At 40.6% G+C, this 57671-nt stretch carries 51 protein-coding genes and 1 pseudogene; 39 read left to right on the top strand and 13 right to left on the bottom strand.

Going from position 1 to position 57671, the window contains the following annotated elements; all coding sequences use genetic code 11:
* Nucleotides 1-49 precede the first annotated feature (49 nt).
* The 7 genes from OQX61_RS19430 (at nt 50) to OQX61_RS19400 (ending at nt 10134) form a co-directional block, all read left to right on the top strand.
* Nucleotides 50-2224: an ATP-binding protein gene (locus tag OQX61_RS19430; RefSeq protein WP_265843469.1), complete on the top strand. Its 2175-nt coding sequence runs from the start codon at nt 50-52 to the stop codon at nt 2222-2224.
* Nucleotides 2225-2371: 147 nt separating this feature from the next.
* The gene (locus OQX61_RS19425) at nt 2372-3031 is read left to right on the top strand and encodes a response regulator transcription factor (protein WP_265843468.1); all 660 of its coding nucleotides are present in this window, start codon (nt 2372-2374) and stop codon (nt 3029-3031) included.
* A 124-nt stretch (nt 3032-3155) separates the two neighbouring features.
* Nucleotides 3156-6116 (top strand): CheR family methyltransferase, encoded by a 2961-nt coding sequence (locus OQX61_RS19420; protein WP_265843467.1) that lies wholly within the window; start codon nt 3156-3158, stop codon nt 6114-6116.
* Entirely contained in the window at nt 6109-7734 is a 1626-nt protein-coding gene (locus tag OQX61_RS19415; protein WP_265843466.1) for a PAS domain S-box protein, read from the top strand. The genes OQX61_RS19420 and OQX61_RS19415 overlap by 8 nt, the downstream gene beginning before the upstream one ends.
* A 9-nt stretch (nt 7735-7743) precedes the next feature.
* Nucleotides 7744-8733 carry a chemotaxis protein CheB gene (locus tag OQX61_RS19410; RefSeq protein ID WP_265843465.1) on the top strand — a complete coding sequence of 330 codons (990 nt, stop codon included), beginning with the start codon at nt 7744-7746 and terminating at the stop codon, nt 8731-8733.
* Between the two features lie 33 nt (nt 8734-8766).
* Nucleotides 8767-9417 carry a response regulator transcription factor gene (locus OQX61_RS19405; protein WP_265843464.1) on the top strand — a complete coding sequence of 217 codons (651 nt, stop codon included), beginning with the start codon at nt 8767-8769 and terminating at the stop codon, nt 9415-9417.
* Nucleotides 9418-9594: 177 nt separating this feature from the next.
* Nucleotides 9595-10134 carry an RNA polymerase sigma factor gene (locus OQX61_RS19400; RefSeq protein WP_265843463.1) on the top strand — a complete coding sequence of 180 codons (540 nt, stop codon included), beginning with the start codon at nt 9595-9597 and terminating at the stop codon, nt 10132-10134.
* Between the two features lie 71 nt (nt 10135-10205).
* Here the strand turns inward: OQX61_RS19400 and OQX61_RS19395 are convergent, their stop codons facing one another.
* From OQX61_RS19395 to OQX61_RS19385, 3 genes are read right to left on the bottom strand one after another with little or no spacing between them, the layout of a single operon-like run.
* Nucleotides 10206-10511, bottom strand: coding sequence for a hypothetical protein (locus OQX61_RS19395; RefSeq protein ID WP_265843462.1), 306 nt, complete (start codon nt 10509-10511; stop codon nt 10206-10208).
* Nucleotides 10512-10532: 21 nt separating this feature from the next.
* A complete protein-coding gene (locus OQX61_RS19390) occupies nt 10533-11309 on the bottom strand; it encodes a DUF1080 domain-containing protein (protein ID WP_265843461.1) in 777 nt (258 codons plus the stop codon).
* 53 nt (nt 11310-11362) lie between these two features.
* On the bottom strand, nt 11363-12109 hold the full coding sequence (locus tag OQX61_RS19385) for a hypothetical protein (RefSeq protein WP_265843460.1): 747 nt from the start codon (nt 12107-12109) through the stop codon (nt 11363-11365).
* Between the two features lie 317 nt (nt 12110-12426).
* Here OQX61_RS19385 and OQX61_RS19380 point away from each other — a divergent pair, with 317 nt between their 5' ends.
* Nucleotides 12427-12726: a metalloregulator ArsR/SmtB family transcription factor gene (locus OQX61_RS19380; RefSeq protein ID WP_265843458.1), complete on the top strand. Its 300-nt coding sequence runs from the start codon at nt 12427-12429 to the stop codon at nt 12724-12726.
* Between the two features lie 11 nt (nt 12727-12737).
* Nucleotides 12738-13844, top strand: a complete 1107-nt coding sequence (locus OQX61_RS19375) for an NADH:flavin oxidoreductase (RefSeq protein WP_265843457.1) — start codon at nt 12738-12740, stop codon at nt 13842-13844.
* A 99-nt stretch (nt 13845-13943) separates the two neighbouring features.
* On the opposite strand, the gene OQX61_RS19370 is transcribed toward OQX61_RS19375, so the two are convergent.
* Nucleotides 13944-14207, bottom strand: a complete 264-nt coding sequence (locus OQX61_RS19370) for a hypothetical protein (protein ID WP_265843456.1) — start codon at nt 14205-14207, stop codon at nt 13944-13946.
* Between the two features lie 93 nt (nt 14208-14300).
* On the bottom strand, nt 14301-15575 hold the full coding sequence (locus tag OQX61_RS19365) for an aminotransferase class I/II-fold pyridoxal phosphate-dependent enzyme (protein WP_265843455.1): 1275 nt from the start codon (nt 15573-15575) through the stop codon (nt 14301-14303).
* Nucleotides 15576-15629: 54 nt separating this feature from the next.
* Between OQX61_RS19365 and OQX61_RS19360 the strand changes: the two genes are divergently transcribed.
* The 4 genes from OQX61_RS19360 to OQX61_RS19345 all read left to right on the top strand — a co-directional run bounded on the left by OQX61_RS19360 (nt 15630) and on the right by OQX61_RS19345 (nt 18476).
* The gene (locus OQX61_RS19360; protein ID WP_265843454.1) at nt 15630-16247 is read left to right on the top strand and encodes a phosphatase PAP2 family protein; all 618 of its coding nucleotides are present in this window, start codon (nt 15630-15632) and stop codon (nt 16245-16247) included.
* Nucleotides 16248-16361: 114 nt separating this feature from the next.
* The gene (locus OQX61_RS19355) at nt 16362-16673 is read left to right on the top strand and encodes a hypothetical protein (RefSeq protein WP_265843453.1); all 312 of its coding nucleotides are present in this window, start codon (nt 16362-16364) and stop codon (nt 16671-16673) included.
* 124 nt (nt 16674-16797) lie between these two features.
* Nucleotides 16798-17691, top strand: a complete 894-nt coding sequence (locus OQX61_RS19350) for a hypothetical protein (protein ID WP_265843452.1) — start codon at nt 16798-16800, stop codon at nt 17689-17691.
* 257 nt (nt 17692-17948) lie between these two features.
* Nucleotides 17949-18476: an OmpA family protein gene (locus OQX61_RS19345; protein WP_265843451.1), complete on the top strand. Its 528-nt coding sequence runs from the start codon at nt 17949-17951 to the stop codon at nt 18474-18476.
* 23 nt (nt 18477-18499) lie between these two features.
* Here OQX61_RS19345 and OQX61_RS19340 read toward each other — a convergent pair whose 3' ends face one another.
* Nucleotides 18500-20479, bottom strand: a complete 1980-nt coding sequence (locus OQX61_RS19340; RefSeq protein ID WP_265843450.1) for an ATP-binding protein — start codon at nt 20477-20479, stop codon at nt 18500-18502.
* 217 nt (nt 20480-20696) lie between these two features.
* Nucleotides 20697-21146, bottom strand: a complete 450-nt coding sequence (locus OQX61_RS19335; RefSeq protein WP_265843449.1) for a DUF1842 domain-containing protein — start codon at nt 21144-21146, stop codon at nt 20697-20699.
* Between the two features lie 178 nt (nt 21147-21324).
* Between OQX61_RS19335 and OQX61_RS19330 the strand changes: the two genes are divergently transcribed.
* From OQX61_RS19330 to OQX61_RS19290, 9 genes are all read left to right on the top strand, one after another.
* Nucleotides 21325-22407, top strand: a complete 1083-nt coding sequence (locus OQX61_RS19330; RefSeq protein WP_265843448.1) for an ionic transporter y4hA — start codon at nt 21325-21327, stop codon at nt 22405-22407.
* Between the two features lie 305 nt (nt 22408-22712).
* Nucleotides 22713-22988, top strand: a complete 276-nt coding sequence (locus tag OQX61_RS19325; protein WP_265843447.1) for a hypothetical protein — start codon at nt 22713-22715, stop codon at nt 22986-22988.
* 328 nt (nt 22989-23316) lie between these two features.
* A complete protein-coding gene (locus tag OQX61_RS19320; protein ID WP_265843446.1) occupies nt 23317-23559 on the top strand; it encodes a thioredoxin family protein in 243 nt (80 codons plus the stop codon).
* 13 nt (nt 23560-23572) lie between these two features.
* Nucleotides 23573-23935 carry a class Ib ribonucleoside-diphosphate reductase assembly flavoprotein NrdI gene (gene nrdI, locus OQX61_RS19315; protein ID WP_265843445.1) on the top strand — a complete coding sequence of 121 codons (363 nt, stop codon included), beginning with the start codon at nt 23573-23575 and terminating at the stop codon, nt 23933-23935.
* A 4-nt stretch (nt 23936-23939) separates the two neighbouring features.
* Nucleotides 23940-26030, top strand: coding sequence for a class 1b ribonucleoside-diphosphate reductase subunit alpha (gene nrdE, locus OQX61_RS19310; RefSeq protein WP_265843444.1), 2091 nt, complete (start codon nt 23940-23942; stop codon nt 26028-26030).
* A 38-nt stretch (nt 26031-26068) separates the two neighbouring features.
* Nucleotides 26069-27052 carry a class 1b ribonucleoside-diphosphate reductase subunit beta gene (nrdF, locus tag OQX61_RS19305; RefSeq protein ID WP_265843443.1) on the top strand — a complete coding sequence of 328 codons (984 nt, stop codon included), beginning with the start codon at nt 26069-26071 and terminating at the stop codon, nt 27050-27052.
* A 219-nt stretch (nt 27053-27271) separates the two neighbouring features.
* The gene (locus OQX61_RS19300) at nt 27272-28150 is read left to right on the top strand and encodes a universal stress protein (protein WP_265843442.1); all 879 of its coding nucleotides are present in this window, start codon (nt 27272-27274) and stop codon (nt 28148-28150) included.
* An 80-nt stretch (nt 28151-28230) separates the two neighbouring features.
* Nucleotides 28231-28905 carry a PAS domain-containing hybrid sensor histidine kinase/response regulator gene (locus tag OQX61_RS19295; RefSeq protein ID WP_265843441.1) on the top strand — a complete coding sequence of 225 codons (675 nt, stop codon included), beginning with the start codon at nt 28231-28233 and terminating at the stop codon, nt 28903-28905.
* Nucleotides 28906-29101: 196 nt separating this feature from the next.
* On the top strand, nt 29102-29908 hold the full coding sequence (locus OQX61_RS19290) for a metallophosphoesterase family protein (RefSeq protein WP_265843440.1): 807 nt from the start codon (nt 29102-29104) through the stop codon (nt 29906-29908).
* Between the two features lie 236 nt (nt 29909-30144).
* On the opposite strand, the gene OQX61_RS19285 is transcribed toward OQX61_RS19290, so the two are convergent.
* From OQX61_RS19285 to metN, 4 genes are all read right to left on the bottom strand, one after another.
* Complete coding sequence (locus OQX61_RS19285; protein WP_265843439.1) at nt 30145-31032, bottom strand: alkaline phosphatase; 888 nt, start codon at nt 31030-31032, stop codon at nt 30145-30147.
* Between the two features lie 242 nt (nt 31033-31274).
* Nucleotides 31275-32096 carry a methionine ABC transporter substrate-binding lipoprotein MetQ gene (metQ, locus tag OQX61_RS19280; RefSeq protein ID WP_265843438.1) on the bottom strand — a complete coding sequence of 274 codons (822 nt, stop codon included), beginning with the start codon at nt 32094-32096 and terminating at the stop codon, nt 31275-31277.
* 52 nt (nt 32097-32148) lie between these two features.
* Complete coding sequence (gene metI, locus OQX61_RS19275) at nt 32149-32802, bottom strand: methionine ABC transporter permease MetI (protein WP_265843437.1); 654 nt, start codon at nt 32800-32802, stop codon at nt 32149-32151.
* Nucleotides 32795-33826 (bottom strand): methionine ABC transporter ATP-binding protein MetN, encoded by a 1032-nt coding sequence (gene metN / locus OQX61_RS19270; RefSeq protein ID WP_265843436.1) that lies wholly within the window; start codon nt 33824-33826, stop codon nt 32795-32797. Before metN ends, metI begins: the two co-directional genes overlap by 8 nt.
* A 142-nt stretch (nt 33827-33968) precedes the next feature.
* On the opposite strand from metN, the gene OQX61_RS19265 reads away from it, so the two are divergent.
* From OQX61_RS19265 to OQX61_RS19230, 8 genes are all read left to right on the top strand, one after another.
* Nucleotides 33969-34535, top strand: a complete 567-nt coding sequence (locus tag OQX61_RS19265; protein WP_265843435.1) for a GNAT family N-acetyltransferase — start codon at nt 33969-33971, stop codon at nt 34533-34535.
* Between the two features lie 19 nt (nt 34536-34554).
* Entirely contained in the window at nt 34555-34953 is a 399-nt protein-coding gene (locus tag OQX61_RS19260; protein WP_265843434.1) for a hypothetical protein, read from the top strand.
* 155 nt (nt 34954-35108) lie between these two features.
* Nucleotides 35109-36362 carry a peptidoglycan DD-metalloendopeptidase family protein gene (locus OQX61_RS19255; protein WP_265843433.1) on the top strand — a complete coding sequence of 418 codons (1254 nt, stop codon included), beginning with the start codon at nt 35109-35111 and terminating at the stop codon, nt 36360-36362.
* A 252-nt stretch (nt 36363-36614) separates the two neighbouring features.
* The gene (locus OQX61_RS19250) at nt 36615-39167 is read left to right on the top strand and encodes a DUF5686 and carboxypeptidase-like regulatory domain-containing protein (RefSeq protein WP_265843432.1); all 2553 of its coding nucleotides are present in this window, start codon (nt 36615-36617) and stop codon (nt 39165-39167) included.
* 150 nt (nt 39168-39317) lie between these two features.
* Nucleotides 39318-39944 carry a TetR family transcriptional regulator gene (locus tag OQX61_RS19245; protein ID WP_265843431.1) on the top strand — a complete coding sequence of 209 codons (627 nt, stop codon included), beginning with the start codon at nt 39318-39320 and terminating at the stop codon, nt 39942-39944.
* 302 nt (nt 39945-40246) lie between these two features.
* Nucleotides 40247-40828, top strand: a complete 582-nt coding sequence (locus OQX61_RS19240; RefSeq protein WP_265843430.1) for a DUF4833 domain-containing protein — start codon at nt 40247-40249, stop codon at nt 40826-40828.
* Nucleotides 40829-40942: 114 nt separating this feature from the next.
* A complete protein-coding gene (locus tag OQX61_RS19235) occupies nt 40943-41314 on the top strand; it encodes a hypothetical protein (protein WP_265843429.1) in 372 nt (123 codons plus the stop codon).
* 266 nt (nt 41315-41580) lie between these two features.
* Entirely contained in the window at nt 41581-42042 is a 462-nt protein-coding gene (locus OQX61_RS19230; protein ID WP_265843428.1) for a response regulator, read from the top strand.
* Between the two features lie 10 nt (nt 42043-42052).
* Here the strand turns inward: OQX61_RS19230 and OQX61_RS19225 are convergent, their stop codons facing one another.
* On the bottom strand, nt 42053-42811 hold the full coding sequence (locus OQX61_RS19225; RefSeq protein ID WP_265843427.1) for a GntR family transcriptional regulator: 759 nt from the start codon (nt 42809-42811) through the stop codon (nt 42053-42055).
* Nucleotides 42812-43117: 306 nt separating this feature from the next.
* On the opposite strand from OQX61_RS19225, the gene OQX61_RS19220 reads away from it, so the two are divergent.
* The 3 genes from OQX61_RS19220 (at nt 43118) to fabF (ending at nt 45399) form a co-directional block, all read left to right on the top strand.
* Nucleotides 43118-43492, top strand: coding sequence for a hypothetical protein (locus OQX61_RS19220; protein ID WP_265843426.1), 375 nt, complete (start codon nt 43118-43120; stop codon nt 43490-43492).
* A 136-nt stretch (nt 43493-43628) separates the two neighbouring features.
* On the top strand, nt 43629-44093 hold the full coding sequence (locus tag OQX61_RS19215) for a PaaI family thioesterase (protein ID WP_265843424.1): 465 nt from the start codon (nt 43629-43631) through the stop codon (nt 44091-44093).
* Between the two features lie 52 nt (nt 44094-44145).
* Nucleotides 44146-45399 (top strand): beta-ketoacyl-ACP synthase II, encoded by a 1254-nt coding sequence (gene fabF / locus OQX61_RS19210; RefSeq protein WP_265843423.1) that lies wholly within the window; start codon nt 44146-44148, stop codon nt 45397-45399.
* Nucleotides 45400-45499: 100 nt separating this feature from the next.
* Here fabF and OQX61_RS19205 read toward each other — a convergent pair whose 3' ends face one another.
* A complete protein-coding gene (locus OQX61_RS19205; RefSeq protein WP_265843422.1) occupies nt 45500-46333 on the bottom strand; it encodes a mechanosensitive ion channel domain-containing protein in 834 nt (277 codons plus the stop codon).
* A gap of 185 nt (nt 46334-46518) precedes the next feature.
* Here OQX61_RS19205 and OQX61_RS19200 point away from each other — a divergent pair, with 185 nt between their 5' ends.
* The 6 genes and pseudogenes from OQX61_RS19200 to OQX61_RS19175 form a co-directional block, all read left to right on the top strand.
* Nucleotides 46519-47229: a phosphatase PAP2 family protein gene (locus tag OQX61_RS19200; protein ID WP_265843421.1), complete on the top strand. Its 711-nt coding sequence runs from the start codon at nt 46519-46521 to the stop codon at nt 47227-47229.
* A 63-nt stretch (nt 47230-47292) separates the two neighbouring features.
* Complete coding sequence (locus OQX61_RS19195; RefSeq protein ID WP_265843420.1) at nt 47293-48042, top strand: phosphatase PAP2 family protein; 750 nt, start codon at nt 47293-47295, stop codon at nt 48040-48042.
* A complete protein-coding gene (locus tag OQX61_RS19190) occupies nt 48029-49279 on the top strand; it encodes a TolC family protein (RefSeq protein WP_265843418.1) in 1251 nt (416 codons plus the stop codon). Before OQX61_RS19195 ends, OQX61_RS19190 begins: the two co-directional genes overlap by 14 nt.
* A 13-nt stretch (nt 49280-49292) precedes the next feature.
* Complete coding sequence (locus tag OQX61_RS19185; protein WP_265843417.1) at nt 49293-50195, top strand: HlyD family efflux transporter periplasmic adaptor subunit; 903 nt, start codon at nt 49293-49295, stop codon at nt 50193-50195.
* A 2-nt stretch (nt 50196-50197) separates the two neighbouring features.
* Complete coding sequence (locus OQX61_RS19180; RefSeq protein ID WP_265843416.1) at nt 50198-53254, top strand: efflux RND transporter permease subunit; 3057 nt, start codon at nt 50198-50200, stop codon at nt 53252-53254.
* Between the two features lie 809 nt (nt 53255-54063).
* Nucleotides 54064-57671: pseudogene (locus OQX61_RS19175) on the top strand (hypothetical protein); the annotation flags it as partial.

The following is a 57671-nucleotide window of genomic DNA, read 5'->3' as shown; positions in this document are numbered from 1 at the left end:
GTATTGACTTGTTATTTAAGAAATTGATAATTCAGTTTCCCCCTTATTTATGATCAGTATTTCCCAGGAAAACTGCGTGGATTTACCTAAAAATTCCAGCGCAGAATATATTTTGAATTTAATCGATGTAGCTTGTTTACAGCTGGATGTTGACCATGTGATTTTATATGGAAATAGAAAGGCCGGTTTACTTTTTCAACTGGAAATTGAGGAAACTATAGGAATAAATGCCTGGGAGTTTTTTGATAAAAACACTTGTTGTGAAGCTTTTAATGCCATTCAAAAAGCTATTCTTGAGAAAAAAGCAAGTATTACCGAATATTTTTGTGGCCTTACTCAAATCTGGGTTTCTCTCCATGCTATTCCTTCTGAAAACGGGGTGGTGTTAATGTTTACAGATGTCACTGAAGTTACCATTGCTAAGTTTCAGTTATTAGAAGAACAACATCGTTTAAAGTTGTCTCAGGAATTGGGCAGTATCGGCTATTTTGAAGGGTTAACGGGGACCGATTCCCTTTATTTAAGCGACGAACTGTATCGTATATACGGTCTTTTACCACAAGAGAAATCTTTTAGTCTTGAACAGTTGTTCTCTTATTTCTATCTGGAAGACCGGCTTTTAGCGCTTCATACTTTTCAAAATCAATTGCTGAAAAAAGATTCTTTTGAACAGGATTACCGCATTATTACCGCTCAGCTGGACACGAGGGTGATCAATATGCGGATGGAGTTTTCATTCGACAAAAGTATTGGCGGGACCCGTTTTTATGGGGTAATTCAGGACCTGACGGCACAGCACCATACAAAGACGGAATTGAAAGAAAGTAAAGATTTGATTGAGTCCGTTTTTGATGCAAGTTTGCTGGGGGTATCCTTATTAAGGCCGGTAAGAAATTATTCAGGGGAGATCATAGATTTCCGGATTGAAATGATTAGCCGGGAATTAGAAAGAGAAGCAAAACGGGATGATCTGACTGGTAAGCTTTGTCTGGCTGAATATCCGGGGGTAAAGTCCTCCGGTTTATTTGATGTAATGCTTCAGGTCATGGATACATCAATAGTGCAACAAACAGAATATCATTATCATTATGATGGTTTTAATGAATGGTTTTCCAGTATGTTTGCGAAAATCGGAGATGCTTTGCTCGCGACAACAGTGAATATCAGCAGTCGTAAGTTTGCAGAGCAGGAGCAGTTGAAAAACCTGATGATCTTACAACAATCTGAAGAGCTGGCAAAAGCCGGGAGTTGGGAATATGACCTGACCACGGAAGCCTTTAGCTGGTCGGAAGGCATGTACCGCCTTTTTAATCTTCAGAAAGAAGTATTGCCCGTACCGGAAATTTATCTTCAATATGTTACTGCAAACTATATAGCTGTAGCGGAAAAAATTACTCAGCTTCTGAAAACCGGAGCGATCGGATTTGAAGAAACCATTGAAATTTTAGTGGATGAGGTACCCAGGGTTTTGAAAGTTAAGGCTTCGATACATCGCGATAAAAATGGAAAACCATTAAAGGTATTAGGTGTAGATATAGATATGACGGTGCAGGTAGAGCTCTTTAAAAAGAATGAATTGCTACAGAAGGAGGTTTTTATGGCTATTCTGGAAACCCAACAGGCGGAACGTAAACGGATCGCTGAAAACCTGCATAATGGACTGGGGCAACTGCTTTATGGCGTTAAGCTTAGTTTATCTCAAAATATGATCAGTCATGGTAATTTACTTTCAGTAGCGCACTTAAAAGGACTAAAACACACAGATAGGCTATTGGCAGATGCAATCAGAGAAAGCCGGAGGCTCTCCCACGAGCTGATGCCCGCGATATTGGAAGACTTTGGATTAAAAGCTGCATTGGATGATATTTGCAATCAATTTCAACTTGCAATTCTTATACATACCGTATATACGGGGTTAGAAAATAAACGGGATAAGTTTGTAGAAATTTCTATTTACAGAGTGGTTCAGGAACTGATCATGAATGTTGTTAAACATGCGGCAGCTACAAAGATTAACCTGACTATTAATGCCAATGAGGACGTAATTCATGTTCAGGTTCATGACAATGGAAAAGGATTTGATCCGGAGCTGGTTGGAGATCATGGAATCGGCCTGAAAGCAATCCGAAATAAAGCAAAGCTCTTAAATGGCTGCCTGGCTGTTAATTCTGTTATAGGGAAAGGAACGGTAATTTCAGTACTCATTCCCAACGTTCCTTCTTAATCAATGCGATTAATTTAGTCGTAATTATTTTTATTTATGAATTAATACGTGTTAGGTTTACGTATTTCTACGGTATTTTACTGGATCAAGATGAAATATTTCTTCTTTTAGAGCTGACTGTTGTGATTTTTCGCGAAATTCATGGCTATGGAAGGTTTAAGAGTTGTATTAGCTGAAGATCATCATATTGTACGGGATGGAATTCGGTTGTTGTTAGGACAAGAGAAAAGTATTAAGGTTGTCGGTGAAGCGACAAATGGTACTCAGGTTATAGAATTGTTAGATGAGGGGCTTGAAGTAGATGTGATTCTGGCGGATCTGAATATGCCTGAAATGGACGGGATGACGCTGATTAAAACCCTGAAGATTCGTTACCCAAAGGTGAACATCGTTATACTTTCTATGCTGGATCAGCAGAAATATGTATTCGAAGCGTTTTCTGAAGGGGTAATGGGTTATTTATTGAAGAGTGTAGGACTGGAGGAGCTTTTATTCGCATTACGGCAGGCAAAAAACGGGCAGAAGTACTTGTGTGCTGAATTGGGGCTTCAATATTTAGAAGAGATCTTTCACCGCCCCGGTCGTTTTTCTGAATACTTAGATCAAACTCCCCTTGAACTTTCTCCAAGAGAGGTTGAAGTTCTTCATTTTATTGGGGAGGGATTAACAAATAATGAAATTGCAGACCAATTATTTATTAGTAAACGAACGGTGGAGGGACATCGGCAAACGCTTATTGAAAAAACAAGGGTACGGAATACCGCCTCTTTAATCCGTTATGCTGTAGTCAATGGATACCTAAAATAAGACTTGTTTTTGAATACCAATATGTTCCTTTACAGTAAATTGTGGATTATAGGGGTAATTTGAGCTATTTTCGTAGTGGAATAATTTTTTATCACTCTATATTAATCTTACATTAGCTATTAATATGGATATAGACAAAAATAGTTCCGGTCAGCAGACAGAGGAAGCTGATTTTTCTGAGCTTACTGAGGAGTTGACGGAGAAGAGTAAGCAAAAGAAGTTTTTTCCAATTATTGCTATGGGAGGATCCGCAGGATCTTTTCATGCATTTGAAGCTTTTTTTAGGCATACACCTAAGGATACCGGCTTTGCTTTTGTAATTATTATGCACCTGGATCCTGAACAAAATATCGGACTTTCTGAACTGATTCAAAAATCAGCTTCTATCCCTGTGGTTGAAGCAGAAGATGGATTAAAATTAATACCTGATCACATCTATGTAATTCCCCCTGCCCGTGATATGGGTATTCATAATGGTCATTTGCTGCTGTTTAATGAGTCCAGGTCAAAAGGAGCGCATATGTGTATTGATTATTTTCTTCAAAGTCTGGCGGAAGATCAATGGAATTATGCGGTGGGGATAGTTTTTTCCGGAATGGGCGCTGATGGAGAAACAGGATTGAGGATGATTAAAGAAAAACTGGGAATGGCCATGGTCCAGCTTCCGGAAACAGCCGAGTATAGCAGCATGCCTGAAGCCGCAATAAAGACAGGGATGATTGATTATATTCTGCCACCGGAAGAGATGCCCGGCAAATTAATTCAATACCTAAACCATCCTGCACTAAAAACAGTTGGTACTGATGAATTGTTAAAAGAAAGAAATAATCATACACATCTTAATAAAATTCTGATGATGTTACGCTCGCATACCGGGCATGATTTTACATTATATAAGAAAAACACCATTACCAGGCGTGTAGAAAGAAGAATTGCCTTTCATCAGCTACCGGACTATATTAATTATGTAAATTTCCTCAGGGAAAACCCACAGGAGATTGAGATCCTTTTTAAGGAATTGTTGATTGGGGTGACTAAGTTTTTTAGGGATACTCCTGCATTTGAGCAATTGAAAGAGTATTTGTATGCCAGGTTAATCAAGAAAAGTCCGGACGAGTCAATCCGCATCTGGATTGCAGGATGTTCTACAGGGGAGGAGGCTTATTCTGTCGCCATTTTTGTGATGGAGTTTTTAAGTGCGATGAAGTCCAGACCTCAGCCTAAAGTACAGATATTTGCTACTGACTTAGATCCGAATGCTATTGATCACGCACGTGCGGGCTTTTACTTTTCTAATATTAGCTCTGAAATCTCCGCAGAACACCTCGATAAGTACTTTATAAAGAAAAACAATGGATATGTAGTGAAAAAGGAAGTTCGGGAATTGATTGTCTTTGCACAACACAATCTCATTAAGGATGCCCCTTTTACCAGGCTGGATTTGCTATGTTGTCGTAATGTGATGATTTACCTGACAGCTGATTTGCAAAAGAAACTCATGCCTATATTTCATTATTCCCTGAATATCGGAGGAATTCTATTTTTAGGACCCGCAGAGTCTGTTGGGATTTTTAACGATGCATTTAATGTGCTTGATTCTAAATGGAGACTTTATGAACGTAAGGACGGGGTTTCAGTAGCAGGGAAAATGATTGATTTTCCTTTTAATATTACCAATCAATCGGATAAAAATATGAAAGGACTACAGGAAAAACCGGTGGCCAAAAGTTTATTGGCAGAACGATTTCATAAAGTACTCTTAGAGGCTTATACACCGTCTTCACTGCTGGTGGATGATAAAGGCGAGATTTTATACATCAATGGAAAGGTAGACAAATACCTTAAATTCCCTTCCGGAGAGGCCTCCATGAACATCCATAAAGTTGTGGTGGAAGAGTTGAGGTATGCCTTGGGGAATGCGATCCATCAATCGGTGTTAGAAAAGGCTAAAGTAGAATATACCGGGTTGAAAATAAACTTTAATGGGATTTCCCAATTAGTAGATTTTAGCGTTGACCGCCTTGATGATACTCAGCTGCAAAATCTTTTTGTAGTGGTTTTTATAGACAGGGGACCGGTAAAAAAGAAACCCGGGGCAATTGGAAAGCGGAATACAATTCAAGGTGCCGCAGTAGAAGGGCTGGAAAAAGAACTGACTTATACCAAACAGCAGTTACACACCACCATTGAACAAATGGAGACTTCTTTAGAAGAATTGAAATCAACAAATGAAGAGCTCCAAAGTACAAATGAAGAATTACAGAGTACCAATGAAGAGGCACTGACTACCAAGGAAGAGATGCAATCTCTAAATGAGGAGCTCATGACCATTAATCTTCAATATCAGAATAAAGCGGAAGAGTTGACCCGTATGAATAATGATATGAAAAATCTACTGGACAATACCGATATTGGAACAATCTTTCTGGACAACAACCTCAATATACTGCGATTTACACCACAGGTAAATAAACTATTCAATGTGATCAATTCTGATGTAGGTCGGTCAATCACACATATCGCTTCTAATTTTGATTACCCTTCAATTGAAACGGCCATTTTGGAAGTCATTGAAAAACTCAATGGTAAAGAACTGGAAGTGAAAACAAAAACCAATGACTGGTATAATCTGAGGATAATGCCTTACCGCACAATGGATAATTTCATTAGTGGTGCAGTCCTTACTTTCACGAAAATCACTCCGGTTAAGGCTTTGGAAAGGAAGTTTTCCAGTCTGCTTTCTTACATTCAGGCAACTGTAGACCATTTGCACCACGCCGCAATTATCCTGGATAAGGATGGGAAAGTCATGGTCGTAAACAGTTTTTTTCTACAGATGTTCCAAATGAGAGAATCAGAAATAAAAGAACAATTTTTTATGGAGATTGTTCATAATAGATGGAATACAGATAAATTGGATGCCTTATTCTTAACTGAAGAGAAACATCCTAAGTTATACCTTCAGCATGATTTTCCTGGTCTGGGTATGAAGAAGTTAATGATACATGTAGAATATGTTCCTGAAGCAAAACAGGAAGAGTACACGGTTAGTATTGTAAATTTCATAGAAAAAGAAAGTGAGTAAAAGAAGCGAGAGAGAAAAAGTTATTTCCTTGTTACGTGCAAGAATTGGAAGATCCAATGATCCTTCATTGTCTTTGGATAAACAGATTTCGGATCATGAACTGGAAGTCTTGCTGGAAGAATTGCAGATTTTTCAATTGGAATTGGAAATGCAGAATGATGAACTTTCTAATTCCTATCAAATGTTGGAACTGGAACGTACTAAATTTGTAGACTTCTTTAATCTTGCGCCCGTGGGCTATTTTATCGTTGATCATATTGGTTTGGTAGAAGAGGCTAATCAGACAGGTGCTGATATGCTGGACATGCAAAAATCTAAGATTATCGGTAAGAAATTCCAAAGTTTTTTTGCGCCTCAGGAACTGGAAGTTTTTTATGGCTTTGTGCACCAGATGAACTCCGGAAATAGTAAGAAAAGTTGCGAAATTAAGATCCGCATGTTCAATGATCATGAATATGACGCCCGAATGGAGGGAATAGCCATTCTTGACGCCGCTACAAACAAGAATAAATATTATGTAACTGTAATCGATATCTCTGAAAGTAAGCGCGCTCAACGGGAACTGATGAAAACTACCCAAAGGTTAGAAATGACCTTGAATGCTTCCGGAGCAGGGACATGGACGATGGAGGTTGGCAATAATAAATTATTTCTTGATGAATACAGTTACTCAGTCCTTGGGCTGATGAAGTGGGAATTCGACGGTACAATTAAAAGCCTGATCTCATTAATACATCCTGAAGATCAAGAAGCGGTAAGGAAGATGTTATTTGATACGCTTCATACTTTTGATGACCTGGATCTGGAATTTCGAATCACCACCAAGTACGGAGAAGTAAAGACTATTCTGGCAAAAGGACATGAAGTCGTAAATGATTTTACGCCCAGCTATTTTGTTGGAATTCTGATGAATATTACATCACAAAAAAGACTGGCTAAAGAAGCTGATGACTTGCAGGAACTGCAACAGAAACTGATATTATCCACTACTTTTAATGCTCAGGAGAAAGAGCGTTATAAGATTAGCAGCGCATTGCATGACAGCGTTTGTCAGATTTTATATGGTATCCGGTTAAATCTTTTGAACATACAGCTCAGTAAAAACCTAAAAGGTGAGTTTGTGAATGTCAATAAACTACTTGATCAGGCAATTCGGGAAACCAGAGAGCTTTCCTATGAGTTGACTCCTTCAGTGCTAAGGGATTTTGGTTTTGTTTCCGGTGTTAAGGAGATGGCCCAAAGGTTAAGTACGCCGGGATTCCAAATCAAAACAACTATAAAGGATGACATTTTTCCTATTAATGAAGAGGTACAATTGTATTTGTTCAGGATGATTCAGGAATTGATTAATAATTGTATCAAACATGCTCAGGCCTCAGAAGCAAAGATCACCATTTCATCAATAGATGAAAATATAAATATAGTCATTAGCGATAACGGTCGTGGATTTCAAAAAGGAGTAAATGAATCCCTCGCTTTAGGTTCTGGAATTCGTGGAATCAAGAGTCGTATTTTTCTTTTAAATGGAAAAATCAATGTAAGTACGGGGAAGGATGGGACTACAGTTAGCATTCAGATCAATCAGGCTCCGGAGTTGGTAGAAAATCGGGGGATTTAATCCTATTTTATGTCTAAAAATGAGGTGAAAAACATTATTGTTATCGGAACTTCCGCAGGAGGGATCAATGCCGTATCAAAATTAGTTGCAGGATTTGATAAGGATTTTGATGCCGCAGTGTTTGTGGTGATTCATATTTCCAGAAATTCTTTGACGGAAGTAATTCTGAGCCAGATTCAGAAACATACGATTTTAAAATGTGTTACCCCAAAAGATGGAGAAAAAATCATGAATAAGGTGATCTATCTGGCACCGGCAGACCACCATATGATGATTGAAAAGAAGAAAATTCTGATCAGAAAAGGGGCATATGATAACCACTGGAGGCCTTCTATAGATGTGTTATTTCGTTCCGCTGCTGCGGCTTACGATTCCTGTGTTACCGGAATTATTTTAACCGGTTTACTGGATGATGGTACCTCTGGTATGTCAGCTATTAAAAGAAGTGGCGGCCGGTGTATGGTACAGGATCCTGAGGAAGCAGATTTCCCGGATATGCCAAATAGTGTCTTGAAAAGTATGGAGGTCGATTACAAAGTTTCCATTAATGAAATGGGGTATATTTTGTCTGATCTGTTTTCGAGAAAACAATGTGAAGTTGGAAAAGTTCCTGCCGATGTGAAGCTGGAAGCTCAAATAACAATGAGAATGAGTAGCAGTGTGAAGGATCTGGAGAAATTAGGGCCTTTTACGCCTTTCACTTGTCCGGATTGCGGTGGTGTATTGGTGAAAGTGAAAAATGACCAGATTGCCAGATATCGTTGTTATACAGGACATACTTATACAGAAAAAGCACTGGAATCTGAAAAGATAAAAAGAATAGAAGAATCTTTGTGGGTAGCCATAAGGATGATGGAAGAAAGAAAAAATCTACTGGAAGCCATGGAATCCGATAATAGTAACAGCAGAATTGAGCGTGCCGGGCAAATGAAAGTCCATATTGAGCGCTTGAAAAGTATGTTGTTGGATTTGAATGAAAACCTGTATAAGAAGGATTAGAATGACTCACAGTAAAATATAAAATTTAGCAGCATGTTACAGGTATTATTAGCAGAGGATCATAATATTGTTCGGAATGGCATTAAGATGTTATTAGAAACGGATGAAGATATAAATGTAGTTGCGGAGGCAGTAAATGGCGTAGAAGCGCTGGCCTATCTCGCTACCGGAAAAAAAGTAGACATTGTGCTTGCTGATATCAACATGCCGGAAGTAGATGGTATGATGTTATTGAAGGCGATGAAAGAGATGAATTCTTCAACGCTAATCGTGATGTTATCTATGCATGACAATGAAAAGTATGTAACACAGGCTTTTTCGGCTGGTGCTGTTGGTTATTTGCTGAAGAGTGTAGGTGCAGAGGAACTTATTTTTGCTTTAAAACATGTCAATGCAGGAGGGAAGTACTTGTGTTCTGAACTATCCATGAGATTGTTGGAAAAATGTAGTCAAAATGGAACACGTCATGTAGTCTATCCTGAATTAGTTCATGACTTTTCTGACCGGGAGATTGAAATCCTGGCCTTAATTGCAGAAGGCCTGACCAACATTGAGATATCTGAGCGTATATTCATTAGCAAAAGGACCGTGGAAGGCCATCGGCAGGCTTTGATAGATAAAACAGGCTCCAGGAATACAGCGGCCCTGATTCATTACGCGATGCTAAATGGGCTCATACAATAGAAAAAACGACTTTTGTGTATATGGTTTTGTTTCAGTAGGTTATAGGTATTTTTAGGATAAAATACGTGAGATTGATGGTCACTACTCGTTTTGCTTCTGATAAATACGTATTAGTGAATTTTACTTGTTGGAGGGCATAGCATTTGATATTTTCATGGTGTATTAACCATTAATCCTATGAACACGACCACAATCGATTTTAACTTTCAATTATGGAGCTATAAGGACAACTTGAGATCTTTTGCTCTGGCATTTACACAGAACGATGATGATGCTGATGACCTGGTTCAGGACACCATGCTAAAGGCAATTCGTTATGAAAAGAATTTTAAACAGGGCACCAATCTCAAAGGATGGTTATACATGATCCTGCGGAATACCTTTATCAATAGCTACAGGCGCAGAAATCTGGCAAAAACATTTATGAATTATGGTGTAGACATCACCACTACCGGAGCATCTTTAGGTGCATCCCATAATGCAGGGATGGGAAAGTGTATTATGAACGACATTCATTGTGCACTAAAAAAACTGCAGCCACAATATTACACGCCTTTCGTAAAGTATTTTGAGGGGTATAAATATCACGAAATTGCGAAGGAATTAAATATCCCGATAGGGACCGTGAAAACAAGAATTCATGTAGCGAGAGCGCTTTTGAAAGATGACCTGAAATCTTATCAGGATCAGTTTTTTAACAACGGGAATCCAGTTTAATTCTCTGAAACTTCCAAAAAAAAGGTCTGCTGTTAGTGTTAACAGCAGACCTTTTTTAGTTTAAGCAGTGTTTATTTAATCTTTACTGAACTGACTTCAATAAGTATAGGGCCATTTTCTACAGGATAACCCGGAACTTTTGTTCCGGTAAGCTGAACCTCTTTCTGATCAAAAGTATTAAGATCTACCGTACTGCTCCTCAAAGCGTAGGTTTTGTGATCAGATTCAATGGTATGCGTCCCATATTGGTACGTTGTCATTCCCATTTTTTCAATTTTACCGGTTAAGCTAACTGCATTCGCATCTTTTGATGATTTCATGCTGCTACACCCTGCAAAACCGAAGCCCAGGGCTAAAAGAAGGATTAACTTTTTCATAGATTCTATTTTAGATGTTGTTTATAGTTCTCTAATCCAGATGTTACGGAAACTAAGTGGTTCACTTTTATCTCCGTGCGACTGCAGTTTTATAGGTGATGGGCCATGTGGTTTATTGTAAGAAGGCAATCCTACGTATTGTGAAGGGCCTTTCAACTCAAAATTGTTCTGAACCACTACTCCATTAAAAAGAACAGTTACTTTTGCCGGACTTTTTAAGGTACCATCTGTTTCAAATACCGGTGCGGTCCAAAGTACATCATAGGTTTGCCATTCTCCTGGTTTTTTAGAAGGATTGACCATTGGCGTAGTTTGTTTGTAAACACTTCCTGCCATTCCATTCGTATAAGTAGGATTGTTATAAGCGTCCAGGATCTGTAATTCGTAACCCAGGTCACCTTTTCCTATAGAAGCCAGGAAAAGTCCGCTATTGCCACGTGCCTGTCCTTCACCAGTGATATTTGCAGGGACTTTCCATTCCAAATGCAACTGATAGTTGTTAAAATACTGTTTAGTTTCAATGTTTCCGGTTTGTTTATCTACCGAAAACGCCCCTTTACTTACTTTCCATTTTGCAGGTTGAGTCCTGTCGTTGGTCATCACCCATTGATCCAGATTCTTGCCATCAAATAGGATAATGGCATCAGATGGTGCATTGCCTGATGTTTTTGCAGGGGTAACTACAGGTGGAACAGGGGTATAAAATTCGGTGTCCTCATGTTTGGCTTCCTGTGCATTCGTGAAACCGATAGTCCCAAGGATTAAAGTAGAGGTTAGGATGGCTTTATTCAAGTTCATAGCTAATGATTAACGTGATAATTTTTTCTAATATACTATTATTGAAGAGAGTTTTAATTGAAAAATTCTTCCATTAGGTTTTGTCGCTCATTTGTTGCAAGATTGATGAGCTCAAAGCGTTTAGCAGAAGTAAAAGAGCCCATATCAGTGTCGCTGTTAATGTGGATGGTGCCCAGTAAAATCACATATTTACAGGTGTATTTTGTCTGGCTTACCAATTCATTGATGCGCTCATCTATGGCCTCATAAATGACCTCTGTAGTCTCTTTTAATGGATGTATTGCCGATAGAATTCTTTCCTTTTCTTTCAGGATAATTTGCTCAATGGTATTCATTTGATAGTCCATATCCTCCAGGTGGCCCAAAACAATCGCATTGGCATGTAGCTTTTTTAAGGCGCCCTTTGCGGCACCACAACAATCCGTGCTGTTTTGCTGTCCGTGACGGTGAATCTCACCAAGTATACCTTCTTTTGAAATGCCAATATGTGGGCCATAATACACTAAAACAGCACCATCGTCAGGCACATGACTGGCAAAGGCACCCATTCCACTCAATCCGGCGAAAGGAAATCCATCTAAGCCACCCAATTTAAAAGGGCCCAGAAATTCATTGGACCTGACCGGAAACTGAATGCTGTTTACATCATCACTACAAATACTGTCGGCCATCATGATCTGAGCAGGTTCCAGATCTAGTTTCTCTTCAACAAAATCAATTAACCTGTTGATACTGTCGATAGTAGAGATTGCATTTGGATAATGTTGACGTATGACCGCCAGTTTTTCTCTTTTTTTCATAAAGCTTTTAAAGCGTCATCATTTTAGAATTGATCTGTCTGTGTTTTGGGAGGATAAATTTTAAATAGGACACCTTGCCCGGTTCAAACAGGAGATTATTTGATCGATACGATTCAAATATCCGATTTTCCTGTAGAATATAAGATTTTAATTTATTCAGCTATTTGATTGCGGGGCTTAGCGGAATGATCGTCAGGAGGAGAGCAGTCAGGCGCATAAATCAACTGTAGATATCGGGAAAAACCGATATGATCAGGCTAATGTCATCTCTTTCAGTTTAATAGGGATATCGGAAAAAGTCGATATATATTTGTAGCATGAAACAGTTAGAAATATTTAAAGCCCTTTCCAACAAAACCAGACTGGAAATTCTCCTATGGTTAAAGGATCCTGCGACAAGTTTTCCTGAACAGGTACATGCAGGGTTTGAAGTAGGGGTATGTGTTGGCGAAATTCAAAAAAAGGCAGGGTTAACACAATCTACCGTTTCTGAATATTTGTCCATTCTTCAACGTGCTGGCCTGGTTTCTTCAACAAGAGTGGGGCAGTGGACGTATTACAAAAGAAATGAAGAAACATTTATTGAATTGAGTAAAATCATTGAATCCGATATATAAATAATATAATTATGAATACAGATAGTTTGTTCAGACCTTTTAGTCTGAAATCTTTAAATATAAAAAACAGAATAGTGATGGCACCAATGACGAGATCTTTCTCGCCAAATGGAATTCCGGGAGCAGATGTAGCCGCTTATTACAGTAAAAGAGCAGCTGGAGATGTTGGCCTGATCCTTTCTGAGGGAACAGTGATTGATCGTCCGGCTTCCTCTAATGATGCAAATGTGCCTTATTTTCATGGAACTGAGGCATTGGCCGGCTGGCAAAATGTAATCAATGAGGTGCATACACAAGGCGGTGCAATGGGGCCTCAAATCTGGCATATGGGAATTATGGACAATCACCATTCTGGTTGGCTGCCCGCTACACCATTTGAAGGTCCATCAGGTTTAAACAGACCTGGTTTTATTAACGGAAATACCATGACTGAAGCCGATATTGAAGCAGCAATTCTTGCTTATGGTGCAGCAGCGGCCGAGGCAAAAAGAGCGGGATTTGATACTGTAGAGATACATGGTGCACATGGTTACCTGATTGACCAGTTTTTCTGGGAAGGCACAAATTTACGCACAGACATTTATGGTGGCAAAACATTGCCGGAACGTAGTCGTTTTGCAATAGAAGTCATTAAAGAAGTACGCAGACAAGTAGGAGAAGACTTCGCTGTTATTCTTCGCTTATCACAATGGAAGCCTGCTGATTATACGTATCAGATGGCGAAAACACCTCAGGAACTGGAAGATTGGTTAAATCCGATGGCCGATGCAGGAGTAGATATTTTCCATTGTTCACAACGTCGTTTCTGGGAACCTGAATTTGAAGGTTCTGATTTAAACTTCGCTGGTTGGGCTAAAAAAATAACAGGAAAAGCAACAATTACCGTTGGGTCTGTAGGTTTAAACGGAGAATTTTTGAAAGCTTTTGCCGGAGAGGGTGCTGAGCCAAGTTCTTTAGATGAATTGATCCGCCGTATGGATAGGGGAGATTTTGATTTAGTGGCAGTGGGGAGACCTTTATTAGCTGATCCGAACTGGGTAAAGAAAATTAAGGAAAATCGTGTCGACGAATTGAAAGGCTTCACAAAAGAAGCATTAGGACAGTTGATTATGGACTAATTAATAAAAAACAAAAATGGCCGCATCAATTTTTTTGATGCGGCCATTTTTTTATAAGAAACATTTACATAACCTCTGCTATATAAATGTTTTAGCTGCTTAATTAAGAATTGGATTTTCTTTTAGATAAGTATCGATCTGCTGACCAATCTGATCTACTATTTCTTGTGGTTGTCCGGCCTCATTTCCACCGGATTCATACCAGCCATTGTCATCCCTGATCAGATAAAGATAAAAATCTGAGCCTCCCGAATGGCTTTTGAAATAATAGGTTTTATCATCTGAGGTCGTTACCGGCCCCTTAACCACTTTACCTCCTGATAATTTCACTTCCGCGTCTAATAAATGCTTCTTTACACCCATGTTTTTTTACGAACATAGGCAATATAACTTGCATCCGGGCTTTTATCCTGATACATCTCCAGGGATATCAGGAATAGCCGTCCATCCTGTCATTTAACGCGCTTTATCCCCCCGGCTTAAGGAAATTTTAACGCTGGCCTCTGCCTGGTTGTGATCATTTGATACGGCTATATTCTTCAGAAGTACTGAATTAAGTGCTGCACGTTTTAAACTTTTCATTTGAGTATCCATAGGGAGATAAATGATTTGCTCCAAACACAGGGCTAAGGGGATTTCAGCTATCGGCTTCAGCGGATCAAGTTTGATCAGACTGGATGCTTTTGCAGTCGCATCAAAACCATGCCTGCGAAGTAACTGAATCATTCTATTTGGATCAGCACATTGGATTGGTAACACCCAATAAGTATGGTTTTTATTCAAACGACCAATCTTTACCGAATCAGGAAGTCCTGTTAACACATCATCTGCCAGCATTTTTCTTTCTTTAATCGTGTCTGGCGAGAAATTATTCCATTTTCTTTCCAGTAGGCGATGGTTTGGAAGGCAGGGCCTGAATCTGATTTTCTTTAGTGGATCATTGCCCGGGAATCCACGGGTAAAACCGCTGAGAACCTCATCAAAATCTTTTCCGGAACTACGTATCAAATGATAAAAAAGCGTGTAAAAGCTGTTGATCGTCAACACCTTCATCAATAAAACTTTGAAGACCTTTTTCAAGTATATGCTTGTTTTTTGTCTCGTTAAGCCATCGTTTAGCTGCCTGACTTTTAAACAAAGCTCCGGATCTTTTATTTTAATAAGGGCACCACTGATTGCGGTATTCGTTTTTATCAGTCCAAAGCTATACAGCAGTACGTCTGTTTCCGGATGCCCGGGACAGCAATCATGCTCCGCTGTAGAATGCTGAGCAGCATCCCCCATAAAAGCCTGAGCTGCATCTTCAATGACGATCAATTGATGCTTTTTCGCAACTGCGATGATACCTTCCATCTCCATAACACCACCAAAAAGCGGACTCAACAGCAAGGCTTTACTGGCAGGGCTGATGGCCGCTGTAAGCTGTGCAAGATCAATTGATAGGGTGTCTTTGTCTACAGACAGCGGAATAGGAATCAATTGATGAGCCCGGATGATGTTAAACATGTCCGGAATATTAATATTGCTAACCAGAATTTCTGTACCTGGAGGGTAGTTTAAAGCCGTCAGGAGGAGATCCAGACCGGTACGTACAGAAAGTGTAACCATCCTGTCGCGTTCTTTTGGAAACACAGGCTGATTATTTCTATGGCGAAACAGCTCGGCTATGCAATAGCCAATGCCCGCAAAAGTATCTGAAAAAGTAAGGTCTGGTTTGCCTCTTGGGATCATTTGCTTAATTTCTTCCGAAGATAAGTTTAAAAAAATAAAATGTAGATTTACGCCATGATCAGCAGGAAAAGCACCTTTCTAAAATATATTATCCTATTTCAGTTGACTATAGGTATGGCTATCCCAATGCAAGTACTTGGTCAGCATCGGTTACAGCAGCTGGATGACCGGATTCTAATCGGTCTTTCTGAACGAAGAACCCCGGAAAAAACAAGTTTTTTTATGTTCCTGTCAAAGTATAATGATGTGGTTAACGTTGGCGTTCCGGTAGGACTGATGGCAGCGGGGGTATTGTCAGATGATAAACAGATGCGCCAGAATGCGGCTTATGTGGCCAGCAGCGCTGCAGTAAATGTGGTAGCGACCCTGCTCATCAAAAAACTGGTGAAACGGCCAAGGCCTTTTAATGGATTGGTGAAAATTAATGCCGTTTATCAACCTGCTCATTATTCTTTCCCCTCAGGGCATACCTCTACAGCGTTCACTACAGCAACTGCTTTATCCAATAGTTACCGGAAATGGTATGTCATTGCACCAGCCTTCCTTTGGGCAGGATCTGTCAGTTTTTCCCGTTTATATCTTGGCGTCCATTATCCTACAGATGTGGCTGCGGGAGCAGTTTTAGGAACAGGATCGGCATTATCAATGGGCTTTCTGCGTGGAGATAAGTAAAGCACTTCTTTTAATGCATAATAATATTTATATTTGCTAATATTTGTAGTATTCCTATGGCTTGCATCAATATGATAGGCAGGCTGTGGAGAGGATCCTAGATTGAACAAGCGTATGACCATAACCGTACTTCCAATTATAGAACCGGATATTAAACCGGCAGAGCCCTTAGTAAAAGTGATGAATGAGCAGCTGGTGCTAATGGCCAGAGAACTCCAGGATTTACACCTTAAAGAACTGGAATTAATGGAGCCTTTATTTGATGATATCGTAATTTACATCAGCTATAACAGTAAACAAGGTATACGCTGGAAAATTGTAAATGATGTACCTGAAGCAGCCATTACCGAAGTAGCAACCCAATGTGATAAATTAGGATATGTGCGCTGGAAAACAGCGACTCTTAATGCTTTCAACAGGGATTAATCCGGATTTTTAGCCGGGTTCTACAGCATCATTTATACAGATGACTTTTCTTGCTGTCGCTTTATTTTTTGCGGAGCATGAAACTTTTTTGCCCCTCGATGCGTATCTATGCTAAAGGCTTCCAATGAAAACCTCAGGCTTAATGATGCTTGTCTATGCCTTAAGTGCGGTATCGGTTAAAGCTCAAAATCAACAAGAGATAAACAATGATTTTATTCAGCTATATAAAGAAAATACGGAGCTTTCTTTTATCGCCCCAAGAGGAGAAATAGGAGCACCGGGCAAATATGTGATCAATGGCAGACTCACCACGAGCTACTTTCTCCTCGCTACGGAAAAACTGCCCGTCGCTTTTGCAGTAGTGCCGGATTTTACGGTTAGAGTAAGAGAAGAGAAATCTGCAGGAGTACGGACACCAAGTTTTAAAATGGGTGGCGCTCTGTTTGTCAGGTTGGACAGGTCTGTCCCGGATTATAAATATGCCACCTTAAAATTTACGCACCATTCTAATGGTCAGGATGGCGAAGCTATAAATCCTGACGGCAGCATCAATACCATGACCGGTAATTTTGCGACTAACTATTTAACCCTGTCTTACCATTTCGGAACGGATCTCCACAAGCAAAGAAAGAATGGTTATTATTCCTTAAATCATGAAGCCGGGTTTGAATGGCATAAATGGTTTCGCTATGAAAAGGCATTGAAAGATAATTATGGCTTTAGTAGATTCCTTTACAATTTTTCATTACGGAATTACCAACCTGCAAAAGAGCAGTGGAGGTTAAATACAGAAATCAGTTACGCCGTTAACCGAATGACGGAATACACGCTCAGCTCCATCAAAAAAAGACTGAACGCAGAGCTTTCTTTTCATTTTAGTTTCCCATTTATGAGCAATGCCTACCTGATGGCTGCTGCCGGGTATTACGGCGAAGATCCTTATAATATATATTATAGGGATAAGTACAGCTACCTTCGTTTTGGTATTTCCAGTGGGATTTTGAGGGGTAAAAAGTAATTTTAAAAAAATATTGGTCTGAATTCGACTGGCAAGGACTAATAATTTGTCCGGGTTTTGGAGTTTTTGAAGCTTTTGATTTCGCTGTAGCGAGTTGATTTTCAGATGATAGTCCTGTAAAAACAGCCTGATTCAGGAGCTAAATACGCCTGCCTGACATTTCCTTTTGTTGCGGCTAACACTATAATCATAACTAATTCGTTTTATTCCTTAATCATTGGATAATAATTTTTATTTTTAACAAACACAAAACATAAATGAAAATTCTAAGAACACGTACACTAATCGTTGCGATTGGGTTGTTGACCCTTTCGATGCAAGCCTGTAAGACTAAAAAATTAGTCGCAAAACCTGTTACTCCACCTGTGGAAACCAAAGCACCTGTTGTGGAAGAAAAACCAGCTCCTGCGCCGGTAGAAGAGAAAGAAGCACCTGCACCTGAAGAAAAAGCAAACTTTAATTTCAGTAATGTTCAATTCGAGTTCAATTCGGACGTCTTGAAAACTTCATCTTTCGCAACCCTGGATCAGGTAGTTAGTCAAATGAAAAAATCACCGGATTCGGAATTGACGATTCATGGTAACTCCTCTACAGAAGGATCTGCTGCACACAACATGTCTTTATCGGTAGATCGTGCAAATGCTGTAAAATCTTACCTGGTAAATGCAGGTTTGAATGGCAGTAAGCTGAAAATTGAAGGCCATGGCGCAACAAATCCAGTAGCTGAAAATACTACTGAAGCTGGAAAAGCTTTAAACCGCCGCGTAGAATTTAAAGTAAAATAAAAACATAAGGGTTGGAGCGTGAGTTAATTAATAATAGGTAGGCTGAAATGAAAAGTTGAGCCAATACCTATCTCACTCTCCACCCATATTTTACCGCCATGATGTTCCAGTATCTCTGAGCAGAGGTACAATCCGATACCAAATCCAGAGATATTTTCTGTGTGTTTGGTTTCTACCCGAAAGAAACGTTCAAATAATTTCCCCAGCGATTGTGGCTTAATCCCCATTCCCTCATCTTTAATGCTGATATGCGCGGCTAATTCGGTAATCCTGCAACTCACTTCTATTTTTTTGCCTTTCGGCGAATATTTCACGGCATTACTCAATAAATTAGAAACCACAGAACCGATTTTATCGCGATCGGCATTAATGGTAACCGCTTCGCAGGAATGTAAGGAAATGGTATGTTGCTGAAGGGTAGGGTTGGTCTCTTCAATCATTTCCCTGATCAATTGATCAAGATCAAAATTCTCCATATTCAGGTGGATCTTTCCGGATTCTAACCTGGAAAGGTTGAGAAAACCATTGATCATGTTACTCATTTTTTTGACCTGTACATTCGCTTTTTTCAAACAGGAAGCAATAAAGAGATCGTCTGGTTCTTTTAATTTGAGCATCATCAATTGAAGATATCCATTTAAAGAAGTCAGCGGAGTTTTTAGCTCATGACTCACCATACCTATGAAATCATTTTTGCGGATTTCATCTTGTTTTTGTTCGGTGATGTCGAGTATCATCCCTGAGAAATGAGCCGGGTGCCCAATTTCCATGGGATAAAGACGTCCTAATGCCCTTACCCAATGGGTATCCTGATGGTCACGGCACATAATTGGATGCTCTACACTAAAGTCTTTTCCGGTTTTAATTGATTTCATTACGGCATCAGCAACCTGCTGACGGTAATCCTCATGAACCTGATCCAGCGTGTTAGCGAGGGAAATCTCTTCTTCCGGACCATAGCCAAACAGTTCTTTCATCCTTGGAGAAGCAAAGAACATATTCGTTTCAATATCCAGTCTCCAGGTACCAACATTTGCAGATTCAATAGATAACCGGAGCATTTCTTCCGCCTGTTCCACCTTTTTTCTGGCAAGTACCTGCTCTGTGATGATGTTGGCCACCATCAAAACGCTTTTCGTTTTCCCATGGCTATCTTTCATAGGCTGGTAAACAAAATTGGCATAGAATTCTTCCAGTTTATCGTGTTGCTTCAGTAACCCCCTCACTTCATTCCCGTAGTAGGGTTCGCCTGTGGCGAGTACCGTATCTAATAATTCAAAAAATGGCTGACCATTCAGTTCGGGGAAAGCAAGTGCCAGTGGCATGCCTATTACCTCTTCTCCTTTATTCCATTCCAGCATAACCTGTTTATTGGCAGACTCAATAATGAATTCCGGTCCGGTAAACAAGGCTATTGAAACCGGAGCGTCGTCCAGCATGTATCTGATTTTAGACTCGCTGTCGGCCAGCTCCGCTAATGTTTTTTCTATCTTTCGATTGGCCTGTACTTTTTCTGTAGTTTCAGAACAGATCACCAATACACCACCAATTTGTCCCGGCACATCTTTTACCTCGCTAAAACTAAAAGTCCAGTAAACATCCTCCAGCTGGTTATTCCTGAAAATTGGAAGTAATTCATCCTCGCACCAGGTCGCGTCGCCACCAGTCAGGGCCTGGTTAATCATCGGTTGAACGGTATCCCAGATTTCCGGCCAGCAATCTTCACCGCGTTGACCGAGGGCGGCAGGGTGCTTCCCTTCATCGCCCAGACTTTTACGGTAAGCATCATTGTAAAACTGTATCAATTCAGGTCCCCACCATAAAAACATAGGAAAACGTGAGGAAATGATAATGGAAATTGTAGTCAGTAAGCTTTGCGACCACTGTTCCGGCGATCCTATCACTGTTTTTGACCAGTCATACGCACGAATCAGCCCTCCCATTTCTCCTCCTCCTTCTAAATAGTGATGATAGTTTGGTTTTTTTGCCTGATCTGGAAGCATAGAAAAAATGTTAATAGGTCTGAGAAAACTTAAGTTTATACAATCGAAGTCTTCTTTTGTTATGAAATTATATAAATAAAATCAGCTATTAAAACTTTTGGACTTATTATTTCATATTTTGATATTGCTGTCCTGTAAAACTTTCAGGCGTAAAAAAACTGGCAGGTGGGGGTCTGCCAGTTAACAAAAATCAAATAATAGTTTAAGATATACTTGATTACAATAGAGCGTATTGATTATTTTGAGGTATATCAGCTATACTAAATAGTTTTTTTGATGGTGTAGTTGCAAACAGGATACTGGATACGGTTGCATTTCTGATATATTTATTGACTTCGCTGTGGTAATGGTAATTACAAATTCCGGTAGTATAGGCTGTATTCATCTCTAAATTCAAAAATAAACAAGGGTTTTGTTCGCTATCCATCAATTTATGACCTTTAAGTTGCAGGGATACACTTGCATGCCGGGCATGATTTTGGTAACTTCCGAGCACTTTAAAGCTTAAATTAAGCGGACCAGTTAGTTCTTTTAGCGTGATGATTGCTGTTCCGGAAATAAGACCTGAACAATGTTGCTGCAAATTTAAATGAAGCACAGGTTGAAATAACCCATCACTAAGGATGCGTAGATTTATTGGTTCGGTTTGTAGGTGTTCAGTTATCATTGGAGGTTGATATTTCTATTCCTCTAAATTAGGGCTAGTTTCTAATGACAGTAAGCGTGAAAATACCCTATTAAAAAAACAGGTAAAAATACCCCCTTAGCAGTCCGGCAATGAGGGTTAAATCCAGCTTTTTTAAACAATTAATGATTTTTTTGGTTTTAAATAAATATCTTCTACTATGAAAAAAACACTACCTCTTCCATTATGGACCATTGCCATTCCTATTTTAGCCTGGGTTGCTTATTTCGGGATGTCATTAGACCTGGGAAATATGTATTCCTTTGTACTTGCCGCAGTATTAATCGGTAGCGTACTGGCTGCTGTACACCATGCTGAAGTGGTTGCTCACCGTGTGGGTGAACCTTACGGTACCTTACTGCTGGCACTGGCCATAACCGTGATCGAAGTTGCGTTAATTGTGTCACTGATGCTGACAGGCGGACCGGAAACCACCGCTTTGGCGCGTGATACGGTACTGGCTGCTGTGATGATTATTTTAACCGGAATGATTGGTACCTGTTTATTAGTGGGCGGTGCCAGGTTTAAAGAGCAAGTGTTTAGTCTGCAGGGGGTAAGCGCGGCATTAGTAACGCTTTCCGCCATTCTTGTACTTACCTTAATCCTTCCTAATTATACGACGAGTAAGGCGGGGCCAGTGTACACGAGTGCCCAACTGGCTTTTGTAGCCGTAGTTTCTCTGGTCTTGTATGGTACTTTTGTACTGGTTCAGACCGTTAGACACCGCGATTTCTTCCTTCCTCCGGAAGCTGATGGTAATGAAGATGTGCATGCAGATCCACCTGCTAAAAATGTAGCCCTCTGGAGTGCATTGTTATTGTTGGTCTGTTTAGGAGTAGTAGTTTTGCTTGCCAAGGCACTTGCGCCTGATATTGAGCTGGCTGTCTTAAAAGCGGGTGCCCCTAAATCGTTAGTAGGGGTGATCATTGCTGCGGTTGTACTCCTGCCGGAAGGCCTGGCTGCTTATCGTGCTGCAAAAAAGAACAGGCTACAGACCAGTCTTAATCTGGCGATGGGCTCTGCACTGGCCAGTATTGGGCTGACCATTCCCGCAGTGGCGATTGTATCTATGGTGACCGGAATGACCATTACTTTAGGTATTGACATGAAATCTACGGTGCTGTTATTGTTGTCTCTGTTTACGATTATGCTATCCTTAGCCACCGGTAGAACTAATATTTTACAGGGAATCGTCTTACTGGTCATTTTTGCAGTCTACTTATTCACAATTATTGCACCTTAATTAAAGCACTTAATTGGGATTAAATCAAAGAATTCAGGGATTCCAATCTCTTATAACAGCAAATTCGATAATATTTGTAAAGCTGACCTTTATCCAGGGGTCAGTTTTTTGCTTTTGAGCATTGGATAAATTTTACGCTGTTGTCTGACATTCAGGTATCGGGAGCCTTGCCCCTCCATTGAGCAGGGGTTGGCGGGGCCTTGCAGGGCCATAATCCCTGTCAGATCAGGAGAGATCCCCCGCAAAATAAGGCCAGGGCTACTGCCAAATAAGGATTGATCCCGAATTATCCTTAGATTTACCCTATGAAAAAGGTAAACATTGAAGGGTATGTGGAGTTCGATGCCAATATTCTGAAAGATTGGATCGATAACGGAGTTAATTATGTGAAAATAGTTAACCTTAATTTAAGAGGCAGTATCGAAGCCTTTGAATTAATCCCCAACTCTGAGATTCCGGAAACAGGCGACCTGATCCATCATATTCTTTCTGAGGATATAGAAGACCTGTTAGAAACCATGGAAAAAGTGAAATTCTTAGTCCATGAAATCTATTTAGAAGAAGACGAAGAAACCGAATAGTTTCCAAACAGAATTTTGTCATTTATAGATTAGCTATACAAGGGAGCACATGGTCCGGAGTATAGCTTTTTTTGATTTCAACTGACCGGAATTCTTTCCATCATGAAGTTATTTTTCTCAATAATCTTTATAAGAACACTTTACAGAATAATCCCTATTAAGTGTAATCATTTCGCACCATTTTTCCAGCATTTCATTTGTCATAAATTGAATTGTTTTTCCACCGAATGTGGATAACCGTTTAGAGTCTTTCCAGATAATATTCGCCAATTTTGAAATCCATCAACAGCCCTGCATGAGGGCCGATTTATTAAAAAAATCCTACGAAATGAGTACTAAAAGAATCATCAAATTCGAAAAAGAAGATTGTAGCCCATGTAATATGGTCTCTGAATATCTGGATAGAAAAGGAATGGTATACGAAACCATCAATCCTTTTAATGAACCTGAACTGGCCATGCAATTCAGAGTACGTTCGGTACCTACGGTGATTCTTATGGAAGCAGAACAGGAACTGGCAAGAGTAATCGGTTATAAACCGGAAGAACTGGCAGCATTAGCCGTAGGATAACCTTGTTTTTCTGATGACCTGCATTTATTATGACAGTAAGACTGGTAACGTAGAACGGTTTGTAAACCGCTTAAAGTTACAGCGCGACTGGAATATTCAAAAGATTGATCAAGTGTCCGGACCCTTAAAGGAAGGACACCTGATCACTTATACCACAGGTTTTGGCGAAGTACCGGTGTCCACTTTGCGTTTCCTCGAAGAAAATAGCAGCGCGATTATATCTGTTACTTCCAGTGGAAATAAAAACTGGGGTCCTAATTATGGACTTGCTGCGAAAAAAATATCTGCCCTGTTTCAGCTCCCGGTATTGATGCAGTTTGAGCTCTCAGGAACCGCAGATGATATTCAAAAATTTATAGACAATATAGAAGGCTAAAGATATGGTAACTAAAAAATGGATCTTGTTGAACAACGAGATCATGGTTAAAAAAGACGACGAATTCAGCCTTAGCAAAGACAAGGAAGCAGTTCGTTCTTATTTTTTAGACTATGTAAATAAAAATACGGTTTTCTTTTATACGCTGAAAGAGAAAATCGATTACCTGATTGAACAGGAGTATTACATTGATTTCTATCAATGGTATACATTTGAACAAATGGAAGAAGTTTACGACCTGGTTTATGCAAAGAAATTCAGGTTCCAATCCTTCATGAGTGCTTTCAAATTTTTTCAAAGTTATGCCCTCAGGGATGATAGCGGAGAGAAATTTCTGGAACGTTATGAAGATCGCGTAGTTGCAGTTTCTTTATTCCTGGCCAGAGGCGATGTTCCTCAAGCCAAACAATATGCTGAACTGCTGATCAATCAGGAATATCAACCGGCAACACCAACTTTCTTAAACTCAGGAAAAAAACGCTCTGGTGAATTGGTTTCCTGCTTTTTGGACGAAATCGGTGATAACCTGAATGGAATTGGATACGCAATCGATTCTGCAATGAAACTTTCATCTATCGGTGGTGGTGTTTCTTTTAACATTTCTAAAGTACGTGCAAGAGGAGAGTCCATCAAAGATGTTGAAGGACGTGCAGGTGGAGTATTGCCGATTATGAAGATTCTGGAAGACACTTTCTCCTACGCCAATCAACTCGGTCAACGCCCTGGTGCAGGAGCGGTATACCTGAATATTTTCCACACCGATATTGAAGAGTTTTTAGACTGTAAAAAGATCAATGTGGATGAGAAAGTCCGCATAAAATCCCTTTCAATTGGTGTCATTGTACCTGATAAGTTCATGGAACTTGCAGAAAATGATGAAGCTTGCTACCTGTTCTATCCACATACCGTATATAAACAATATGGTAAATATCTGGATGAATTGGATATGAATGAGATGTATGAGGAATTGGTGACCAATCCTTTAGTGAAAAAGAAAAAGATCAATGCCCGTCATTTGATGGTGAAAATCGCTCAGACACAAAAAGAGAGTGGTTATCCGTATTTGTTTTTCAAAGGAAACGCCAATAAAGCACATGCTTTAAAGGAACTTGGAAATGTGAAATTCTCTAACCTTTGTACAGAAATCATGCAGATTTCAGAGGTCTCAGATATCGAAATCTATGGTAAAGAAGATACTATCCGTTACGGGATTTCCTGTAACCTGGGCTCTTTGAACATTGCTACGGTAATGGAAAATAAAAGGATTAAAGAGGCTGTTGCTACCGCTATGCGCTCTTTAACCGTGGTTTCCGACCTTACCGATATCGCCATGGTGCCTTCTGTACAGAAAGCAAATAAAGAATTGCATAGTGTGGGTCTTGGCGCCATGAACTTACATGGTTTCCTGACTAAAAACTTTATCATGTATGAAAGTGCAGCTGCACTTGATTTCTGTAATGTTTTCTTTATGATGGTCAATTTCTATTCTATTCAAAGTTCAATGGAAATCGCAAGAGAGAAAAAAGAAACTTTTGTAGGCTTTGAGCAATCAGAATATGCAAACGGTAATTATTTCCAACCTTACCTGATTAAGGATATTGCACCGGTGAGTGATAAAATTGCTGGTTTATTCGAAGGAATGGCCATTCCTACCGTTGCTGATTGGACTACCTTGATGAATGAGGTGAAAACTCATGGTCTTTATCATGCTTACCGTCTGGCAATAGCGCCAAATCAATCGACTTCTTATATCATGAATGCAACAGCTTCCGTGATGCCGGTAGTGGATGTGATTGAGGTTAGGGAATATGGCGATAGTACCACTTATTACCCAATGCCTTACCTGGATAATGACAATTATTTCTTCTATAAGTCGGCTTATGATATGGACCAGAAGAACGTACTACGTCTGATTTCAGTAATTCAAAAGCATGTGGATCAGGGGATTTCAACGATTTTACATACCAATACGAAAGACAGCACACGTGATATCGCCAAATACTATATCTATGCGCATAAAATGGGCCTGAAATCGCTGTATTATACCCGGACGCGTAAAGCTACTATTGATGAATGTGTATCCTGCTCGGTTTAATTCCAGGCAGTAATTAATTACCTTATTAAATTATATAAATGAGTTCATATAAAGCAGTAAACTGGAATACACCTGAAAATGATTACGCAGGAATGTTCTGGGAGCAAAATCTTCGTCAGTTTTGGGTGGATACTGAATATATTCCTTCAAAAGATATTGACAGCTGGAAGTCTTTGAGTCCCGAAATTCAGGAAGCTTATAAAAAAGCATTGGGTGGCCTTACTTTATTGGATACCCTGCAAAGTCATACCGGAATGCCTAAACTGTTAGACCATATCGATGGCCTGCAAAATAAAGCGGTATTGTCGTTTATGTGTATGATGGAAGCGATTCATGCCAAATCTTATTCTACCATTTTTACCACGGTAAATAGCACTGCGGAGATCAATGAGCTATTTGAATGGGTAGAAAATAATAAGCTGTTGCAACATAAAGCAGCTACAATTGACAAGTATTATAGAAATCTGGATGCACAGAAAGTGAGTGACGAGACCTTGTTTATGGGCCTTGCAGCTTCTGTATTGCTGGAATCTTTCTTATTCTATAGCGGTTTCTTTATGCCGTTATGGTTGGCTGGACAAGGGCAAATGGTAGCCAGTGCAGACATTATCAAAAAGATTGTAGCTGATGAGTCTATTCATGGTGTGTTTGTAGGTTTACTGGCCCAGGATCTTTACAAAAAACTGCCTGATCCGGAAAAAAGCAAACAAGAGCTGATCAATCTTTTGATGGAACTTTATGAAAATGAGTTGAAGTATACGGATGAATTGTATACGGAAGTTGGTCTTACTGCCGATGTAAAAGAGTATGTAAGGTACAATGCCAATAAAGCAATGATGAACCTTGGTTTTGAAGAGCTATTTGAAGTGAAATCGGTTAATTCTATTGTATTAAATGGCTTAAACGGAGAAACAACACAACATGATTTCTTCTCTAAGAAGTCCACAAACTATGAGAAAAGTATGGAAGTGGTACACCTGAGAGATGAAGATTTTCAGGTTGAAGCGGAATTGGTTTTCTAGTTAGTTTTTCAAAAGAAGGTACCTTGATTTGTTCAGGGAAATTATCCTGATTTGATCAAAAAAAATAGTCCTGTCTTTGTTGGTTTTAAGCGACCTGACGAAGACAGGATTTTTTATTTAAAACAAATAGGCTAACTATCAGTGTTTAATATGATACATATCATGTTTCTTTAATTCAGGATTATTCATCTTAGTTAAAGATCAATTAAAACACAGCAGATGAAAACTATTTTGATTCCCACTGATTTTTCTCCTAATGCAGACCATGCCGCACTGTACGCTATGGAACTAGGGAAAAACATGAAAGCCAGTCTTAAATTATGTAATGCCGTCATGGTACCGGCATCAGCCAGTATGTCCGGACAAGTAGCCTGGCCATTGATGGACCTTGGTACTTTGAGAGCAGATGCCAACCGCCAGCTTAAGCAAGTTTCTGAAAAGTTGAAAAAGCACATTAAAGATACCGGTGCTTCCCGCGAAGAATATCCACCAGTGGAGGTTTTGGCAGAGGTAGGAACCGTCCCTGAAGTGTTAAATATGTTGGCAGAGAAGGGGGAAGTCAACCTTGTGGTTATGGGAACCTCAGGAGTAGGAGGTTTAAACCGGTTTTTTCTGGGTAGTACCAGCAGGGACTTAATAAATAATGGCAGCTTTCCAATCCTGTTGATTCCGCCTGGAACGGATTTTAAACCACTGAAAAGAATTGCATTCGCGACAGATTTCAGTGATGGCGATATGGAACTCATTCATTCACTCTCACATTTTGCCCGACCATTTAATGCAGAAATTCTCATTGTACACATCACTCCCGATGATTTTGATCCGGAAATCCATCAAAAGAAAGTCGATTCATTTTTAAATGAGGTGACCTGTAAGGTGCATTACCATAAGGTTTATTACCGTCATGTTAAAGATATGGGGATTGATGAGGGCCTAACCTGGTTAACCGATCATGTAGACATTGATATGCTGGCTATGGTTCATCGCAGGCATCCTTTTATCAAAAGATTATTTGAAGGTAGTCATACCCAGAAAATGGCCGTTCATGTAAAACTGCCCTTGCTCGTATTTCCTCCGGAGACTCATACTGTGCTTTAGGGTTACTAAAATTTAACTGTTGTTCCTATTTTGATTTTTATTGCAGATAAAAGTTGGGTAAAGCGTAAATTTGAGCGCTTATGGGAATACTAAAGAAGGATGAGGTGTACATGATGGATGGTTCTCAGGAACGATTGGTTCCATTGCTAATGGCCTATCAGCAGGCAGTGGATACCAGTATAATTTCCTCCATTACAGATATTAAGGGAACCATCATTCATGTAAATCAACGTTTTTGTGAAGTTTCTCAGTTTAGCAGACCCGAGTTACTGGGACAAAATCACCGCATCATCAATTCCGGTTATCACCCTAAAGAATTCCTCCGGGAGATGTGGAAGACGATCGGAAAAGGGGAGGTCTGGCATGGTGAAATTAAAAATCAAGCCAAAGACGGCTCATTTTACTGGGTGGATAGCGTGATTGTCCCGATCAAAGATTTGTCTGGTAAACCCCTGCAATACCTTTCTCTAAGAACACTCATTTCTGAACGAAAAGAAAAAGAAGAAAGAGACAGGGAAGATCAGGTCAATGCAATGGAACAGATGCTGTTCAAAATTTCTCATGAACTTAGACAACCCGTGGTGAAAATTCTGGGTTTATCAGAATTGATAGACCATGCTCCTGATTCTGCGGAAGATTTGAAAATCATGATCGCAGGGATCAAAGAGTCGGCAATTATGCTGGACAACTATACGAGAGAACTTGCCGGTTTTGTGCACAAGATCCGTAATGAGCATGATTTAGAGACTGGCTAATAGTTTTTATGGGATTTAGCCGGATGATTTAGCTGTATACCATGATTTCTGTTGATTGTACAAAGTTTTCCTTTAATATTACAACTTTAGCCGTTCCTGAAATGTGACCTTTGTTGGGTTTACAGTACAGATCAATTGATTGGATTGCATCTCAAATGAAATACTCTGTAATCAATTGAAATATACTGTTCCTCAAATGAAAATAGCAATTATTAGTGATCTTCACGCCAATCTACCCGCACTAAAAGCAGTGTTAGCAGATATATCCTCCTTTAATCCGGATCAAATTTATTGTCTCGGGGATTTAACAGACGCAGCACCATGGCATAATGAGGTGATTGAACTGATTAAAGCAAAGCATATTCCTACCATCATGGGGAACCATGATGAACGTATCGCTTTTGACCATCCGGTTTATCCGCTTACCAAACACAACTTAAGGGAACAAGAGGCCCGTTTGGAAGCTATTAACTATACTAAACAGCACATTACGGCCTCTAATAAAGCTTTTTTGGCCGCTTTACCGGCCACAATAAAACTGGAGTTAGCAGGAATGACCATTTTATTGGTTCATGGAAGCCCTGATAGTAATGAGGAGTATCTTTATGAAGATGCCGAAGAAAGCAGGATTTCTGAAATGTTCAGGAAAGCACAAGTGGAGGTGATTATTTCCGGACATACTCATGTTCCTTTTATTCGTTATCTGTCAGAATCACCTGTTCAAAATTTGCCGGAATCAACTGATCAGGAATGGCCCGGGTCAACTCCCCAAAAGACAAAACTATTGATCAATACCGGTTCAGTAGGACGCTCAAAAGAAAAAGACCGTAAAGCCTGTTACCTGCAATTGGAAATTCTAAGTGGTAGCGATGCTGTCGGACTTCATCGCCTCAAACCCCTCATCCGAAAAATAGCTTATCCAATAGAGGAAACGATCAGAGGTATTAGAAGCAGTCCTGTCCCTGATTTTTATGCTGATTTCCTGGAAAATACCCCTGATTAAAATCAGTTTAGTCCTCTACAGATTGAAAATTATAAGGCCATAGCCTTTCACTAAAAATTATGGAGCCTCCGAACCAGGCTGCGTAGTCAGAAAAAAGAGATAGCGCTTCAGTAAGCCCTAAAACAATAAAGGAGCAGATTTAGCCTGCTCCTTTCTTAAAAAACTATTTGCGAATGCTGAATCATTTAGCACAGCTGATGTTTTTCAATGTGTTAACCCTTTATACAGGGATATGTTTACTTGCCGAAACTATCCGTAACCGCTTTACCTCTCCAGCTTTGTGGAAGCTTTAAGCCCATAATCCAGGCCAGGGTTGCTGCAGTATCGTAAGTGATGATCACGTCTTTGATCTTATGGTTTTTCTTAACACCAGCTCCATTGATTACCCATGGAATCTGTACCTCATCCAGGGTTTTTCCACCATGTCCTTTACCGGTACCACCGTGATCTGCTGAAACAATGATGATCGTTTCTTTTTCAATTCCTGCATCTTTTACCGCTTGTACGATTTTTCCGATCCGCTCATCTACCTTTTTCAACTGCTCATAATAAGCAGGGGTACGATGACCAATCTCATGACCGGTATGGTCTGGTTCATCAAAATGAACGAAAGTGAAATATGGTTTCTCTCTTTTGATAATCGTTGCAGTGGTGTCTGCACAGAAATCATCTTTGTCATTGCCTGGTACCACAATGCTGATGGCATCTTTTTCTACCAATGGCCCGATTCCAGGCCAGCTGTAAATCACGGCAGTTTTCGCATTCGGCTTCTGATCTCTGATCACACTAAAGATAGAAGGAAAGAGACCGTATTTTGTGGTGGTTGCCGAAGGGATTTCAGGCGTTTTACTTCCCCATTCCGTATAACCATGTTCCGTCGGACCGGCGCCCATCAACATAGAAGCCCAGTTTACCGCGCTGGAAGATGGAAGTACCGATCTGGCCTCAAGGCTGGAAGCCCCTGTTTCCATTAACTTTTTAAGATTGGGCATTTGCGCATCAGGAATGGCATAGGCACCAAGGCCGTCGCAGCCAATCAGGATGACATGTTTTACATTTTTCACCTGTGCATTAACGCTAAAACCAGCGCAAAGCAGGCAAAAGGCAATAATTGATTTTTTCATTTGTGTGGTTTATTATGGTTAATCGTATTCAAAAGTTAAATATATATGTTAAGATGTTTAGTTGCATTAAACAAATGTGATTTTTTTGTTGGATTACTGCTTGTATCTAAGCAGGTAAGGCATAAAAAATCCCCCAAAAAGCGACTGACTTTATGGGGGATTTGGGTAAAATATGGCTCTTTTCAATTGATAGTCAGCTCTTTTTATTTGCCTTCATCAGCAGAAAATATTTTTTGTGAAGATTACCAGCCTTTAATTGCACCTCCTTTGAAGGCTTCTTTTGCGGCTTTTTCTACTTCTTCAGATTGGTAAGCTTTGACAAACTTCAATACTTTTTCGTCATTTTTATTGTCTTCTCTGGCTACGATAGAATTTACGTAAGGAGAATCCTTTGATTCCACAAATAAGCCGTCTTTTTCCGGACTTAAGCCTATAGGGGCTGCAAAGGTATTGTTGATGATGGCAATCGTTACATTCTGGTCGTCTAATGCTCTTGGCAACTGTGGAGCCTCTAGTTCCAGAATTTTAAGATTTTTAGGGTTGCCTGTAATGTCATTGACAGTAGGCAAGAGGCCAACACCCTCTTTTAGTTTGATCAGGCCGAATTTCTCCATTAGTAACAATGATCTTCCACCATTAGTGGCATCATTAGGAATAATTACCGTACTTCCGTCTTTAAGTTCTGATAAAGATTTGATCTTTTTTGAGTAACCGGCAAGAGGGAAAACAAAAGTGTTTCCTACGATGGCAAATTTATAACCACGTTGTTTGGTCTGCACATCCAGGTAAGGCTTGTTTTGAAAAACATTCAGATCAATGTCTCCCTGTTGAAGCGCTTCATTTGGCATCACATAATCGTTAAACTGTACCAGATCTACTTCCAGACCGTATTTTTCTTTGGCAACTTTCTTCGCCGCTACTGCTAAGCTATATTCCGGACCGGATTCTACACCAACCTGAATATAGTTCGGATCGGTGTTTTTTGTCGAACGGCCACAGCTAAATAAAGCTACTGAACCTGTTAAAATCGCTATTGCCGCGATAAATTTGATTTTTGTATTCATTTGTTTCTCCTATTTGATAGGTGTCTTTCCGATTTGATGCTTTTCGGGAAGATTACCTGTGGTCTACTCTTTTAGCGATAAAATCACCCAGAAACTGGATGATAAATACCAGTGCAATTAACAATACCAGTACGGTATTCATGACAAATACATCATACCCAACATAGCCATATTGGTAGCCAATCTGGCCAAGTCCACCGGCACCAACTGCACCACCCATGGCCGAATAACCAACCAGTGTGATCAGGGTAACGGAAGCACTGTTGAGGATGGAAGGTAAAGCTTCCGGTAACAATACTTTATAAACGATCTGGAAAGGAGTGGCCCCCATTGCTCTTGCGGCCTCTACCAGTCCACCCGGGACTTCAATCAGACTGTTCTCAATCAATCTGGCGATAAACGGAGCCGCACCAATACTCAAAGGAACAATTGCCGCCTCAACGCCAATAGAAGTGCCTACCAGCGCTCTGGTGAAAGGGATCATCCAAACGATCAGAATGATGAAGGGAATGGAACGAAAGATGTTCACAATAATTGAAATAGTATGGTTGAAGGTTTTATGTTCTAAAACCTGTCCTTTCCTGGTCATAAATAAAAGCACACCCGTAGGTAGGCCGATTAAGAAACCGAAAAAGCCGGAAACAAAAGTCATGACGATGGTTTCCCAGGCTCCTTTAGCAAGGAGCAAAATCATTGAATCAGACATAACCTATTACCTCTACTTTAATATTTTTACTTTTATAAAATTCTATCGCCTGAAGGCTGTTTTCTTGTGTTCCGAAGACTTCAATCAGCATCACGCCAAATTTAATCCCACCGGCATAATCCATTCTTGCGCTGATCACATTACTGTCAATCTGGAAAAGACGGGCAACTTCTGATAATACAGGATCATCGACCGACTGTCCCGTAAATTCAAGTTTCAGTAATGGACGTTTGTTTTCCGCAGGTGCAGAAACCAGTCGTTCTTTATAGTCTGCGGGAATATCCAGGCTCAGGGCAGAGGCAATAAATGCTTTTGCCAACTCCGTTTTTGGATGAGAAAAGATCTCACTCACCGCGCCTTGCTCAATTAATTTACCTTCACTGATCACTGCAACTTCATCGCAAATGTCTTTTACCACCTCCATTTCATGCGTAATGAGCAGGATGGTGATGTTTAGTCGCTTATTGATGTCTTTCAGTAAAGCGAGTATAGATTTGGTCGTTGCAGGGTCCAGTGCACTGGTTGCTTCATCACAAAGCAATACTTTAGGGTTGCTAGCCAGCGTTCTGGCAATTGCTACCCGCTGTTTTTGTCCACCGGATAAGTTTACCGGATAGTCATGGTGTTTTTCATTCAAACCCACTAAATCAAGCAGCTCCGTTACTCTCTTTTCAATTTCAGCTTTCGGTGTATGGTCTAACTCCAGGGAAAAGGCAACATTCTCAAACACCGTGCGTGAAGATAACAGGTTGAAGTGCTGGAAAATCATTCCTATATGTCTCCTGGCTTTGGCCAGCTGTTTCGGGGAAAGATCCATCAGGTTTTGACCATCAACAATCACCTCTCCGGAAGTTGGTTTTTCAAGTAGATTTACGCAGCGGATCAGTGTGCTTTTGCCTGCTCCTGAACTACCTATTACCCCGAATATTTTACCTTCAGGTACAGTTAAGGAAACCCCGGACAGGGCAGTGATCGCTCTCGTCTTCTGGAAAAACTTCTTCGTTATATTTCTTAATTCAATCATTACCCGGAAGTTTTTTTGACAAAGATAACGTTTCAGGGCATTAGAAACGCGATTAATTCTATGAGATTGGTATAGAATGTGATTTCCGAATCATGAAATCGATGAAAACTGTTATATTCGAGCTTGATATCAAGTAAATAAAATGATGGATCAACCAAAGAAATTTAATTTTGAAATACCTCCTGTTTTGGAGTCCGCCAGACTATTACTCCGGGAACAGACGGTGGAAGATGCAGCAGCAGCGTTTCATTTGAGAACTAATGAAGAAGTCATGAAATATGTGCCGAGGGCAAAACCGGCAAATATAGAAGAAATTTATGCCTTAATCGAGGAGATTAAGCAGGGAACCCTGAGAGAAGAAAACCTTGGTTGGGCCATTACTTTAATTGAAGCACCGGATATCATGATTGGCTTTATCGGATTTCCGCACTTTGACTTTCCCAATTTCCGCGCGGAAGTAGGGTATATGCTGGCCCCCGGATTTTGGGGTAAAGGTATTGCCAGCGAAGCTTTGGGACTCATGAACAAATTTGCCTTTGAAGAATTAGGATTACACTCGCTCTATGCAGTTATTGATCCGGATAATCTGGCATCTGCTAAAGTTTTAGTGAAGCAAGGTTATGTTAAAGAAGCTCATTTTAAGGAAGATTTCTATTTTGAAGGAAAGTTCCTGGATAGCGTTATTTATAGTTTATTGAAACCGGAGTAACCTATACTATACCCCTGATATGGAAAATATATTGCTTTCTGGAAATGTAAAATGGAGTACGGAAGAGGAAGTGCTCCATAGAAATACGGTAGATCAGGTAGGTGTTCATGTTTCCGGCGCAGGTCCTTTTCACTGTCACGCTGGCCAGATCGCTTTAACAGAGAAGGCGATTTACATGGAAGGCGATGTGGACCTCTCTTTCAACCTCGGAGACCTGGAACAGTTGTTCATTGGTTTTGATGAGGTATTCCCCCGGACCCTGGTTAAAAACTTCGGAATGACCGCGCAGCCCCTGCGTTTACAGGTAGGAGCAGGTATTGGTGTTCTTTATCTTTTTATTGATTACAATATGATGAGTTTTACCAATAACCTACTCTGGTTCAACTCCATCAAGTCCATGCTAGCCGAAGTTGACTAGTTGTCATAATCTCTTTTTAAATTGAGAATACTGCGATATTTTTGATTGTTTTGCGTTATGATTTGCATTTAAGCCCCGATTTGAATAGTTTTAGAATCGCATTGCTAATTTAACACACTAGCATGGCTACGGTATTTAGTTACTTATTACACATAATGAAGCTCCAGAAATTATTCTTAACCATCATATTTACGGCTGTTACTACCCTTGTTTTTGCGCAAACCAGTGCAGAATTGAAAAGGAATAAAGAAGCCATTCAAAGGGAAATTGAATTATTGCAGAAAAACTTAAACGTGACTTCCAGCAATAAGCGAATGACTTTAGGACAGATCAGGGCGGTAAATGCAAAGATCCGCCTGATGCAGAACAAAATTGCGGTAATCAACTCAGAAGTGAAAAACCTGGACAACCAGATTCATGAGAATAGCAATGAGGTGCGCAGCTTAAAAGGGCAACTGGGACAGTTAAAGAAAGAATATGCGAGCATGATCCGCTTTGCACAAAGGAATAAGAACTCCTATGAAAAGATGATGTTCGTATTTGCCGCTGATGGTTTCAATCAGGCTTATAAAAGGATTAAATACCTGCAGCAATTTGGGCAGTATCGCAAGAAACAAGCTGATTACCTACAGGGAACGCAGAAAAATATTGAGTATAAAATCGGTGTGCTGGATAAGAACCTGAAGGAGAAAAGTACGCTGCTGACAGAACAGGAGCACGAAAAGGTAAAGCTGAGCAAGAACAAATCTGAGCAGTCGGTGATGCTCAACCAGATCAGCCGTCAGGAAAAGCAATTCAAACAGGATCTGGCAGCCAGAAAAAGAAAACAAGCGGATATTGACCGTGCCATTAGAAGTGCCATTCAGAAAGAGATCGCACTAGCCAGAAAAAAAGCGGAAGAAGAAGAGCGTCTGGCTAATCAAAAAGCTATTGCGGAAGGCAGACCTGTTGCCGCAGTGAAAGAAAAAACCAATTCCAGCTACCTTACTGCCTCCCCTGAGAATGCAAAGCTGTCTGCGGGGTTTGAAAACAACAGAGGGCGCTTGCCATGGCCGGTGGCTCAATATTCTATTGTAGAGCGCTTTGGTGCCCATACTGAAGGTCAGGCCAGCTATAATAACGATGGGATCAATATCCTGACGGAGAATGGCGCTGCAGTAAAAGCGGTATTCGAAGGTAAGGTGTTGTTTGTCAGAGAGTTGTATGGAACTTACATTGTAGCTTTAATCCATGGCGACTATTTCACCATCTACCAGAACCTGAAATCGGTGAGCGTGGCCAAAGGCGATAAAGTAGAAACCAAACAAACGCTTGGTGTGGTCGCTTCGAAAGAAGATGGGCCAGTGCTTCACTTTGAAATTATGAGAGGCCAGAATAAACTTAACCCAGAGGCCTGGATCGCAAAGTAATCCCTTAACTTTTCCGGAATTTTCATTTAGATGTCATAACATCTACCTTTGACCTTCGTGCTGACTAAAACAGTATAGATAGTCAGATGTTAGCTATATATTTGTGCCCGCTCTCAGAACTTAGTCTATTTAGCATCAAATAAGTTAACCGGAATCGTGCACATACCATACCCATATTCAGCAGGCCAAAAACCTGTTTCCTTAACCTTAAAAACCTCATTTATAGCTGAAAGAAGCGGTATTCTGGTTTATATGAAACCAATCAGTCTGTTGGTTCTGTTCTTCATCTTATTATTTTCTAACCGGGCACATGCCCAGCAAACACTGCTGACTGGTACCGTGACGGATGGAAGCACAAAAGAAACCCTTCCTTATGTTTCTTACCTTATTGTGGGTACTACCCTTGGTGGCAGAACCGACGCGGATGGTAAATTTAGCATCAGTCTGAAAGGAGTGGGTAATGCCTTGAAATTTAGTTATGTAGGGTATAAGTCTCAAACTAAAACCATCAAGCCGGGAGGGAATCAGGTGATCAATGTACAGTTGATGCCAGACGCCATGCTGATGAATGAAGTGGTGATCTCCGCAGGGAAAAAGCCCCGATACCGGAACAAAGAAAACCCTGCAGTGGAGTTGATCAGAAAAGTGATCGCCAACAAGGCTAAAAACAAGATGGAAAACTACAACTTCGTAGAATACCAGAAATACGAACTGATGAAGTTCTCTTTAAGTAACCTTTCGGATAAGTTTAAGAACAAGAGAATCTTCCGTAATTACCAGTTCTTATTCCAGGAACAAGACTCCACACAGATTGGCGGGAAGAACTTCCTCCCTGTGTTTCAGGAAGAAAAGCTGAGCGACTTCTATTTCAAAAAGAACCCTGAAAAGACAAAAACAGTAGTCATTGCAGATAAGAGAGTCAACTTTGATGAGAGTTTTATTGACAACAAAGGTCTGACGGCTTATTTCGACCGCATGTATCAGGATATCAATATCTATGATAACAACATCTCCGTTGTGAGTAATCAGTTGTTAAGTCCGATTGCGGATTCAGCGCCGGCTTTCTATAAGTTTTTCATTACCGATACCATTAAGAACCACAATCCGCAGTTGATAGAGCTTGCTTTTACCCCACGCAACAAGACCGATCTGTTGTTTGAAGGGAAGTTGTATGTGACGATGGATGGGAATTATGCGATTCAGAACGCATTCCTGACTGTGAATAAGGATATTAACCTGAATTTCGTTCGGGCACTGGAGGTTAAGCTCGACTTTGAGAAGAACCCTGACCAACGGTATCATTTGAGTAAAAGTAACCTGATTGTTGATTTTGGGCTCAGTAAGAAGAGTGGGGGAGGTTTTACAGGGGAAAGAACCGTTGCCTTTAAAGATTTTAAAGTGAACGTGCCCCGCGCGGATACCGTTTACAAGGCCGCAGGGCAATTGGTAGTGGTGCCTGATGCCAGTAAAAAATCAGATGAGTTTTGGGCAATTAACCGTCCGGAACCGCTAAGTGCAGGGAGTATGAAGATTTATGGCAACATAGATACTTTGCAGACCATCCCTTCTTTCAAGCGTACAATGGATATTGTAACCCTGTTCTTTGCGGGATACAAAGATTTTGGCCCCTTTGAAATGGGACCGGTCAATACTTTTTACAGCTTTAATGGCGTAGAAGGCTTTCGCCTTCGCCTTGGAGGAAGAACCACTCCGGCCTTAAGTAAGCGTTATTATTTTGAAACTTATGCGGCTTACGGCTTTAAAGATGAAAAGTGGAAGTACTTTCTGAGCGGTACTTATTCTTTAAATAATAAGTCTATCTATGCTTTCCCTCAAAACTATATCAGAGCAAGTTTTCAAAGAGATACCAAAATCCCCGGACAAGAGCTTCAATTCGTTCAGGAAGATAACTTTCTGCTTTCTTTCAAAAGAGGGGAAAATAATATGATGCTGTATAATGATTTTTACAGATTGGATTATGTGCATGAGTTTGAAAATCACTTCTCGTACACCCTGGGGCTACGCAAATGGAAACAGAGCCCTGCAGGGTCATTGTACTTCAGTAACGTCACTGAGAACGGCTTAACCGGTCGTACGGATCATATTAACACCACAGAGATCAGTCTGGGTTTAAGGTATGCGCCAAATGAGAAGTTTTACCAGAGTAAAGTTTACCGTACCCCATTTGTAGGGCCAGATCCTGTGTTCAATTTCCGCTATACCGCAGGTATTAAAGGGGTATTAGGCGGGGAGTATAATTACCATAATTTTATGGGAAGTATAGATAAACGTGTTTATCTGAGTCAGCTGGGTTATACAGATGTGACGCTGGAGGGTGCTTACATCATCGGTAAGGTCCCTTTTCCACTGCTGGCGATCCACAGGGCCAATCAGACTTATGCGTATCAGCTGAACTCCTATAACCTGATGAACTTCCTTGAGTTTGTGAGTGATCACTATGCCAGTGTTAACCTGGACCATAATTTCAATGGTTTCTTTTTCAATAAGATTCCATTGCTGAAGAAGTTGAAGTTAAGAGAAGTCATCTCCTTTAAAGCCCTGTATGGCGGTTTGAGGAATGAAAATAACCCGGATATGAACCCTGAAGCTATGCAGTTTGTGCGTAATGACAATGGACAGCCGATCACCAATTCCCTGAATAAGGACCCTTATATGGAGGGTAGTGTTGGTGTTGGGAATATATTTAAAGTGCTGCGCGTAGATGCGGTAAAAAGGTTCAATTACCTCAATAACCCGGATGTTTCGGACTGGGGTATCCGTGCCAGAGTGAAGTTTGATTTCTAAGCTCCGGACAAGCTATTTTAAAACGGGATGTGGTCATGGCCACATCCCGTTTTTTTTGAAATGACGAGATAGATTTTCGTTAATCATTTGATTAAACGGGGGAGGGTTTTCTATCTTTGTGAAGAGTTAATGAGTATACTCAATTGATCTATGGCAGAGAAAGAAACATTAGTGACGGTAGCGCTGACTACTGAAGAAAAGATTAAGGAAGCAGCTACTAAAATATTTATAGAGAAGGGTTTTGCGGCAACAAGAACCCGTGATATTGCAAGTGAAGCAGGAATTAACCTCGCCTTGCTCAATTACTATTTCAGAAGTAAAGAGAAGTTGTTTGAAGTGGTCATGACAGAAAGCCTGGAGCTGTTTTTAGTTGGATTAGAAGAGATCCTGAACGACGTAAACACCGTGCTTAAAGATAAGATTGCGGGGATCGCCATCCACTATATAGACTTGTTAAAAAAGCATCCTGATCTTCCTTTATTCATCCTGACTGAAATCAAGGCTAACCCATCCAGGCTCGATGACAACGTAGTAGTAAAGGAAATGCTTACCCAATCAAACTTTTACAAGCAACTGGAAGCCACAACTCAAAAGAAGGTAGAGCCTATGCATTTTATCATGAACATGCTTGGTGTGCTTGTTTTTCCTTTTGTAGCGAGTCCGGTTTTAAGGGGTACAGCTGAGCAGAGCAAAGCCGAATTTGATCAGCTGATGGAAGAACGTAAACACTGGATTCCAATCTGGATGGAAGCCATGCTGAAAACCTTACAGGCCTGATTAATACCGTTAATCATTTGATTAAAACAAATTATCAACTATGATATATGTATTTTATATTCAGTTGTTTACGTGTTTTAGTTCGATGTGTTTATTTACCTTAAATAGAAGAGCGGGCTGATTCCATATGTTCCGGAAATCACAAGAAATACAGGCTAAGGTTTTCTGATAAAAATGTAATTCTGTTAATTATTTTGACAATCAACTGGATAAGTTGTTTTCAGAAATCTATAGCTTTGCTTTACCTTATTCCCTCCAGACTTAATATCAGGGCTGCTTAATGGAGTAAAATATACTATACCATGACTTCTATGATTTTTAATAAAATAAGCCGCAACTGCTTAGTTGGGTTTATTTTTCTGTGTACATTTTTAACAGTAAATGCACAGACTGCCGACCGGAGTAATCCTTCTCCGCTAAAGTTCCCTACGCCAAAAGGAATTAAGAACCAGATGTTCTATTTACAAAGAGATCCGAATACCAATACCATCATTTATGAGCTGAATGTAAACGCCAGAGGTGAGGTCAGCAAAACGGAACCGATACTGGTATATTGGCTGCGTTATGACGAAAATGGTGAGAAGAAAGATTTAAACTATATCCAAAGGAAATTCGCCTATGGCATCCAGACGAAAGCACTGGGGAAAGATCAATATGAGATTCGTTTTGTGTCTCATAAGAAAATCCCAATGTATCTGATGCAATCAAAAGAGGATCAAAAGTTTCATGTATATGTAACGGTAAATAACAAGAGAATTGAATTGTCTAAGATCTTTGTCAGGATCGAAGGAGGCTCTTTCTGGTTGCCTAATGTGAAATATGTAGAACTTAGCGGAATCAATACGGCCACCAATACACCGGTTGTTGAAAGAATTAAGGTTTAACTGACAAGCGGTCTACCGGTGTTTTTCCTCCTTTTACCGATGGTAGACGTAGGTACGAACAAGACCGCTTGATCTGCATTGCCCTGCGCCCTAGTTTTGAAGAAAAAAACAATTATGGAAACGCAAGGGAAAACAAACAAACTAAACTTTCATATCGTTGCAGGATCAGGTATTCTGGCGATCGGATTACTCATGATACTCGATAATCTGGGGCTGGAGTTCCCAGATTGGCTATTGTCATGGCACACGATTCTGCTTGGTGTGGGATTATGGATGGGGTATCGTAAAGATTTTAAGGTTTCCGGCTGGCTGATTATGGTCATCATCGGAGGGATTTATACTTTGGGCGACCTGTCATTCATTGACCTGTCTGGATTTAAAGGCGCATTGGTGTTAATCGGACTCGGTGTATATATGTTGCTGAAACCAGTAAGTAATAAGTATACTTGCGGGGATCTGAATCCTAAGAAACCAATCCAATTTTAATCGTTTCTTACATTATAGGCGGATTTCTGCTCATGAGCTTCATTCCGATGCCGGCTACTGATCTGCCTGGATTCCTTTAATTACTTCAAAAGAGCTGAACCTGCCAGACTTGTCAGCATAGGCTGTTTTAAGTATTGAGTTCGGCTACTTTAAATGCTGATGGTTTTAATCACCTGTAAAACAGGTATTTGTTCAAATATATAACCGTATAAAAACGGGTATCCAGCGCGGTTAATTGTTGTAAATTTATAAAAAAAATGATTCTCATGGTAAATTTGCAACAACAATATAGACCGGAAAGTTATCCTATTTTACAAAGCCGGTCGCCAAGAATAATTATTGTAGACAATGATAAAATTCTTTGTGAAAGGATATCCCGTGTTTTTTGGAAATTGGGTTTTAATCATAAAATCTATCATCAGGTAGATGATATTATGCCGATTGCAGAGAACTTCAATCCCGATTTAGTGCTGACGGAGTACCTGTTACCCTGGTTAACCGGAGGCGAGCTCTGCAGCCAGTTAAGGATGCAGCGACATACCTGCGAAATTCCGGTGATCATGTACTCCAGCTTTCCTAAGGTGCTGATACCCTCCAATGCATGTGATGCCTTTCTACAGAAACCTTTTACCATAAACACCCTTTTGAGAACGGTAAATTGCTTTTTGAAAGACTGTAGTCAATTGCGGCAGCATGCCCCGGTTTCCCCTCGTTTTGATCTGAATTGATAAGGATTCATTAATCGGTTCTGCGGCTTTCTACCACATAGGTAAAGCTGTTTGCCTTGTAATATCCTAAATTGTATTCCAAAGGGCGCTCTGATTGGTCGTAAACGAATCTTTTTCTCAATAGGATGGGAGATCCAACCTCTGCTTCCAGCTTTGTAGCCGTAAATTTATCCGCTGCAATAGCAGAGATCTCTTCTTTGGATAGCTCTGCAATGGTATGGTAATCCTGCTCCAGGATTTCATAAAGCGGTCTTTTGAAGTCTTCTTCTCCTGTCAATCCAATTCTCGGATGGAAATAAGAGATGAAATATACAAAAGGATCATTCACCTTTCCCCTCAAACGCTCCATTTTAAGGATTTTCCTGTCGGTCTTGATGTCGAAGAAATTAGCAATGAACTGATCCGGATACACCCAGCTGATGTGTAATTCGAAGTTCTTCACCGGAATACCTCTGGCAGTCATTTCCTGTGAAAAACTCAGCCAGTTTTTAGATTTCGAACTATACTTTCCACTTGAAACCTTAGTGCCTACCCCTTTTTTGCGGACTAAAAGTTCCTCATATACCAATTTATTGATGGCCAAACGCAAGGTGGTGCGGGAGATGGCCAGCACTTTCGCCAGTTCCACCTCATTCGGTAACATCTTTCCATCCTGATATTCCTGCTCTTTGATCAGCGTTCTTAACAGTTGTTCTGCCTGAATATGCAGGGGAATAGGGCTTTTGTGGTCTATTTTATAACTCATGTATATACGTGTATAGCGTGCCATACAAACTTATAAAAAAATGTATGGAACTGCAATCTATGCTTTCCTGAGCTTAAGTTCCTCATTTAACGAAATTTACTGCGGCTAAAAGCGTCAATTTGTTGCTGTTATGTGTGTACATGACTGAGGGAGTATTAATATTCTTCATTTTTCTATTACTTTTGCCTGTCATACCCTTGTACGGTATCAACGAAAAGATCAAATCAAACCTTAAATATGAACTACTTTACAATTGGCGCTCTAATTCTAATCACGCTTGTCGCTGTTCCTTACCTTTTCAGCTCGTTCAGAAAATTAAACAAATTTAATATGCCTTTTCTTAAGGCTTTTAATCCTTCCTGCAATCCGGGCAGCTACGAAGCTGAAATGCTGAAAAAGAGCCTTAGCCCTGTTACCCTGGAAATGGAAACTAAACAAATGGCCGGTTTCATCAACCACTGGACAGCTAAATTTGAAAATAAACAATTGAATGTTTCGGATGTTATCTTGTTAAATGAGCAATTGGCTGTAGGAAATACGCAACAGGTGAACGGAATACTTGCCTTGCATCCGGAGGCTTTAGATATGTATAATGAAATCAATAAAGGGCTAACTGCAATAGAAAACGAGAAAATAGCTGTTCAAACTCAGGCTTTAGCTGAGCCGGCAACAGTAGAATACGGGAAAAGCGATTCTGTTTACTAGTCTTTTCCGCATTCATTCGGCCTTTTAGTTTGTTTTTCAACTAAGGGTGGGTATATTTGCGCTCTGGAATTTATAGCGTCCAGAGCTGCATGGATCTAAAAATCTTCTCCAATTCACCATAATTTAAAACTGACAGATGCTTAAACCCTCAGAATTTTTCATACAGCACATCGGACAAGAGATGAATACATCCTTATCGCCGGTATTGAACTGGTTAAAACCAACGATTCTGGCTGTAGAAAAAGGAAAGCTGGTGTTGCAGCATAAGGTGAGGAAAGAAATGACGAATCCAATGGGAATCTTACATGGCGGAATCACCGCTGCCATTATTGATGATGCCATCGGTGCTACGCTGTTTGCCTATGATGAACCGCATTATTATGTAACGATCAACCTGGTGGTAGATTATTTCGCTGCTGCGAAAGAAGGAGAGCTGATCATTGCAGAAACCATAATGGTGAAGAAAGGCCGGCAAATTGCCAATGTAACCTGCGAAGTCTGGAATGAAAACAGAACGCGGCTCATTGCCAAAGGCCATAGTAATCTGCTTCGGACGGAAAGAAAAAAACCGGAAGAATTACAGATCACAAATAAAGTATAGAAGATATAATGGCTGTTAGCCACAAACAATATTAAATAAAATAAAAAATAGGATGAAAAGAGTAGTCGTAACCGGAATGGGTGTTGTTAGTCCATTAGGAAATTCTGTAGATGAATTGTGGAAGAATATTCTTGCAGGTAAGAGTGGCGTAGGACCAATCACAAAGTTTGATTCTACCAAATTTAAAACTCATTTTGCCTGTGAGGTCAAAGACTTTAACGCAGAAGATTACCTGGAGAAAAAAGAAGTCAGAAAGTATGATGTCTACACTCAGTATGCTATTGCAGCAAGTGATCAGGCTATTAAAGCTGCCGGACTAGATTTTTCTACCATGTCTGAAGAAGACCGTTGTGAAGTAGGTGTGATCTGGGCAACCGGAAATGGAGGAATCGGTACTTTTGAACAACAATTGAAAGAATATCACTCGGGTGATGGTACTCCAAGATTCAGCCCTTATTTTATTCCTAAAATGATTGTGGACATTGCTGCGGGAGTAATTTCTATCCGTAACAGCCTGCATGGACCAAACTATTGTACGGTTTCTGCTTGTGCATCTTCAAACACTGCTATTATCAGTGCTTTTGATACCATCAGATTAGGAAAGGCAAATATCATGATTGCAGGTGGTTCTGAAGCAGCAATCACAGATTCTTCTGTTGGAGGATTTAATGCTGCTCAGGCATTATCGAAAAGAAATGATCAGCCGGAAAATGCTTCACGTCCATTTGACAAAGACAGAGATGGTTTTGTGATTGCGGAAGGTGCTGCTGCATTGATCCTTGAAGATTACGATTACGCGATTGCCAGAGGCGCGACTATTTATGGTGAGATGGTTGGTGGCGGTATGGCTGCTGATGCTTACCACTTAACAGGAACGCATCCTGAAGGATTAGGTGCTGTACAAGGAATGAAAAAAGCATTAGCTGATGCCGGAATTCAACCAGAACAAATCGATTATATCAATGCTCACGCAACTTCAACAGGTCTTGGTGATTTAAGCGAGCTGATCGGTATTAAAAAAGTATTTAATGATGCTCCGGTATTGATTAGCGGAACAAAATCTATGACCGGCCATTTATTGGGTGCAGCAGGTGCCCTTGAAGCGGTGATCAGTGTGCTGTCTGCTCAGCATGATATGGTTCCTGGTACTACCAATACTGAAACACTTGATGAAGCAATCCCGGCAGGATTACACATCGTTTTAGGTAAGTCAGTAGCTAAAAAGATTAACTATGTAATGAACAATACCTTTGGTTTTGGTGGGCATACTGCAACATCAATCTTCAAAAAATACGAAGGTAAATAAGCTAAAGAAGTGGGTTAATCCATCTTCAGATAAGCGCATAAAAAACGAGCGTACCCAAAAGGTATGCTCGTTTTTCGTATACATTGATTTCTTTAGGGACCTACTTTACAGTTTCGGTTCCTGTAATCACATGGACCTCACGTTGCGGATATGGAATCCCAATGCTGTTTTTATCCAGTTCTTCTTTAATCATTTGAAAATTCCTGTGGTATACCGGCCAGAATTCAGTGTTCTTTGCCCAGGCACGGATAGTCAGGCTGATAGAGCTGTCGGCTAATGCAGTTACCAATACCTTAGGTTCCGGATCTTTAAGAATCTGCGGATCTGCGGCTAAAACTTTTGTAATCACGTTTCTGGCGGTATTAACATCGGAATCGTAGGATACACCAATTACGTATTCCATCATTCTGGTTTCGTTATCGGTTAAGTTGTTGATCACGGCATTGGCCAAAGGACCATTCGGAGCATATAGCGTGGTGCCATTACCTGCTTGTAGCGTAGTATACAGAATGTCAATTTTCATTACCGTTCCACTTACCCCGTTATTTGAAGATATCGCATGTCCAACTCTAAATGGTTTAAACAGTAAGATCAGGACGCCACCAGCAAAATTGGATAGACTGCCTTGTAAGGCTAAACCTACTGCCAGACCGGCCGCGCCTAAAACCGCAACGAAAGAGGTGGTTTGGATACCTAATGTAGAAGCAACGGTTAATATCAACAGGATATAAAGTACTGCTTTGATCACACTCAACAGGAAGCTGGATAGTGAAATGTCAATTCTTCCTTTTGTAAAGCGATTCGTTAAAAAGCGGATCAGGAATTTTATCAGCCATAAGCCGATAAGCAAAGTGATGATCGCTGTTAAAAAAGAAGGTATACGAGCTAATAAGCTCATTAACAATTGATCCAGTGTGAATTGAATTTTAGACATATCAGGTGTTTTTTTTCTGTTTTGAAGGTAGGCACATTTATGATGCCATCAATCCTTTTGATTTTTGTAAATTTGAAATTAAAGCCTAAATTAAGGCTTTAACCCACAGAATTGCTACAGAATTGAACGGTAGTTTTGAAAAAGAACTTAGAATAATGTTGAGATTGAAGTGTAGCCTTTTGCTAATGTTGTGTTTTTCGCTGATCAGCAAAGGCCAGCAGGCCGATTCATTGGCAAACCCGAATAAAGTTAAAATTGCCCCTTTTATTATACCTGCCGTATTTATTGGGTATGGCCTGATGGCAAAAGGAGATAATTTTATCAGAGATTTAGACCGTACTACTCAGGCAGAACTTCAGGAAGATCATCCGCTTTTCTCCAAACGTGCAGACGATTTTATGCGTTATGTGCCGGCACTGGCGGTTTATGGCCTTAATCTGGCAGGGGTAAAAGGCAGGAACAGTTATCTGGATGCTACTGGTAATTATGTAGTGTCTATGGGAATTATGACTGGAGTGGTGGCTTTCGCTAAAAAGCAGTCCCACAGGCTCCGTCCTGATGGCAGTGGATATGATTCTTTTCCTTCCGGCCATAGTGCGACTTCCTTTTTAGCGGCAGAATTCTTAAAACAGGAATATAAAGACGTCTCTCCATGGATTGGGTACGCTGGTTATGCAGTGGCCACAACTACCGGAATTTTCAGACTCTATAATAATAAACATTGGGTAAGTGATGTCGTAGCAGGTGCCGGCGTGGGTATTTTGTCCGCTAAATTGGGTTATCTGGTTTATCCTCAGCTTAAAAAGCTCATCATGGGCCGAAAACAAAGTAATTTTAACCTGATGCCAGCTTACCAGCAGAAAACAATTGGGTTTTCTATGTCGGGAACCTTTTAGTTAGAAATCGACTACAGAATTACTACATATTTGAATGTTAGCTTTAGTCTAAACTTTCAAATAATGAAAAAGCTTCACTGTCTTTTTGTTGCAATTCTCCTTCCCGGATTTTTGTATGCCCAGGCTCAGTCTTCTGATTCTTTAGCGATAAAGAATACGCATCCATTAAAGGTAAAAGAACTGATTCTCCCTGCGGTATTTATTACCTATGGTGCGCTGTCTTTTGGGGATAATCCAATCAGGGATTTAGACCTGACAACAAAGGCTGAACTTCAGGAAGATCACCCTTTATTTGCGGCACATCTGGACAATTATACCCAGTTTGCTCCGGCCCTTGCGGTTTATGCTTTAAATCTGGCCGGGATAAAAGGTAAGCACAGTCTGGTAGATGCAACAGGGATATATGTGATGTCTACAGCAATTATGGGCGGTAGTGTATTCCTGCTAAAGAAAGAGTCACATCGTTTAAGACCAGATGGAAGCGGTTATAATTCCTTTCCTTCCGGACATACAGCTACGGTTTTTGCTGCGGCAGAATTTTTAAAACAAGAGTATAAAGATGTCTCTCCCTGGTATGGCTTTGCCGGATATGCGGTAGCAACGGCCACAGGAACATTGAGGATGTACAACAATAAACACTGGCTGAGTGATGTGGTGACAGGGGCCGGAGTAGGGATTCTTTCCACTAAACTTGCCTATTTCCTATATCCTCATGTAAAGAAACTCCTCATCGGGAAGCAGACGCTTAGTTATAGTATGGTGCCGGTTTATCAGGATAAATCCTTTGGCCTTTCCTTCCATGGAACGTTTTAAAAACAGCATTTATTGCTTTGTAATACTGGGCATTTTACCGCTTATCGGGAAAGGACAAGTTAAGCCCGGGAGGGACCTTGACTTTTTTATCCGGCAGGGGATAAACTCAAGCCCGGTATTGAACGACTATAGGAATCGGCAATTGAGTAACCGGATCGACAGTCTGAGGTGGAGAGCTGGTTATCGTCCTCAACTAACGGCGAGTTCAGCTGGAACCTACGCACCGGTGATCAAAGGTTATGGATATGATCAGGCACTAAGTAACGGGCAATCCCTGGAAGCATTACTAACTGTAAATTATATGTTGGCAGGGAAAGGGAAAATAAATCAGCAACTGGAACAAACTAAAATTCATAGAGATTCCTTGTCCTTCGCCGCCACCTGGTCGGTATTGGATTTAAAGAAGAACATCACTGATCAATACTTAAATACCTATGCCAGTCAGGAGCAAATGGTATTTAATGCAGAGGTTTATGAGTTGCTGAAAAAGGAGGAGCTGATCCTTAAAAAACTGACCCGGGCAAACACCTATAAACAATCAGAATACCTCACGTTTCTTGTCACCTTTCAGCAACAGCAATTGGCATGGAAGCAAGCGGAAGTAAAGTTTAAGAACGATTATGCGCTGTTAAACTATCTGTGTGGGGTTGCAGATACGGTTGTGAATTCAATAAAGGCACCAGAAATCAGTGTTTCTGCTATCGTGCCCCATGAGTTTTTTACAACCCGCTATAAATTGGATAGCCTGAAAAATGAAAATGATAAAAAAGGAGTGTCGCTTAATTATCGGCCTAAAGCCAATGTCTATGTAAACGGCGGTTATAATTCTTCCTTTTTGCTTCAGCCTTACAAGAATTTTGGAACGAGTGCAGGATTTATGATTTCTATCCCAATTTATGATGGCCATCAGAAAGCGATGCAAATTTCTCAGCTCAGCATTCAACAAGAAACCGGTACTGCCTATAAGGAGTTTTTCGTTCGGCAGCACGAACAACAGCTGAAGCTATTGTTGCAGCAGATTCGGGAGCACCAGAATTTGTATCCGGGAATCAACGAACAAATCCGGTTTGCCAAAAGTCTGATGGAAGTAGACAGTCAGCTGTTACGTACCGGCGACCTTAGGATTGCAGATTATATCCTGGCGATTAATAATTATCTGAGCGCAAAGAACCTGCTGCGCCAAACACATATTGATGGCTTGAAGCTGATCAATCAATTTAATTATTGGAACAGATAATATGAAGAAGCTGATGAAAATTACAACTGTTTTAGGGCTCAGCCTGTTGTTAGCCGCCTGTGGAAGTCCAGCGAAAGAAACTGAACCGGATCTGCAAACACCGGTGGAGATTACGTTGGCTAAACATAGCGATATGGCGTCTTATGTAGATTTAAATGCCAGTGCAACTTATCTGGAAAAAAGTTATATAAAAGCAAGTATCAATGGGTACCTGCGGGATATTAAAGTCACAATGGGGGATGTTGTCAATAGTGGCCAGGTGTTATTTATCCTGGTCACTAAAGAAGCTCAGGCGATCGGAAATTCGATTAACCGGCTGGATCCTGCATTTAAGTTTTCCGGAACATCAAATATCAGAGCCGCGCAGACTGGTTTTATCACCATGGTTAATCACCAGAAAGGGGATTATGTTACCGAAGGGGAGACATTGGCGGTATTGAGCAACAAAAGCAGTCTGGTATTTTTATTGGATGTGCCCTATGCAATGCGGCAAAATGTGGTAAATAATGCGGCGGTAGTGCTGACTTTACCCGATGGGGAAAAGCTAAACGGGACTATTGGTTCTGCTCTGGCTACGGTAGATTCTGTAGCACAGACGCAGCGTTTTATGATTCGTGTTGCTCCGGGTCATGCCATTCCCGAAAATCTGGTGGCTGTAGCCAGGCTAGTCAATTTGTTTCACCCTAATGCGGTAACCCTACCAAAAGCTGCGCTGCTGAGTAATGAAACGGAGGATGAGTTTTGGGTAATGAAATTGAGTAATGATTCTACGGCGCTGAAAGTGCTGGTGAAAAAAGGAATAGATGACGGGAAGCAGGTAGAGATTTTGACGCCAATTTTTGTTTCAAATGATCGGTTTGTACTTGCAGGTAATTACGGTCTTCCGGATACGGCGAAAGTTAAAATCAAGAGATAGTTATGAATAATTTCTTCATTTCTCATAAGAAACCATTGATTGCGGTTTTACTGCTGATTCTTTTGGCTGGAGCTTATTCTTATACCGGGATAAAAACCGCTTTATTTCCGGAGATTACTTTTCCTAAGATAAAAATCATTGCAGAAGGGGAATTGCAGCCGGTCAATCAAATGATGTTAACGGTGACCAGGCCTTTGGAAAACGTGGTGAAACAGGTGCCTGATTTAAAGCTGATCCGTAGTGTAACCAGCAGAGGAAGCTGTGAAATCTCGGCTTACATGAACTGGAACGCCAACATCGACCTGAGTCAGCAAAGGATAGAATCGCAAATTGCTAAAATTAAAAACAGTCTTCCTGCCGGATTGAACCTCACCATAGAGAAAATGAATCCCGCAATTCTTCCGGTAAGTGGCTACACGCTGGAGAGTGCGGTCAAATCCCCTGTTGAACTTAAACAGCTGGCTGATTATACCATTAAGCCGTTTTTAATGCAGGTAGAAGGCGTATCAGAAATCAGGATAATTGGTGGGAAAACGAAAGAATACCGGGTAAAGTTGAATTACTCAAAGATGACCGCATTGGCGATCACGCCGGATCAGATCGCCAGTGCGGTGGCTCAAACCAACTTTGTGAAGTCTAACGGTTATATAGCTGATTTTAACTATTTATACTTATCGGTAACCGATGCCACCTTGAAAACAAGGGAAGATCTTGAAAACCTGATCGTCAGTAAAAAGAACAATAGAGCGGTCCGGTTGAAAGACCTGGCGGAGGTAAACGCGGAGGAAGCAATAGCGTATACCAGGGTTAATGCCAATGGTAAAGCGGGGATTTTGATTGCAGTCATCAAGCAGCCCAATGCTAATCTGGTTGATCTCTCTGCCCAAATGGAACAAAAGGTGGCCGGTTTGAGGAAAATTCTGCCTCAGGGAGTCAGCATAAAACCATATTATCTGCAAGCAGATTTCGTAAACCGCGCGGTAACAAGTGTAACCGAAAGTTTGTGGGTCGGTTTGGTGCTGGCGATAGTTGTCGCCATCTTCTTTCTGCGATCCCTGAAACCATGCCTGACTATTTTATTTACCATTCCGGTTACCCTGGGTTTAACATTGATTTGTTTGTATGCCATCGGTTATTCTTTCAACATCATGACTTTAGGTGCCATTGCGGCGGCTATCGGCTTGATTATAGATGATGCTATTGTAGTGGTAGAACAGATTCACCGGACTCATGAAGAACATCCGGGAGCGCCAACATCCGGGTTGTTGAAAAAGGCAATAGCGTATCTTTTTCCTGCGATGTTGGGTTCTTCAATCAGTACCATCGTGATTTTTATTCCATTTATACTGATGACTGGTGTTGCAGGGGCGTATTTTCAGGTGATGACCAATACGATGGTCATCACTCTGGTTTGTTCTTTTTTCGTGACCTGGATTGGCTTGCCTGTGATTTACCTGATGCTGACAAAAAAAGAAGGGATGGTATCAGCAGATGAAGTGTTCGAATCCCCTCCGCTTGCAGAATCCAGGTCGGCTCCCAAAACCAAAGCGTCAAAGCGTGCTGCCTGGATTACTTTTTTTATCAGGAGATCTTATTTGAGTTTTGGCTTTTTAGCCTTACTGTTGCTGCTGATGGTGGTTTTGTTCCCTCGTTTAGAAACTGGCTTTTTGCCGGAAATGGATGAAGGGAGTATTGTGCTCGATTATAAAACTCCGGCAGGTACTTCTTTAGAGGAAACGGATCGGATCCTGACTGAAGTGGAAAGGATGATTGTAAAAATCCCGGAAGTGGAGACTTATTCCAGACGTACCGGAACGCAGATGGGCTTTTTTATTACAGCGCCTAATACCGGAGATTATCTGATTCAGTTAAAGCAAAACCGAAACAGGAGTACCAATGAGGTTATTGATGAGATCAGGAGTAAAATAGAGCATAGTCAGCCCGCTTTAACTGTCGATTTCGGACAGGTGATCGGAGATATGCTGGGGGATTTGATGAGCGCAACGCAGCCCATCGAACTTAAAATATTTGGTGGAAACCAGGAGGTATTGCAGCGGCTTTCAAAAAGTGTAGCTGAGGTGGTGTCAAAGGTTAAGGGCACTGCCGATGTGTTTGATGGGATTGTGATTGCCGGACCTTCTGTAGATATTCTTCCGGACTATGCGACTTTGGCACAATATGGTATTTCGCCATCAGCATTTCAGTTGCAGGTTCAGACCGCCCTCGAAGGAAGGCTGATCGGGAATATGTATGGTTTGCAACAGTTGTATCCGATCAGGATGGTTTCCTTTCAGGGGAAAAAACCGGATATGGAGTCGCTCAGTCAAATGAATATATTGTTGGGCAATGGGAAGATGATTCCGATCCGTATGCTGGCGAAGGTACAGCTTAAAACCGGAGAGGCAGAAGTAGAAAGGGAAAATTTGCAGTCTATAGGATTGATCTCCGCGCGACTGGATCAACGGGATCTGGGGAGTGTGATGGGAGATATTCAAAAGGAGATTTCTGCAAAAGTCCGACTTCCAAATGGCTATTACATCATCTATGGAGGTGCCTATGCGGAACAGCAACAGTCATTTAAAGAGCTATTTGTGATCTTAATGCTTTCGTGTTTATTGGTATTCAGTGTGATTTTGTTCGTTTTTAAAGAGTTTAAAATTGCATTTATCATATTATTGATTGCCATTTTTGGAGTGTCTGGAAGTTGTTTGGCATTATTTATAACGCAGACACCATTAAATGTAGGCAGTTATACCGGTATGATTATGATGGTGGGGATTGTTGCAGAGAATGCAATTTTCACTTTCCTGCAGTTTAAAAGTTCGCGGACTACAAGGGGACTGGATGATGCGCTGGTGTTTGCGATTTCTACCAGACTCAGGCCTAAGCTTATGACGGCCTTGGGGGCTATTCTTGCTTTAAGTCCATTGGCATTAGGTATAGGAGCAGGGGCACAGTTGCACCAGCCTTTAGCAATTTCGATTATCGGGGGATTTTTGATGGCAATGCCTTTGTTGTTAGTCGTGCTGCCTGCACTGATCAGGAAGTTTTATCAATAGATAGGAGGGGGAATTTAAGGGGCCGAACTTCCCGGAACGGGCCCCTTTATACCGACATCCATCGTGTAGAATAAATTATCCTCAAATATATATTCCTGCCAAATAAAAAAAAATGATCTTCATCACAATTCTTGATTTTTTTAGTAGATACAGGTGTATGTGTGCTGTTATACAGCTTTTTGTGGTTTTATTTCTATGCTTAAGTTTTTCTTTTGAACGCCGGTTAACAGGTGTGTTATCTTCTTCATGCCTAACCTTGTGTCCCTGTTTTCTTTCTGTTTTGTTGTATTAGTTTAATGGTTAATGGATTATTGATTGGTGCTTGTCTTTTTAAGCATATTTGATTTCTCTTGTTTTCTGTTATTTATTCCTTTTGATGCTAAATGATATAATGTTTAGCGCTTTTTAAAGTATGATTTTGTGCGATGCATATCTGGCACTACACTTTGTGTATTTTATGTGTGTATAATATTCCCCATTACGGGGAATTGATTACTTCTTTATCTCTGTTTTGTTGACTGTGTTTTTGATTATTTTGTCATTTATGAATAATTTGTGTCTTCTTTGTGGTTTAAATATTGTTTTATGAATAGTGTATTTTTTTGGCCCGGTTTTTATTAAAAAAGACATATTTTTGTACTCTTCGTAGGAATATTATCAAAATTCTAATTAATTTGGTAGCGATAAATAGAGTTAACCTTTAAGAAAATAAACTGCTGGCTGATCACCTTCTGAGAAAGACTGCTTATTTAAAGAATTGATCTCGCTTTCCAAACCTCCTTAAAGGGCATACATCTATGTCATTATGTATGATACTAGAAACGCTCCGACATCTGTCTTTTTCAGTAATAAACAAGTTGTGCTGTCTGGCTGTACTTTGTTTATTAGTCGGTTTTTCGACTGTATATGCTGAAGGAAGCAAAGACTTGTATCCGAATGGGGCAGAAGGTAATCGTGCATTTTTAAATTGTAATTCTAATAACCTGCCTACCGAATCATGGCCGTTTAAAACTGCTGGAACTCATTATGTATATGCTAAGGCCGGAGAAACTATTGCGGTAGCTTCGAGTGCGTATGGAATTGGAAAGGGAGATATCAAGGTTACCTCACCATTGGGGATACAAATTCCTATAACATCAGTGTCCCCTGTTGGAAATATCCCTGACCGGAAGAGGGAACTCGCCGGGCCAAAAAAAGGAAAGAATGACGTAGCCAATGTTTATACCCCTATTAAAATAGTTGTTACTGCGGAGACAGAAGGGATATGGAAGGTCGAATTTCTTCCTCCATCAGGACTTGATGGTGATAATAAAACTAGTGTTGAGGATATTACGGCTATTGGTAACTGGGAGCAGCCCTACATAGATCGCAACAAAAATCCTGTTGGTAACATTGATCATGTTGCCGCATGGGATGTGTCTGTACTGAATATAAGCGGGGACGACTGGTTGACGGGAAGGGTTTATGCGAATGTATTAAACCTTCATCTGAATGGAAGTTTCACCTCAGCAAAAGCTTATTATGCAACCCATTATGTCCTCACTAAGGATGGACGCGCTTATCGGGTGAAAACCAATGGTAGCAATGGGGTAGGTTTTACTTTTTTCTCTAACAGCAACGGCTTTGCTGTAAACTCGGTACCTACTTACAAAAGCTTAGATAAATCTACACTTGCAGATATTCTTGCTTTCACACATAATCCAACGCTACCGGATAACGGAACCAATACCACCCATAAAATATTCTACAATAAGCCTAATCCTGATTTGCCGGTTACAGCCCGGATCGCAAATTATCCGGGGGGGCTAACCTGGTTAAAAAATGAAGAAAAACTTCCTGAAATTTCAGACCTTAAGGTGATTGGGGCAGAGGGTAGCCCCGGACTTGCAGGAAAGAATGGTGCCAATATTCAATTCGAATCCAGTACAATCGGAACCTATAGAATTACCATTCCGGTGACCATTGCTGGAGTAAGTGCCAACCGGGTCATCATCGGTGTGGCTCAGGCAGGTACCAATCATGTTTTTTGGGATGGGAAAGATGCCAATGGGAACTATCTGTTGCCAACCAATCTGGTGAGCACACTTAAAACGAAATTACAATCCGCCGAAGTGCATTTTCCCTATATAGATATGGAAATTAATCCAAAAGGATTGATTATCGAGCTAACGGATAACACGACAAATTACGGTATCGATGTTAATGAGAAAGATGAGTCAAAATATAGTAGCAGAATTTATTGGGACGACAGTAACGTTACCGGTGCGGGTGCCGAAGGTTATGAAAGTTCAGATCCATTTGAAAATGCTGTAAACGGACTTCTAAGCACAACTAACGGACATAAATGGGGGGCTTATAAATCGGGTTCCGCGGTCTCTCCAGAAAATTCCGGGAGTGGCAGTTATAGTTTTGGTAATAAAAAATCTATGGATACCTGGGCATATATTCAGGGTAGTGAAAAGGACAATCCTATTGATCTGACGATAAAAGTGGCAGATCTTCAAATTGTAAGTATTACCCCGAACCTCAGTTCCTTCCTTTCCAATCAGCAGGTTACTTATACAGTTAAAGTGAAGAATGATGGACCCAGCGATGTAACAGGAGCCGCTTTTACATTCGTTAATCCACCGGGATTCGAGATAGATCCGCTTACTAATCCCGTTTTCAGTGTTAATGGTGTTGGAATGGTCAGAAATCCATTGGTTAGTGCTGAAAGGTTTACAGCGATGCTGGATATGAACAATAAGTGTGAGGTGGAATTTACAATCACCGGAAAGTTGATCACATCACCTTCTGTTCCTGTAATTACTGCTGAAGCCAGCATCCTTCGTCCGGCAGATGTAACAGATCCGGATGCAACTAACCCGAATGCTACCCCCGATGGAAAGGGCCCCACTGATCCACATCTGGAATGTAAAAATGGCAATACGATAGAGAATTGTAATAATATAAAATATCACCACATTCAGGTTTATGAGGTTTGTTCAGGTTCAAATATCAGCCCGATTTCATACCAGGGAAATGCTGGAATTGTATCTGTTCTCGGAAATGTTCCAGCCCTTAGTTTTGGACGGAATGATGCCAGTCAATTAATGAACGTTACGGGCAAACCGACTGCAACAGGATCTTTTACACTTGGAACGACTGGAAATGATAAGGATAAAACAACTTATTTGATCCATGTGGTTGCTTTACCAGTGGTTACGCTTCCTACAGCCCTGACCGTTTGTAATTTAGGTAGTATCTCGATTACTGCGACAGCTGATGGACAAAACAACACCTATAAATGGCAGTACAAGGATAGTAATAACGATTGGAAGTTTTTCGATGAAGGAGCTGATGTTCATGGAGTTACCACAAGTGTGCTGACGCTGAGCAATGTGCCTCTGACTTCCGATAAACAAGAAATTAAGGTGTTGGTGCATTCTTCTTTTGGCTGCGATGCGGAAACTACCGGAATATTGAAAGTGGCGGAGAATCCAACAACGGTAACGATTAGTTCAACTGAGTTGGAATTTTGCCAGGGCGGTGCTGCTACGCTTTCCTCTTCGTATGAGGAAGGTAATCAATGGTATAAAGACGGTGTGATTATTCAAGATGCAACCGATCCAACTTTAATGGTTTTCAAGTCCGGGGTTTATACTGTTGTAGTGACTAATGAATTTGGTTGTTCTACACAAGGGGATAATTCTATTGAAATTAATGTAAAGACTCCACCGAAAATCTCAAAAATCATTGTGGAAGGTAATGCGATTTCATGTAGTGGTGAAGAGGTAAGGTTATCTGTAACCACTAATGACCTCAACCTTACTTATCAATGGGTAGGTAACACAGGGGATTTACCGGGAGAAACGAATAGTTTTCTTTTGGTCACAAAAAGCGGTAAATATCTAGTCAAAGCTAAAAGTCCAAATGGCTGTCAGGTGATGTCTTTTGCTGTTGATGTTACCATCAAACCCAGAGCCCTTGCGGGAAATATTACTGCCGGAAATCAGACAATTTGTGCCGGGGAGAAGGTACTGCTAACTGCGGAAAGCACCCTTAAAGATCCGGTATTTACCTGGTATAGCGATGCCCTTTTGGAGCATAAGATCCAGGAAGGATCAACTTTAGAAGTAAGGCCCTCAGCTACGACTGATTATTTTGTTACGGTGAGGAATTCGGATATTTGTGAGAATGCTGCTGCTGATGCTAAAGAGGTAACAGTGATTGTAAATCCAATTCCTGACGCACCGGTAATTGAAGTAGTTGAACTGGAATTCTGTGAGGGTAGTAGTACTTTGCTGACTTCTTCTTCGGCTACAGGGAATCAATGGTACAAAGATGGTCTGGCAATTCCCGACGCGGATAAGGAGACTTACATCGCTACGGAAAGCGGAAAATATACTTTAGTGGTCACCTTAAACAACTGTGCGAG

Source organism: Pedobacter sp. PLR, from assembly GCF_026239675.1.
Classification (GTDB): domain Bacteria; phylum Bacteroidota; class Bacteroidia; order Sphingobacteriales; family Sphingobacteriaceae; genus Pedobacter.
This window is presented reverse-complemented; position numbering and strand designations above follow the sequence as displayed.

Excerpts from the sequence above, each read along its gene's own strand:
- OQX61_RS19345 (WP_265843451.1), top strand. The coding sequence starts at position 17,949 with ATGAAAATTCTAAGAACACGTACACTAATCGTTGCGATTGGGTTGTTG.
- OQX61_RS19410 (WP_265843465.1), top strand. The coding sequence starts at position 7,744 with ATGTCTAAAAATGAGGTGAAAAACATTATTGTTATCGGAACTTCCGCA.
- OQX61_RS19250 (WP_265843432.1), top strand. The coding sequence starts at position 36,615 with ATGAAACCAATCAGTCTGTTGGTTCTGTTCTTCATCTTATTATTTTCT.
- OQX61_RS19205 (WP_265843422.1), bottom strand. The coding sequence starts at position 46,333 with ATGTCTAAAATTCAATTCACACTGGATCAATTGTTAATGAGCTTATTA.
- metQ (WP_265843438.1), bottom strand. The coding sequence starts at position 32,096 with ATGAATACAAAAATCAAATTTATCGCGGCAATAGCGATTTTAACAGGT.
- OQX61_RS19190 (WP_265843418.1), top strand. The coding sequence starts at position 48,029 with ATGGAACGTTTTAAAAACAGCATTTATTGCTTTGTAATACTGGGCATT.
- OQX61_RS19420 (WP_265843467.1), top strand. The coding sequence starts at position 3,156 with ATGGATATAGACAAAAATAGTTCCGGTCAGCAGACAGAGGAAGCTGAT.
- OQX61_RS19400 (WP_265843463.1), top strand. The coding sequence starts at position 9,595 with ATGAACACGACCACAATCGATTTTAACTTTCAATTATGGAGCTATAAG.
- metI (WP_265843437.1), bottom strand. The coding sequence starts at position 32,802 with ATGTCTGATTCAATGATTTTGCTCCTTGCTAAAGGAGCCTGGGAAACC.
- OQX61_RS19200 (WP_265843421.1), top strand. The coding sequence starts at position 46,519 with ATGTTGTGTTTTTCGCTGATCAGCAAAGGCCAGCAGGCCGATTCATTG.
- OQX61_RS19265 (WP_265843435.1), top strand. The coding sequence starts at position 33,969 with ATGATGGATCAACCAAAGAAATTTAATTTTGAAATACCTCCTGTTTTG.
- OQX61_RS19290 (WP_265843440.1), top strand. The coding sequence starts at position 29,102 with ATGAAAATAGCAATTATTAGTGATCTTCACGCCAATCTACCCGCACTA.
- OQX61_RS19240 (WP_265843430.1), top strand. The coding sequence starts at position 40,247 with ATGACTTCTATGATTTTTAATAAAATAAGCCGCAACTGCTTAGTTGGG.
- OQX61_RS19390 (WP_265843461.1), bottom strand. The coding sequence starts at position 11,309 with ATGAACTTGAATAAAGCCATCCTAACCTCTACTTTAATCCTTGGGACT.
- OQX61_RS19365 (WP_265843455.1), bottom strand. The coding sequence starts at position 15,575 with ATGATCCCAAGAGGCAAACCAGACCTTACTTTTTCAGATACTTTTGCG.
- OQX61_RS19230 (WP_265843428.1), top strand. The coding sequence starts at position 41,581 with ATGGTAAATTTGCAACAACAATATAGACCGGAAAGTTATCCTATTTTA.
- OQX61_RS19395 (WP_265843462.1), bottom strand. The coding sequence starts at position 10,511 with ATGAAAAAGTTAATCCTTCTTTTAGCCCTGGGCTTCGGTTTTGCAGGG.
- OQX61_RS19380 (WP_265843458.1), top strand. The coding sequence starts at position 12,427 with ATGAAACAGTTAGAAATATTTAAAGCCCTTTCCAACAAAACCAGACTG.
- OQX61_RS19255 (WP_265843433.1), top strand. The coding sequence starts at position 35,109 with ATGAAGCTCCAGAAATTATTCTTAACCATCATATTTACGGCTGTTACT.
- nrdE (WP_265843444.1), top strand. The coding sequence starts at position 23,940 with ATGGTAACTAAAAAATGGATCTTGTTGAACAACGAGATCATGGTTAAA.
- metN (WP_265843436.1), bottom strand. The coding sequence starts at position 33,826 with ATGATTGAATTAAGAAATATAACGAAGAAGTTTTTCCAGAAGACGAGA.
- OQX61_RS19195 (WP_265843420.1), top strand. The coding sequence starts at position 47,293 with ATGAAAAAGCTTCACTGTCTTTTTGTTGCAATTCTCCTTCCCGGATTT.
- OQX61_RS19185 (WP_265843417.1), top strand. The coding sequence starts at position 49,293 with ATGAAAATTACAACTGTTTTAGGGCTCAGCCTGTTGTTAGCCGCCTGT.
- OQX61_RS19350 (WP_265843452.1), top strand. The coding sequence starts at position 16,798 with ATGAAAACCTCAGGCTTAATGATGCTTGTCTATGCCTTAAGTGCGGTA.
- OQX61_RS19375 (WP_265843457.1), top strand. The coding sequence starts at position 12,738 with ATGAATACAGATAGTTTGTTCAGACCTTTTAGTCTGAAATCTTTAAAT.
- OQX61_RS19245 (WP_265843431.1), top strand. The coding sequence starts at position 39,318 with ATGGCAGAGAAAGAAACATTAGTGACGGTAGCGCTGACTACTGAAGAA.
- OQX61_RS19180 (WP_265843416.1), top strand. The coding sequence starts at position 50,198 with ATGAATAATTTCTTCATTTCTCATAAGAAACCATTGATTGCGGTTTTA.
- OQX61_RS19425 (WP_265843468.1), top strand. The coding sequence starts at position 2,372 with ATGGAAGGTTTAAGAGTTGTATTAGCTGAAGATCATCATATTGTACGG.
- OQX61_RS19320 (WP_265843446.1), top strand. The coding sequence starts at position 23,317 with ATGAGTACTAAAAGAATCATCAAATTCGAAAAAGAAGATTGTAGCCCA.
- OQX61_RS19220 (WP_265843426.1), top strand. The coding sequence starts at position 43,118 with ATGCCTTTTCTTAAGGCTTTTAATCCTTCCTGCAATCCGGGCAGCTAC.
- OQX61_RS19340 (WP_265843450.1), bottom strand. The coding sequence starts at position 20,479 with ATGCTTCCAGATCAGGCAAAAAAACCAAACTATCATCACTATTTAGAA.
- OQX61_RS19225 (WP_265843427.1), bottom strand. The coding sequence starts at position 42,811 with ATGGCACGCTATACACGTATATACATGAGTTATAAAATAGACCACAAA.
- OQX61_RS19300 (WP_265843442.1), top strand. The coding sequence starts at position 27,272 with ATGAAAACTATTTTGATTCCCACTGATTTTTCTCCTAATGCAGACCAT.
- OQX61_RS19260 (WP_265843434.1), top strand. The coding sequence starts at position 34,555 with ATGGAAAATATATTGCTTTCTGGAAATGTAAAATGGAGTACGGAAGAG.
- OQX61_RS19235 (WP_265843429.1), top strand. The coding sequence starts at position 40,943 with ATGGAAACGCAAGGGAAAACAAACAAACTAAACTTTCATATCGTTGCA.
- OQX61_RS19430 (WP_265843469.1), top strand. The coding sequence starts at position 50 with ATGATCAGTATTTCCCAGGAAAACTGCGTGGATTTACCTAAAAATTCC.
- OQX61_RS19215 (WP_265843424.1), top strand. The coding sequence starts at position 43,629 with ATGCTTAAACCCTCAGAATTTTTCATACAGCACATCGGACAAGAGATG.
- OQX61_RS19330 (WP_265843448.1), top strand. The coding sequence starts at position 21,325 with ATGAAAAAAACACTACCTCTTCCATTATGGACCATTGCCATTCCTATT.
- OQX61_RS19405 (WP_265843464.1), top strand. The coding sequence starts at position 8,767 with ATGTTACAGGTATTATTAGCAGAGGATCATAATATTGTTCGGAATGGC.
- OQX61_RS19355 (WP_265843453.1), top strand. The coding sequence starts at position 16,362 with ATGACCATAACCGTACTTCCAATTATAGAACCGGATATTAAACCGGCA.
- OQX61_RS19295 (WP_265843441.1), top strand. The coding sequence starts at position 28,231 with ATGGGAATACTAAAGAAGGATGAGGTGTACATGATGGATGGTTCTCAG.
- OQX61_RS19360 (WP_265843454.1), top strand. The coding sequence starts at position 15,630 with ATGATCAGCAGGAAAAGCACCTTTCTAAAATATATTATCCTATTTCAG.
- nrdI (WP_265843445.1), top strand. The coding sequence starts at position 23,573 with ATGACCTGCATTTATTATGACAGTAAGACTGGTAACGTAGAACGGTTT.
- nrdF (WP_265843443.1), top strand. The coding sequence starts at position 26,069 with ATGAGTTCATATAAAGCAGTAAACTGGAATACACCTGAAAATGATTAC.
- fabF (WP_265843423.1), top strand. The coding sequence starts at position 44,146 with ATGAAAAGAGTAGTCGTAACCGGAATGGGTGTTGTTAGTCCATTAGGA.
- OQX61_RS19285 (WP_265843439.1), bottom strand. The coding sequence starts at position 31,032 with ATGAAAAAATCAATTATTGCCTTTTGCCTGCTTTGCGCTGGTTTTAGC.
- OQX61_RS19385 (WP_265843460.1), bottom strand. The coding sequence starts at position 12,109 with ATGAAAAAAAGAGAAAAACTGGCGGTCATACGTCAACATTATCCAAAT.
- OQX61_RS19325 (WP_265843447.1), top strand. The coding sequence starts at position 22,713 with ATGAAAAAGGTAAACATTGAAGGGTATGTGGAGTTCGATGCCAATATT.
- OQX61_RS19335 (WP_265843449.1), bottom strand. The coding sequence starts at position 21,146 with ATGATAACTGAACACCTACAAACCGAACCAATAAATCTACGCATCCTT.
- OQX61_RS19370 (WP_265843456.1), bottom strand. The coding sequence starts at position 14,207 with ATGGGTGTAAAGAAGCATTTATTAGACGCGGAAGTGAAATTATCAGGA.